Here is a 56,024-nt window from a genome sequence, read left to right as displayed (position 1 = left end):
CTTGGGTTGCTGATAATCTGTTGACTTCAGTCTGACACCACAAGCACCCACACGAATTGCTTGATTCAGTTGTTAAAGAGCGGTGGGTTAAGACTTTTCGTCTCAACCGAGGCGCGCATTCTACAGCGTCCTCTGTATCTGTCAAGCGGTTATTTCAAGAAGTTTTCAAAGTTTCCTTTGCAACTTCAACCACTTGCGCTGCGATCAACTCTTGAGTTGCTCATCAGCGGGAGGCGAATTCTACAGCGTTACAACCGCGTGTCAAACTCTTTTTTCTCACCGCTGTCGATCACTTCAGACCCGACCTCCTTCCTCGCTGACTCTTCACTCCAAAGCCTTGCAAACTATTGATCTACAAGGCTTTTTCGTTTCCGTCTGCGCCGGAAGTGGGGCGAATTATAGACACCTCAGCGAGGGCGTCAACCGTTATTTTGAACTTTTACCGATCTGGCCTTCGCAGCGCCGCCCAGACGCGGGATTCGCCGAGCAAACACGGGAATGCGCAGCAGTAACAGGAATGCACCTATCCCCGCATACAGCGCCCACTCTTTAAGGTCAGCCCGGACAATCCAGAACATATGCAGCAAACCCAGCCCCAGAATTACGTAGATGATCCTATGCAGCTTTTTCCAGCGCACTCCCAGACGCCGCTGACTATAACGGTTGGAAGTCACCGCCAGCGCAAGCAACCCCAGCAACGCCAGCGCACCGACGATGATATAAGGACGCTTGACCAGTTCGACACCCAACTGCCCCCAATCCAGCCCCAGAATGAACAGTGCGTACATGATCAGGTGCAGCAACGCATAGGCAAAGCACCACAGGCCCAGCTGGCGACGCACCACAATCCACCCCGACCAACCGGTCAGGCGCTGCAACGGCGTCATGGAGAGCGTGATCAGCAGCATGACCAGCGTCGCCACTCCGAAGTTTTCCACAAGGACCTTGCCGGGATCAGGTCCGAGCGCAAAAATCCATGCCTGGTACAACCACCACACAGGCGCAATGCAAGCGGCAAGAAATACAGCCAGACGCAAAAACGGATATCGCATCAATAGTCCTTCCGCAAATCCATGCCGGCGTACAAGGAACCCACCTCTTCCTCATAGCCATTGAACATTTTCGTGTCGCGCAGATTCGGGCTGAACAGACCGCTCGGCAAGCGGCGTTCGCGGGCTTGCGTCCAGCGCGGGTGATCGACAGTCGGGTTGACGTTGGCATAGAAGCCATACTCGTTTGCCGCAATGCTTTGCCAGGTGGTCTTCGGCTGCTCACTGACCAGACTGATACGCACGATGGACTTCACACTCTTGAAACCGTACTTCCATGGCACCACCAGGCGTAACGGTGCGCCATTCTGGTTAGGCAGCTCACGCCCATACATGCCCACCGCCAGAATCGCCAAAGGGTTCATCGCCTCGTCCAGACGCAGCCCTTCTACATAAGGCCAGTCGATCAGGGCAAAGTCCGAGCGCTGACCCGGCATGGACTTGGCGTCCTCCAGCGTTTCGAACCGGATGTACTTGGCTTTGGAGGTCGGCTCTACCTGCTTGAGCAACGCAGCGATCGGAAAACCAATCCACGGAATGACCATTGACCAGGCTTCGACGCAACGCAAACGGTAGATCCGCTCTTCCAATTGGTAAGGCTTCATGAAGTCTTCGAGCGCATAGCGGCCAGGCTTGGCGACTTCACCATCTATCACGACACTCCAGGGCTCGGTCTGCAGAGAGCCAGCGTTCTTGGCAGGATCGCCCTTGTCAGTACCGAACTCATAGAAGTTGTTGTAATGGGTTGCGTCCTTGAACGGCGTGATCGCCTCGTCCTGGACGTTGACCGCCTGCCATTTCGTGGCGGGTAGTTTTTCCGCGAACCAGCCTGGCGCTTTGCCTGGCTCTACATCGGCATACCGCGAAGCATCTGCGGCCCCCGCCCAGCGCGGCATTGCCGTGACGGCAAGACCTGCAAGCGAGCTGGCGAGCAATGTGCGTCGCGAGAGATAAATGGATTCAGGCGTGACGTCCGACTCTTTGGAGTCGGACGCAGAAGGAAGTTTGATTAACATGATGACTCCGCAGGCCAGGGAACTGATGCACCAATAGACTACGGAGTATGGTGGAAATTAGATCATTGACTAGGCCTTGCGGCGACGTAGCAGATACTGAATAGGGCCGGACAGAGCGTAAGCGAGAAATATCAGCAGCAAAATGCGCGGCGGGTCGCTGAATACGACAGCAAACACCAAGACCACCGCCAGAATCGCAACGAACGGCACGCGGCCCTTCAAGTCCAGCTCCTTGAAGCTGTTGTACTTGATGTTACTGACCATCAGCATACCGGCGGCCGCGACCAGCAACGCAACGAGAAACGACAGCTTGGAGCCCTGAATCCCGAAATCGCTGAATGCCCAGACCGTGCCGGCCACTACACCTGCCGCTGCCGGACTGGCCAGGCCGATGAAGTAGCGCTTGTCAGCCTTGCCGACCTGAGTATTGAAGCGCGCCAGACGCAATGCAGCGCCGGCTACATAGATGAAGGCAACCATCCAGCCGACCTTGCCCATGTCGCCCAGCGCCCAGCCAAATGCCAGCAACGCCGGGGCCACACCAAAGGCAACCATGTCGGACAGCGAATCGTACTCGGCGCCAAACGCGCTTTGCGTGTTGGTCATGCGCGCCACACGGCCATCCAGGCCGTCGAGCACCATGGCCACGAAGATCGCAATCGCAGCGAATGCGAAATACTTGCTTGCCCCGGCAAAATCACCGGCGCTCATGGCGCTTTGCGCACTCATGGAGCTGATGATGGAGTAGAAACCCGCGAACAGATTCGCCGTGGTAAACAGGTTGGGAAGCAGGTAGATACCCCGATGCCGGACCTGCCGGCCTTCGGCGTCATGGCCCTCTTCCACGTGTTCATCGATAGGTAGCAGACTTTCAGCGTCAGAGGCCTTGACGGGCTCTTCAGGACGTTCGCTCATGGAGATTACCTTGCAGCGGTATGAAAAGGTTCGACACAGGTCTGCGGCGACGGTTCGCCAGCAAACGATGCAGCTTTATACCAGAGCCTGACCCAGAACGAAAAAGCGCGACCGATGGGTCGCGCCTTTTCCTGTAAACCAGCTGTAGTCCGGCGGTGAACCGGAAAAGCTTAGTTCTTGTCCTTGTCGACGATTTTGTTCGCCGCGATCCAAGGCATCATCGAGCGCAGTTTTTCACCGATGATTTCGATACCGTGCGCAGCGTTGTTACGACGCTTGGCAGTCATCGACGGGTAGCCGGTAGCACCTTCGCTGATGAACATCTTCGCGTATTCGCCGTCCTGGATGCGCTTCAGAGCGTTGCGCATGGCCTGACGGGATTCAGCGTTGATGACTTCAGGACCGGTGACGTATTCGCCGTATTCGGCGTTGTTGGAGATCGAGTAGTTCATGTTGGCGATACCGCCTTCATACATGAGGTCAACGATCAGCTTCAGTTCGTGCAGGCACTCGAAGTAAGCCATTTCCGGCGCGTAGCCAGCTTCGACCAGCGTTTCGAAACCAGCCTTGACCAGCTCGACAGTACCGCCGCACAGAACAGCCTGCTCGCCGAACAGGTCGGTTTCAGTCTCGTCCTTGAAGGTGGTTTCGATGATGCCGGTACGGCCGCCGCCAACGCCCGAAGCGTAGGACAGGGCAACGTTCTTGGCATTGCCGGAAGCATCCTGATAAACCGCGATCAGGTCAGGGATACCGCCGCCCTTGACGAACTCGGTACGCACGGTATGGCCCGGAGCCTTCGGCGCGATCATGATCACGTCGAGGTCAGCGCGCGGCACAACCTGGTTGTAGTGAATCGCGAAGCCGTGGGAGAACGCCAGTGTTGCGCCCTTTTTCAGGTTCGGCTCGACTTCATTCTTGTACAGCTGGGACTGGAACTCGTCCGGGGTCAGGATCATGACCAGGTCGGCGGCAGCAACGGCAGAAGCGACGTCAGTCACTTTCAGGCCATGAGCCTCGGCCTTGGCGACAGTGGCCGAACCTTTACGCAGGCCGACAGTGACATCAACGCCGGAGTCTTTCAGGTTGCACGCCTGAGCGTGGCCTTGCGAACCGTAACCGATGATGGCGACTTTCTTGCCCTGGATGATCGAAAGGTCACAGTCTTTGTCGTAGAAAACTTTCATGGAAATCCCCTGTTATCTTGGCCACGCAGGCCATTTGCTTAATTGATTTAAATGCTCAGCACTTTGTCGCCACGGGCAATGCCCGTTACGCCACTGCGTACTGTTTCCAGGATAGCGGCGGTGCCGATGGCCTGAATGAAGCTGTCCAGTTTGTCGCTCGTGCCGCTCAGTTGCACGGTGTAGACGCTGGCGGTCACGTCGACGATCTGCCCGCGGAAGATATCCGTGGTGCGCTTGATCTCCGCACGCTGCGCGCCGGTGGCCTTGACCTTGACCAGCATCAGTTCGCGCTCGATGTGAGCGCTTTCCGACAGGTCGACCAGCTTGACCACTTCGATGAGCTTGTTGAGGTTCTTGGTGATCTGCTCGATCACCTCATCATGACCTACGGTGGTGAGCGTCAGACGCGACAGGGTCGGGTCTTCGGTCGGCGCAACCGTCAGACTTTCGATGTTGTAGTTACGCTGGGAGAACAGACCAACGACGCGCGACAGTGCACCCGGTTCGTTTTCCAGCAGCAGGGAAATGATATGGCGCATGATTATGTCCGCTCCGTCTTGCTCAACCACATATCGCGCATGGAGCCGTCCTTGATTTGCATCGGATAGACGTGCTCGGTCACATCGACCTGAATATCCATGAACACCAGCCGGTCAGTCATGGCAAAGGCTTCTTCCATCTTCGGCTTCAGATCCTTCAGGTCAGTGATACGCATGCCGACGTGACCATAGGCCTCGACCAGCTTGACGAAATCAGGCAGCGACTCCATGTAGGAATGCGAGTGACGCGCGCCGTAGCTCATGTCCTGCCATTGGCGGACCATGCCCAGCACACCGTTGTTGAGCAGAATGATCTTCACCGGCAGGCCGTACTGCAGGCAGGTCGACAGCTCCTGAATGTTCATCTGGATACTGCCTTCGCCGGTCACGCAGGCCACGTGCTCGTCCGGGAAACTCAGTTTCACGCCCATTGCTGCCGGAAAACCAAAGCCCATGGTGCCCAGGCCGCCCGAGTTGATCCAGCGGTTCGGCTTGTTGAAGCGGTAGTACTGCGCAGCGAACATCTGATGCTGACCGACGTCCGAGGTGACATAAGCGTCGCCCTTGGTGACTTCGCACAGCGTTTCGATAACGGCCTGCGGCTTGATGACTGTGCCATCGCCACGGTTGTACGGGAACAGATCCCCCGTACCGCGCCACTCGTCAATCTGCTTCCACCACGCAGCAACGGATGCCTTGTCGGGTGTCTCACCGATCTCTTTCAAGGTGGCAACCATTTCGGTCAGCACGCTTTCGACAGGACCGACGATAGGCACATCGGCCTTGATGGTCTTGGAGATCGAAGCCGGGTCGATATCGATGTGGATAATCTTGGCGTTCGGGCAGAACTTGCTGGCGCCGTTGATGACTCGGTCGTCGAAGCGCGCGCCGACGGCCAGGATCACATCGGTGTGGTGCATCGCGAGGTTAGCTGTGTAGCTGCCGTGCATCCCGAGCATGCCGACGAACTGGCGATCCGTGCCCGGATAGCACCCAAGCCCCATCAGGGTATTGGTTACCGGTGCATCGAGCAGTTGCGCCAGCTCGGTCAGTTGCGCCGAAGCATTGCCCATGATCACCCCGCCACCGGCGTAGACGATAGGACGCTTGGCCGCCAGCAGCATCTCGACGGCCTTGCGGATCTGACCGGAATGGCCACGAACCGCCGGGCTGTAGGAGCGCAGCTTGGCTTTTTTCGGGAAGACGTATTCGAATTTTTCGGCCGGGTTGGTCATGTCCTTCGGAATATCGACGACCACCGGGCCCGGACGACCGGACTGTGCCAGGTAGAAAGCCTTTTTCAGGACGTCCGGGATTTCCGACGGGTGCTTGATCATGAAGCTGTGCTTCACGATCGGCCGGGAGATACCGATCATGTCGGTCTCCTGGAACGCATCGGTGCCCACCAGCGTACTGGCTACCTGACCGGACAGGACCACCATCGGAATGGAGTCCATGTACGCCGTGGCGATACCGGTAATGGCATTGGTTGCACCAGGACCCGAGGTCACCAGCACCACGCCTGCCTTGCCGGTAGCCCGCGCATAGCCATCGGCCATGTGCGTGGCAGCCTGCTCGTGGCGAACAAGGATGTGGCTCACCGCCGGTTCTTTGAACAGGGCATCGTAGACATGCAGGAGGGCACCACCAGGGTACCCATAGATATGCTCAACGCCTTCGTCACGCAAAAAGCGGACGACCATTTCAGCGCCAGATAAAAGCTCCACGTTGTTCACCTCTAAAACGCCAGAATACCGCCCACTCCGGGACGGGTCTTAATAGGTTTACTGCCAGCAGAGCATGAGCGACGGTGGTCGCCGACTACGTCAGCACTGACTGAGCAAGTATTGGGAGGTCCCTGAGTGTTGCGGAACATTCCCACCCAGCGCGAGGTAACGCGTTGCGGGTGTTACAGGTCGGCGCGGGTGTGCGCCTCATGATCTACCGAGAGGGTCTGCTTCTGGCAGTCCTTCTACAGCGAACTTTGGATTGTTGTGATTCCCCCCCTTCAAGTCAAGCGATCCGTGCGCTTTCTTGACACCCGACAAGTGAAATCGCACCGTTTCGGACTGAAATGCACTGTTATGGTAGCTTTCTGCATGCACAGACTTTCAAGGACCCGACATGCATTGGATGATTCTCGCCGCCGCGCTGGCCATCAGCGCGCCCAGCCAGGCCGCTTCGATCTACAAGTGGGTGGATGCCCAGGGCGTGACGCACTTTGATGCCCAGCCCCCCACTGGCCAGCCGGTGCAGGAAATCAATGTGCAGACTCCGCCACCTGCCGCCGCGCCGGGCATGCCTGCGGACGACGGGGCTGCGCAACAACGTGAGATTGACCAGAAAGTCAAAAGCCAGGTGAAGGCTCAGGAAGCCAAGCGGGCGGAAAATTGCGAAACCCTGCGCACCAATCTTGCGCAGTTGCAAAACAATCCGCGAGTGCGCGAGCAGGTTGGAGGAGAATCAAGGCGCCTTACGGATGAGAACCGCAAGACGCGTATCGAAGAAACCAACAAGGCGATCAGCGAATACTGCCGCTAGAAGCGCGCCGATCAGCGCGCTGCTGTGATCAGCTGGTCGAACCGCGCCAGGTGCGCTTGCAGCTGCCGGGTTTCACTCATGCACCCGGCATAGACCATCTCGGCCATTTCCAGAATGCCGGAAGCATTGGGCAACGGCAGGTCGCGCTCGAGGATGACCTTCATCCGCGGCAGGAAAATCCACTGCAGCCACTGGGCGAACTCCAGGGTATCGACGCTGAACGGTTCCTGACTGGCGAGCGCCTGCTCGCTGGGCGGCGTGGTATCCCACCAGCCCAGCACGCGCAACTCGCGCTCTATCAGCAACAGTTGCTCGGCAACCTCAGGTAAACGTCCGTCCATCAGCGAGCCTTTTGACGAGCCAGGGCAGCACCGGCCGCGTCACCCTGCTTTTCGCGTGACTGAGCGATCAATCCCCACAGACTGGCCTGCAGGCTGGTACGCCCGTTGGCGTAAGTCAGACCACGACGTGCCAGCTGCTCGGCCTGGGCCGCATCGCCCTGAGCCAGACGCACCTGAGCCAGACGATAGAGCACTTGCGGCTCGCGCGGTGCAACCCGCTGCGCACGCTCGAGACTGGACGACGCGCCATTGAGATCGCCACTGGTCTGCTGTTGCTGGGCGGTGGTCAGCAATGCCAGTACGGGCCCGTCAAGCTGCTCGTCCTCCGACAGACCGCCACCGCTGGACGGGATCCCGGTCGGGGCAGAAGCGGCCGGCATGCTGTAGCTGTTGTTTGCAGGAGCCTGACTGACCGGGGCCTGGGTGACCGGCGCAGCATCGACAGGCGGAGTGTTGACACTGAACGGCGCCTGACTGGCTGGCGCAGAGTAACTCTGTCCTGCATCGGCGCCACCCGCGCCCGGCACCATCACTACGACGCCCGAGTCCTGCGGCACGGCTTGCGGCTGCTGTTGCACAGGCGCCGTGTTGGTCCGGTAAGTACCGTTACGCGACGCTGCCGCACCTTCGCCATTGGACACCTTGGAGCTCGAATCCACGACCGGAATCGAGCCGCGTTCCACACTGGCGCAGCCGTTCAGCAAGGCCAGTGCCGTTAAAGCTGGAATCCACCATTTATTCACTTGAAAACCTCGATTGCCTAGTTCAACCAACCCTTGACCCAGTCCATCACCTCAGTGGCAGGTGCCGGAGCGCCGCCGCATGTCGCGCCGGGCTGGGGCTCACTGCCGCGAATATACGGCATCTGCACGGCATTCGGGCAGCTTGCATCCGACCCCTGACCGGTCTGCGCATCGACCCACGCCTGAACGACGTTGTCCGGCATCGCCATGTCCAGCGGCAGCGGGCCGGCCTTGCGCATGAAACTGGTCCAGACCTGCAGGGCACCGGTGGCACCGGTAAACGGTGTCTTGCCGTTGTCGTCGCGCCCCATCCACACCACCGCCAGCAGGTCCTGACTGAACCCGGCAAACCAGCTGTCACGCGAGTCGTTACTGGTACCGGTCTTGCCCGCCAGATTCAACGAGCTCGGCAATACGTTGTAAACAGATTTGCCCGTACCTTCGCGCATGACCCGCTGCATCGCATTCTGCACCAGGTATATGGCACCCGGATCGAAGCGCTGTTCAATCTGGAACGGATAACGCTTGAGTGGCTCGCCTTCCGCGGTGAGCACGCTGCGAATACCACGCATCGGCGTATTGAACCCGCCGCTGGCGATGGTCTGATACATGGTGGCCACTTCCATCGGACTCAAGCCACCCGCACCCAGCAGCATCGACGGATAGGTCGGCCATTCGCGCGTCACACCCAGTTTGGCCAGTGTCTTGAACACGTTTGGAATGCCCAGTTCAAGACCCAGCTTGGCGGTCGACAGGTTGTAAGAGTGCGCCAGCCCCTGATACAGGAAGATATTGCCGTGTGACTTGTGATCGTAGTTCTGCGGTTTCCATATCTGGCCATCGGCGCCTTTGACCTGGAACAGTTCGTCGGCAATCCAGCTGGTCAAGGTGTACTGGCTTGGCCGCTCAAGTGCCGTCAGGTAGATAGCCGGCTTGACCAGCGAGCCGATCGGACGCACCGCGTCGATCGCCCGGTTGAAGCCCGAGAACCCGGCCTCACGCCCACCGATCAACGCCTGCACTTCGCCGGTTTCAGGATTGGTGACGACCATGGCCGACTCCACTTCATCAGAGCCCTTGCGCCCGGCGAGCTTCTTGAACGTGTCGTCCATGGCCGCCTGGGACTTCATCTGCAGGATCGGATCGAAGCTGGTAAAGATCCGCAGCCCTTCTTCGGTCAGGTCTTCGTCGCGATAGTCTTCGCGCAGCTGACGCTTGACCAGATCGAGGAACGCCGGGAACGAGCTGTCGGCGAGGGTCCCGGTCTTGGTCACACCCAGTGGCATTTTTTTCGCAGCAGCGACTACTTCGGGAGTGGCGACGCCCTGCTGCTCAAACAGGTCGAGCACCAGATTACGACGCTCCAGAGCACGCTCCGGATTGCGCCGCGGGTTGTAGAAGGAAGGCCCCTTGACCAGTCCGACCAGCATCGCCACCTGATGGATTTTCAGCTCGGACAGCGGCTGGCTGAAGAAATACTGGCTGGCCAGACCGAAACCGTGAACGGCGCGCTGGCCGTCCTGCCCGACGAACACTTCGTTGAGATAGGCCTCGAGGATTTCCTGCTTGCTGTAATGAATCTCCAGCAGAACGGCCATCATGGCTTCGGTCAGCTTACGGGTAAGGCTGCGTTCATTGGTCAGGTAGAAGTTCTTGACCAACTGCTGGGTCAGCGTACTGCCGCCCTGGCGCATCTGCCCCTGCGAGGTATTGACCCAGATCGCCCGGGCAATGGACTTGGGCGACACGCCGAAGTGGTGATAGAAATCCCGGTCCTCGACCGCTACCAGCCCGTCGAGCAGATAGGGCGGCGCCTGATCCAGCTTGATCAGGATCCGGTCTTCCAGATTCTTCGGGTACAGGCCGCCGATCAGCAAGGGCTCGAGTCGTGCCACCGCAAGCTTGGCACCATTGCCCGAAGACAGGTCGGCTACATAGTCACCGGAAAAGCGCACGCGCACCTGCTGCGCTGCATCAGTGCCTTCGTAAAACTGAAAGCCACGCGTATTGAGGTCGACGGTATTGCCGTTCACCGCAGCGGCGCCGGGACCATTCGCCACGCTTTCGCGGCGATAGCCCAGGGCGTCGAGTTCGATGAGAAAGTCATCGCGGCTCAGCTTCTGTCCGACGAACAGCTCCAGCGGCCGTGCATAGACCTTGGCCGGGATGGTCCAGCGCTTGCCGGAGAATTTTTCCTGGACGATTGCATCGAGATAAATGGCCAGGCCGCCGAGCAGAACCAGGCCGACAATACCGAGCTTCAACGCCCAGCCCAGCCACTTGTTAAGGCTGCGGGGAGGTTGTTTTTTTGCAGAACGAGAGGTGCGGGATCGAGTCATGGGCGCGGATTATACGCACTTTACCGAGGATCGACAGACGCCCGAGTCAGCGGTTTGCAGCCTCGCGCCAAGCGGCCATAATGGCGGCATCGTGTACTTACATTTTGAACACATTCCTGAAGGATCGACCGTGAGCCAGTCTTTGATTGCTGCCCTGCAGAACCCTGCCCTCTTCCCCCATCCGGTGGAGAGTTTCCAGGTCATCGAAACGCACATTTCCTGGGTGCTGCTGACGGGTCCGTATGCCTACAAATTCAAAAAGCCGATGAACTTCGGCTTTCTGGATTTCACCACGCTGGCCCTGCGCAAGCACTTCTGCGAAGAAGAGTTGCGCCTGAATCAGCGTCTGACCGACGATCTCTACATCGAAGTCCTGCCAATCACTGGCACAGAGGACACGCCGCAACTGGGCGGCGACGGTGAAGCGATCGAATACGCGCTGAAGATGAAACAGTTCTCGCAGGATGGCCTGCTGAGCACGCTGCAGGCCAACGGTGAATTGACGACTGCGCACATCGACGAACTGGCGCGCCAGATTGCCGGTTTTCACCTGACCTCGCCGCAGGTCGGAGCTGAAAGCGAACTGGGCTCGGCTGACAGCGTGATGGCCCCGGTGGTACAGAATTTCGAGCAGATTCGCCCGCTGATCAGCGAAAAATCCGACCTGGCACAGCTTGATGCCCTGCACGCGTGGGCAGAGTCGAGCTTTGCGCGACTCAAGCCGTTGCTGGCCCACCGCAAGGCCGATGGGTTCATCCGTGAGTGCCATGGCGACATTCATCTGGGCAATGCGACGGTGATTGATGGCAAGGTCGTGCTGTTCGACTGCATCGAGTTCAACGAGCCGTTCCGCAAGACCGATGTCTATGCCGACATCGGCTTTCTGGCAATGGACCTTGAAGACCGTGGCCTGAAGTCGCTGTCACGGCGTTTGATCAGTCAGTACCTGGAAGTCACCGGCGACTACGCGGGCCTGGAGCTGTTGAATTTCTACAAGGCCTACCGCGCAATGGTCCGCGCCAAGGTGGCACTGTTCAGCCAGCCGGCCGATGCCGACGGCTTGCAGCGCGCGGCGACGCTTCGTCAGTACCGCAACTATGCCAATCTGGCCGAGAGCTACAGCGCCATCCCTTCACCGTTTCTGACGATCACCCACGGTGTCTCTGCCGTTGGCAAAAGCCACGTGGCGATGCGTCTGGTGGAATCGCTGGGCGCCATCCGCCTGCGCTCGGACGTAGAGCGCAAGCGCCTGTTTGCCGGCCAGGGTCAGGATCTGTATGACGCGCAAGCCAGCAGCACAACCTATGCACGCCTGCATGAGCTGGCCACCGCAACCCTGCGCGCAGGCTTCTCGGTGGTAATCGATGCCACTTACCTCAAGCGCGAGCAGCGCGATGCGGCGGCAAAGATTGCCGAAAACACCGGCGTCCCGTTCCTGATTCTGGATTGCGAAGCACCGCAGGCGGTGATCGCTGGCTGGCTTGCGCAGCGTCAGGCACAGGACAACGACCCCTCTGACGCGACACTGGAAGTCATCGAGGCTCAGCAGGCCAGTCGCGAGCCGCTCGGCGCCGACGAAATCCTGCGCAGCAAGAAGGTTGCAACCAACGTCAGCAGCGATCTGGACAGCCTTATCGACAACCTGCGTCAGCGCCTGCCGGGTCTGTAAAACGACACATGGCCGTTGAGCGGTTAGCGCTTCACGGCCTTACAATGATGGCGATATACTGGCGCCACAATTCCAACGCAATGACATGTCGGAGGCCATCATGAGCCACCCCAAACAGATCGACTCACCGCTTTATATGCTGCTGCGCAAAGATGACGTCGAAGGTTTCAATCAAGAGAAACCGCGAACCGGCACCATCGACATGGTGGGGGGCGACTTCAGGGGGCTGGACCTGCGCGCGCTGGACACCGCCAATATCGACTTCACCGACGCCTATTTTCGCTCTGCCGACCTTCGTGGCCTGGACCTGCGCAATACGCCGATGGAAGGTGCGAGCATCGCTCATGCACAGATTTCAGGCGTGTTCTTCCCGGCTGAACTCTCGGCTGACGAGATTCTGATGTCGGTGAATTTCGGCACGCGCCTGCGCTACCGTACCCACTGATACCGCAAAAACGTTGCAGCCTGCACGCGCAATGCACAGCAGGCTGGCGATGTAGCGCCCTGCTTTCACCCCTTCTTCCCTCGCATGCGCAACCCGCTCGCCACTGAGGCTACGCTGTACTCCGTCACGTTTAATCCATGAATATCCTGCCTGAATCACCCGCAGGCACAGGCACGCGTGCGACCAAAAGAAATGTTGACTTACAAATGAGAATCGTTATGATTATCACATCCGGTCGCGAGACTGGACGGTAGCCTGAAAGACCTTGGTTCGGACTTTCAGATTATCTCCTCATCAGGCTAATCACGGTTTTTGACCCGGCTCTTTGCCGGGTCTTTTTTTGTCCGGCGCAAAGCCATCGATCATTCAAAAGCCATCGCCACCACCATGCGACTCGAGCAGGCCGAGCCTTGCCAGCAAGTCGTCCAGCACGCTGGAGCCGCCCAGCCGAAAGCGCCCGGCGTTGATCCATTGCAGGCCAAATCGCGCGCGGACCAGTGCCATGTAAACACGCGCCTCTTCGAACGTACGGATCCCGCCTGCAACCTTCAGCCCTACTTGCCCGCCTACGTCGGCAATGGACTCCAGCATGATCCGTGCAGCCTGCGGCGTGACATGCCTGGCGGCCTTGCCGGTGCTGGTCTTGATGAAGTCAGCGCCCGAAACAATCGCATCGCGGCAAGCGTCGAGGATCATTTGCGAGTCACGCAAGTCACCGGTTTCAAGCGTCGCTGTAAGCCTCACCTGCCCGGCACACAAGGCCGAACACGCCGAGATCATCGCCAGGCCGGGCTGCCGGTCTCCGCCGAGCAGCGCGCGAAAGGGATACACGACGTCGATTTCATCCGCGCCGGCCATCAGCGCAGCACGTACCTGGGCGATGACGGACTGAACATTGCTGCTGCCATGTGGGAAATTGACCACGGCGACGACCTTGATATGACGAGCCTGTAAGCGATCCAGCGTGGTGCGTGCCAGACACACGAAACGTTGCTGGACGCTGACCGCTGCAACCGGTCCCACAGGCGTGCATGCGCGCCGACAGATGCCGACAATGCGCTGCTCAGTGTCGTCTGTATTGAGGGCAAACAGCTCAAGCAGCCCGATGACCTGACGCGCCAGCCGCTCATCATCTGCTGTCATCTCTTTCATAGTGTTTCCGCTCTGCAAGACATGAGCGGACGATATACGGCTGCCACGCTTACAGGCACGAGTGACGTGCTTAGAGACGAAGGCTACAAAAAGACAGGAAAGAACCGACGTAGCCTGTAATGACTTCAACGTAACGCAGCGCATCAATCCGAAGAAAATGCCAGACTTGTCCGATCAGGCATCGACCCGAAAACTGGCACCCGAAGAATGGGCCTATGGAGGCTTCTTGATATTCCTTTGCACTTCAAGCCACCTGCCCGAAGCCCACAGCAAAGGCTTCGGGCTGGGCGAACATGTACTGTTTGCCGTGCGCCGTCAGGGCGCGGTGTTTGTCTACAAGAACCGCTGCCCGCATCGCGGCATTCCCCTGGAATGGCAACCCGATCAATTTCTGGACGGCAGTGCAAGCCTGATCCAGTGCGCGACGCATGGGGCGTTGTTTCTGATCGAGAATGGCGAATGCGTTGCCGGGCCTTGCGAAGGTCAATCCTTGACCGTCATCAAAAGCCGTGAAGACGCCGAGGGCATCTGGGTGTCGCTGCATCTGGAGGCCTGACGAAGTCTGAACCGCCTGTAGCCAGATGCCTCAATCCAGGCCGTGCACCTGCAGGCGCCGGTCGATATAAATCTCCTCCGACGTCAGTTGCGCACCGTAGGCGAGAATTTGCACACCGGCATCAATGGCTTCATGCAACGCCGCCGCGTAGGCTGGATCAATCTCCTGCGCCGGCCGCACAGCGTCGATACCGGTGAGATTGACGCAATACAACAGCACGGCGCGCACGCCTTCGCGCGCCAGCGTCGCCAGTTCGCGCAGGTGCCGCGCGCCGCGCTGGGTCACCGCATCGGGGAATGCCGCCACGCTGGAACCATCGAATCCCAGAGTGACACTTTTAACTTCCAGATACAGATAGCCATCCGGGTACTCCAGACGAAAGTCCACACGACTTTTTTCCTGTCCGTAGGCCACCTCGCGCTTGAGCGCCGTGAACCCCGTCAGTTCGCTGATGACCCCGGCGCGCAAGGCCTCTTCAACCAGCGTATTGGCCCGTCCGGTATTGATACAGGCCAGGCGACCCTGCGGGGTTTCGCTGATTTCCCAAGTGCCCGGCAGTTTGCGCTTGGGGTCATTCGAGCGACTGAACCACACGCGCCCGCCGGGCATCATGCAGTTGAGCATCGAACCGGTGTTAGGGCAGTGAATGGTCAGCAATTCACCGCTATCGGTTTCGATATCAGCGAGAAAGCGCTTGTAACGCACCAGCAGACGACCCTGTTCAAGCTGCGGAGAAAAACGCATCAGACACCCCAGCTACGCAGACCACGAGCGATTCGCTCGACCGCCTGCTCAAGGCGCGGCAGGCTCTGCGTGTAGGCAAAGCGCACATGGTGCCCGGCCTGAAAACGGCCGAAATCGAGGCCTGGTGTAAAGGCGACGTGCTCGGTTTCCAGAAAGTGCCGGCAAAAGGCAAAGGCATCGCCGCCAAACGCGGAGATATCGGCATACAAATAAAAGGCCCCTTCCGGCTCGACGGCAATACCGAAACCCAGTTCGCGCAGCGCTGGCAGCAGAAAGTCCCGGCGGCGGCCGAACTCGGCGCGCCGCTGCTCGAGTATGGCCAGTGTCTGCGGCTCAAAGCAGGCAAGCGCGGCATGTTGCGCCATGCTTGGCGCGCTGATGTAGAGGTTCTGGGCCAGCTTTTCCAGATCGGCCACGGCATCCTGTGGCGCGACCAGCCAGCCCAGACGCCACCCGGTCATGCCGAAATACTTTGAAAAACTATTGAGAACGAAAGCGTCGTTATCCACTTCCAGCACACTGCTGGCGTCCACACCGTAGGTCAGGCCGTGATAGATCTCGTCCACCACCAAGTGCCCATTGCGGACTTTCAGTGCCTGAGACAAGGCTGCCAGTTCGTCGCGGCTCAACAGGGTGCCGGTCGGATTGGCCGGTGACGCCACCAGAGCGCCGACACTGTTGTGATTCCAGTGCGTGGCCACCAGCTCAGGGGTCAGTTGATAACGCTGTTGCAGACCGACGGGCACCAGTTGCGCCTCGCCTTCTATCAGGCGCAAAAAGTGACGGTTGCACGGGTAGCCAGGGTCGGCCAGCAACCAGTGCCTGCCCGGATCGACCAGCAGGCTGCTGGTCAGCAACAAGGCGCCTGAACCGCCCGGCGTGACCAGAATCCGCTGAGGATCAATGTCGACGCCGTAACGCTGAGCGTAAAACCCGGAAATGGCCTCACGCAGTTGCGGCAGACCGCGCGCGGCAGTGTAGCGCGTCTTGCCGTCTGCCAATGCCGCCTGGCCAGCCTTTATGATGGGCTCTGCAGTGGTGAAATCGGGCTCGCCGATTTCAAGGTGAACCACATCATGACCCGCCGCCTGCAATTCATTGGCACGCGCCAGCAACGCCATGACATGAAAAGGTTCTATGGCGCGACTGCGCGCACTGTAAGGCTGGCTCATGGATATTCCTTTAAAGGGCGGATGTTAAAACATGATTGTCATCACGGCGCGCCATGATTCTACCCAACCACCCGCCCGACGGTGCATTTGCGGACTGAAAAGCCCGGTCTCCAAACGCTGAATAAAAGAAAGCTACGACGGTGCGCAGCGACTAGAGTTCATTTATATGCAGGGCAGATGCGAAATGGCCATCTCCATAAGAAGACGGCGTCGTCATGCTCGACAACCGGGAGTAGCGCACTCCGATTTGATCTGGTAAGTTCGCCCGCTTGCAGCTGCAGGGCCGACGGGTGTCGGTGATGGAACAATCCTGCGCAATAGATTAGAAGAGTGAGAGGCGGTCCAGACATGCCCACCCCAGAAAAGCAACAGAACCATCTAATCAGCGGCTTTGAGCCCTACGTACCAACGAAGGGTGAAGAGTACATGGGCGAGCCGATGCGCGCGCACTTCACCAAGATCCTGAACAAGTGGAAGCAGGACTTGATGCAAGAGGTCGACCGAACGGTAGACCATATGAAGGACGAAGCTGCCAACTTCCCCGACCCGGCCGACCGTGCCAGTCAGGAAGAAGAGTTCAGCCTTGAACTTCGTGCCCGCGATCGCGAACGCAAGTTGATCAAGAAGATCGACAAGACGCTGCAACTGATCAAGGACGAAGAATATGGCTGGTGCGAATCCTGCGGCGTAGAGATCGGCATCCGCCGTCTTGAGGCTCGCCCGACTGCAGACCAGTGCGTCGACTGCAAGACCCTCGCAGAAATCAAGGAAAAACAGGTCGGTAAATGACCTGGGGCCGCCTTTGACTGAAAAGACGCTTCGGCGTCTTTTTTTGTGCCTGTTGAAGCACTATGACAGCGAATCTTGCTCCCACTCCTTGCTCATCGCTGTCCACAGCCCAACTGACTCCCATGCGCTCTTTGATCGCGNCCGGATCAGTGACAGGGCGAAGGAACCCGACGAAGTCGGGCCGGAAACCGGAGCGGGGACTTTGCTCACTTTGGTCCCTCAAAGTGAGTCGCCGAGGGGCGAAAAGGTGACTTGAGTCGAACCCCCAGCCACCTGAAATCGCAGAACCGCCGTGTGACGCAGAGCGTCACGAACTGCATGCCAACGCGGAGCATTGGCACAAGACTCTGCATAACCACCCACTGCGTTCCACTTGCCCGCCCAAGCCCGTCACCCGTAACATCCCGCCCATGAAAAAACCGGCCTGTATCGGGCGCTTTGCGCCGACTCCCAGTGGTTACCTGCATTTTGGCTCGCTGGTCGCAGCCCTCGCCTCCTATCTCGATGCGCGCGCGGCAGACGGTCAGTGGCTGTTGCGCATGGAGGATCTCGACCCGCCGCGTGAAGTGGCCGGCGCGCAGGCGGGGATTCTCGAGACACTCGAGCGCTACGGTTTTGAATGGGACGGCCAGATGGTCCGGCAAAGCGAGCGCCATGACGCCTACGCCGAGATCCTCCAGCGCTGGTTCAATCATGGCCTGGCCTACGCCTGCACCTGCTCGCGCAAACAGCTCGAAGGCTTTCAGGGTATTTATCCGGGTTTCTGCCGCAATGCCGGGCATTCGCCAGACAACGCGGCGATCCGCATTCGCGTGCCGGAGCTGGAATATCGTTTCGACGACCGGGTTCAGGGCACCTTCAAAATGCACCTGGGCCGCGAAAGCGGTGACTTTGTGATCCGCAGGCGCGACGGGCTGTATGCCTATCAACTGGCCGTGGTCATTGACGACGCCTGGCAAGGCGTCACCGATATCGTCCGCGGCGCCGACCTGCTCGACTCGACCCCCCGCCAGCTGTACCTGCAGGAACTGCTGGGCCTGCCCCAACCGCGCTACCTGCATGTACCGTTGATCACCCAGCCGGATGGCCACAAGCTGGGCAAGTCCTATCGCTCCCCACCGCTGCCGGCCGATCAGGCGACGCCGCTGCTGCTGCGGGCCTTGCGCGCATTGGGGCAACCGCTCGATACGCACATGGCCGACGGCACTGCACAGGAAGTGCTTGCCTGGGGCATCCGTCACTGGAACGCTGACCTGATACCCCGACTGCGCAATATTGAAGAAGCCCGGATAGACTGATCCAGAGCGGTCGCCACAAACTGCGACGCAAGGATACTTGCAGGTTGCCCGGCATCCGTTAACATGCCGCTCCTCATCTACCAGCGCAGGGAGACCAGATGTACATATACCGGTTGGTTTTGCTTCTGGTGGTCGGCATTTATCTGTTCTCTCCAGCCATCATGGACTGGTGGATCGATGCCACCGGTGCCTGGTATCGGCCCTACATGTTGTGGCTGATCCTGATTGTGGTGACGTTCATTCTGCAGAGCCAGCGAGATGCCGATGAGCTTTAGTCTGACGCAGATGCTGCTGGTCAGCGCCGCCTACCTGCTGGTGCTGTTCGGTGTAGCCTGGGTCAGCGAACACGGCCTGATTCCGCGCTGGATCATTCGTCATCCGCTGACTTACACCCTGTCACTGGGCGTCTACGCCAGCGCCTGGGCGTTTTATGGCACGGTCGGTCTGGCCTATCAGTATGGCTACGGCTTTCTGTCCAGTTATCTGGGGGTATCCGGGGCCTTCCTCCTCGCGCCGGTGCTGCTTTACCCGATCCTCAGAATTACCCGCACCTACCAGCTGTCATCACTGGCCGATCTGTTCGCGTTCCGTTTTCGCAGCACTTGGGCCGGTGCACTGACCACCGTATTTATGCTGATCGGCGTGCTGCCGCTGCTGGCCTTGCAGATTCAGGCGGTCGCCGACTCCATCGGCATTCTGACCCGCGAGCCCGTGCAGGACAGGGTCGCCGTGGCGTTCTGCGCACTGATCACCCTGTTCACGATTTTCTTCGGCTCACGGCACATCGCGACACGCGAGAAACACGAGGGCCTGGTGTTCGCCATCGCCTTTGAATCGCTGATCAAGCTGATTGCCCTGGGCGGCGTCGGTCTGTATGCCTTGTATGGCGTGTTCGACGGCCCGCAACAACTGGAACTGTGGCTGCTGCAGAACCAGACCGCCCTCGCCTCGCTGCACACGCCTTTGCAGGAAGGCCCGTGGCGCACGCTGCTGCTGGTGTTCTTCGCCTCGGCCATCGTCATGCCGCACATGTATCACATGACCTTTACCGAAAACCTCAATCCGCGCTCGCTGGTCAGCGCCAGCTGGGGTCTGCCGCTGTTTCTGCTGTTGATCAGCCTCGCGGTGCCGTTGATCCTCTGGGCCGGGCTGAAACTCGGCGCCACCACCAGTCCGGAATACTTCACGCTCGGCATCGGTATCGCCGCCAACAGCAAGTCTCTGGCCCTGCTCGCCTATATCGGCGGGCTGTCGGCGGCCAGCGGGCTGATTATCGTCACCACGCTGGCGTTGTCCGGCATGGCACTCAATCACCTGGTGCTGCCGCTGTATCAGCCACCCGCCGAGGGCAATATCTATCGCTGGCTGAAGTGGACGCGACGCGGACTGATCGTGGCGATCATCGCGCTGGGTTACGGCTTCTACCTGATGCTCGGCGCGCAGCAGGATCTGGCCAACCTGGGCATCGTCGCCTTCGTTGCAACCCTGCAATTTCTGCCGGGCGTGCTGTCGGTGCTGTACTGGCCGACCGCCAACCGACGCGGCTTCATCGCCGGGCTGCTGGCCGGCATTTCAGTCTGGGCGGTCAGCATGCTGTTGCCGCTGATCGGCAACCTGCAGGGCTTCTATATTCCCTGGCTGAACATGATCTACGTGCTGGACGACACCAGTTGGCACATGGCAGCCATCGCCTCGCTCGCCGCCAACGTCTTGCTGTTCACCCTGATCTCGCTGTTCACCAATGCCAGCCCTGAAGAAGCCGGGGCCGCCGAGGCCTGCGCAGTCGACAACGTGCGTCGCCCACAGCGCCGTGAACTGCACGCCGTGTCGCCGCAGGAGTTCGCCACCCAACTGGCCAAGCCGCTGGGCGCGAAAGCCGCGCAGAAGGAGGTCGAGCAAGCACTGCGCGATCTCTACCTGCCCTTCGATGAGCGCCGCCCTTATGCCCTGCGCCGCCTGCGGGACCGCATCGAGGCCAACCTGTCCGGGCTGATGGGGCCGAGCGTTGCCCAGGACATGGTGGAAACCTTTCTGCCGTACAAATCGGGCAGCGAAAAATACGTCACCGAAGACATACATTTCATTGAAAGCCGGCTTGAGGACTACCATTCGCGCCTCACCGGCCTTGCCGCCGAACTCGATGCCCTGCGTCGCTACCACCGCCAGACCCTTCAAGAACTGCCGATGGGCGTCTGCTCGCTGGCCGAAGATCAGGAGATCCTGATGTGGAACAGGGCCATGGAAGAATTGACCGGCATCGTCGCGCAGCGTGTGGTCGGCTCGCGACTGGAAACCATTGCCGAGCCGTGGAAGGGCCTGCTGACCGGTTTTACCAGCCTGCCCGATGAGCATTTGCACAAGCAGAAGCTCGGTCTGGACGGCCAGACACGCTGGCTCAATCTGCACAAGGCAGCCATCAACGAGCCTCTGGCGCCGGGCAACAGCGGCTTGGTGGTGCTGGTCGAGGACCTGACCGACACGCAGATGCTCGAAGACAAACTGGTGCATTCGGAACGCCTGGCAAGTATCGGCCGCCTGGCCGCCGGTGTGGCGCACGAAATCGGCAATCCGATCACCGGCATTGCCTGCCTCGCCCAGAACCTGCGCGAAGAACGTGAAGAAGACGGCGAGCTCAAGGAAATCAGCAGCCAGATCCTCGAACAGACCAAACGCGTATCGCGCATCGTCCAGTCATTGATGAGCTTTGCTCACGCGGGCGCTCATCAGCATAGCGACGAAGCCGTTTGTCTGGCCGTGGTGGCTCAGGATGCTATTGGTCTGCTGGCACTGAACCGGCGCAATTTCGAAGTACACTTCTACAACCTGTGTAACCCCGAGCACTGGGCGGTTGGCGATCCGCAACGGCTGGCGCAGGTGTTGATCAACCTGCTCTCCAACGCCCGCGACGCCTCCCCGGCAGGCAGCGCAGTCAGGGTCAGAAGCGAAGTATCCGAGCACACTGTGGACTTGATCGTCGAAGACGAAGGCAGTGGGATTTCAAAGGCAATCATGGACCGATTGTTCGAGCCGTTCTTCACCACCAAGGATCCTGGCGAGGGAACCGGACTTGGCCTGGCGCTGGTCTATTCCATCGTTGAAGAGCATTATGGACAAATCACCATCGACAGCCCGGCCGATCCCGAGCAGCAGCGTGGAACCCGAATCAGGGTGACCTTGCCACGCCATGTCGACGCGACGTCCACCGCGAACTGAGACCGTCGAGAGAACTGAATCAATGCCGCATATTTTGATCGTCGAAGACGAAACGATTATCCGCTCAGCCCTGCGTCGCCTGCTTGAACGCAACCAGTATGAAGTCAGTGAAGCCGGCTCCGTTCAAGAGGCTCAGGAACGCTTCAGCATCCCGTCGTTCGATCTGATCGTCAGCGACCTGCGCTTGCCCGGCGCACCCGGCACCGAGCTGATCAAGCTCGGCGAGGGCAAACCGGTGCTGATCATGACCAGTTACGCGAGCCTGCGCTCGGCAGTCGATTCGATGAAGATGGGCGCGGTGGACTACATCGCCAAACCCTTCGATCACGATGAAATGCTCCAGGCCGTCTCGCGGATCCTGCGTGATCGGCAGACGGTCAAGCACCTTCAGGACGAACGCGGCGCCACCGCCCGGACCAGCAGCGCTGAAAAAGGCCCGGCACAGAACCACAATGGCGAGATCGGTATCATCGGCTCATGCCCGCCCATGCTGGATCTTTACAGCAAGATCCGCAAAGTTGCCCCGACTGATTCCAACGTCCTGATTCAAGGGGAATCGGGCACCGGTAAGGAACTGGTCGCCCGCGCCCTGCACAACCTCTCACGCCGCGCCAAGGCGCCGATGATCTCCGTCAACTGTGCGGCCATTCCCGAATCGCTGATCGAGTCCGAACTGTTCGGTCATGAAAAAGGCGCGTTCACCGGGGCCAGCGCAGGCCGCGCAGGTCTGGTCGAGGCTGCTGACGGTGGCACGCTGTTTCTCGATGAAATCGGCGAGCTGCCGCTGGAAGCCCAGGCTCGCCTGCTGCGCGTATTGCAGGAAGGCGAGATTCGCCGGGTCGGTTCGGTGCAATCGCAAAAGGTCGACGTACGCCTGATTGCCGCGACCCACCGGGACCTGAAAACGCTGGCCAAAAATGGCGAGTTTCGTGAAGACCTGTTCTATCGTCTGCACGTCATCGCCCTGAAGCTCCCGGCGCTGCGCGAACGTGGCAACGACATCCTGGAAATCGCCCATGCGTTCCTGGTTCGCCAGAGCGGCAAGGTCGGGCGCGACGACCTCAAATTTGCACACGACGCCGAACAAGCGATCCGCCATTACAGCTGGCCGGGTAACGTACGCGAGCTGGAAAACGCTGTGGAACGCTCGGTGATTCTGTGCGAGAACCCGGAAATCACCGCTGACCTGCTGGGCATCGACATCGAGCTCGACGGTCTGGATGACGACGAGTACATGGGCATGGCGCCGTTACCGGGCTCTTCCGGCTCGTCGGGCAACGAGCCCGCCGAAGACCTGTCACTCGAAGACTATTTTCAGCACTTCGTTCTGGAGCATCAGGATCACATGACTGAAACCGAGCTGGCGCGCAAGCTGGGCGTCAGTCGCAAATGTCTGTGGGAACGCCGTCAGCGTCTGGGCATCCCGCGGCGCAAGGGCGTCGCCAGCGAGACATAAAACCGGCCCAGGGCTCTGGCACGCGGTGCGCAGGGCGGGGACAAACTGTTACCTCAAGCGTTTCACGTAACAAAAGCCGGGTCTTACGGTAACGCAGGCCCGGCTTTTTTGTGTGCGCAAAAACGCCCTGCTTCCCGCAAAGCCCCGGTTTACGGGACCTGGAAAAAGTTGGCACAGCTTCTGCTATATGTTTAGTACAAGAAGAACAACAAGCAGTACGACACCCACAATAAAAACAATACGAATCGACTCACGCATAACAAGAACAACACGGCGGAGGCGCAGCTAACTGATTCTTTTGGAGAGGAGTTGTATTTGGGGCTTGCCCCGCAACCAGGCCGAGAACAACAAAAACTACCCTTAGGTAGCGCCTGAACTGGTTGGATCGAATGATCATTGCAACGCAGCGACCAAAGCAATCCGTTTGCTCTTGACTCCCGACTGGGAGGTTTCACAGACGCAGGTCTCGTGAATGGGCACTCAACAAAAACAAGAAGCCCAGGCAGAAAACAATAATAAAGAGCACACACTTTGGGGGAGCTTCGGCTCCCCCAGTAGCTTCCCCGCATTGATCCGCGCCATCGTTTACCCTTCCGCGACAGCTTCCTACACCATCCCTCGACTAAATGCTAGAATCCCCGCCCATCATGCGGTCATTCCACGTTTTTGGCCGAATATTCCTTCAAACAGTGCATCCCATGCTGAAGAAGTTGTTCCAGTCATTTCGTTCCCCACTGCGCAAACCGCAGCAACATACGCGCACCACGCCTGAAGTGCTCAACAGCAGCCAACATTCGCTGCAACGCAGTCAGTTCAGCCGCTATGCCGTGAATATCGTCGAGCGCCTGCAGAACGCCGGCTACCAGGCCTATCTGGTCGGTGGCTGCGTACGCGACATGATGCTCAACATCACGCCCAAGGATTTCGACGTCGCCACCAGCGCCACGCCCGAACAGGTGCGTGCCGAATTCCGCAACGCGCGGATCATCGGCCGCCGGTTCAAGCTGGTGCACATCCACTTCGGTCGCGAGATCATCGAAGTGGCGACGTTCCGCGCCAATCATCCCCAGGATGACGAAGAAGAGGACAGCAACCAGTCCTCGCGCAACGAAAGCGGACGCATCCTGCGTGACAACGTATACGGCACGCTTGAAGAAGACGCCCAGCGTCGCGACTTCACGATCAACGCGCTTTACTACGACCCGGTCAGCGAACGCGTCCTGGATTACGCCAATGGCGTGCACGACATCCGCAATCGCCTGATCCGCCTGATCGGCGATCCGGAGCAGCGTTATAAGGAAGACCCGGTGCGCATGCTGCGTGCCGTGCGTTTCGCTGCCAAGCTGGACTTCGGTATCGAGAAGCACAGCGCTCAGCCGATCCGTGCACTGGCGCCGATGCTGCGTGACATTCCGTCGGCACGCCTGTTCGAGGAAGTGCTCAAACTGTTCCTCTCCGGGCATGCCGCCCCCACCTTTGAAATGCTGGTGGACCTGGAACTGTTCGAACCGTTGTTCCCGGCCAGCTCCAAGGCCCTGGAATACAATCCGACCTACACCCATACGCTGATCAGCAATGCGCTGATCAATACCGACCTGCGCATCAAGCAGAACAAACCGGTCACGCCGGCGTTCCTGTTCGCTGCCCTGCTCTGGCCTGCGCTACCGGCCAAGGTACTGCGTGCCCAGGAACGTGGCATGCCGCCGATCGCAGCCATGCAGGAAGCCGCTCACGAACTGATCATCGAACAGTGCCAGCGCATCGCTATCCCCAAGCGCTTCACGCTGCCGATCCGCGAGATCTGGGACATGCAGGAGCGCCTGCCGCGCCGTTCGGGCAAACGTGCCGACCTACTGCTTGATAACTCGCGGTTCCGCGCCGGCTACGACTTCCTGCTGTTGCGTGAAACGGCGGGCGAGCAAACCGATGGCCTGGGCCAGTGGTGGACCGATTATCAGGACTGCAACGACAGCGAACGCCGCGACATGATTCGCGACCTGAGCAACAAGCCCGAGGCGGCCGGCACAGCCCCGCGCAAGCGGCGTCGTAACAGCGGCGCCAAACGCAAGCGCACCACGGGCGAGGCGCAAAGCGGTGAATGAACCGCTGTTGGCCACTGAACGCGTGTACATCGGTCTGGGCAGCAATCTGGCTGACCCTGCCGAGCAATTGCGCAGCGCCCTCAAGACCATTGCGCAGTTACCCGATTGTCAGTTGAGCGGCGTGTCGTCCTTCTATATCAGCGACTCGCTGCTGCCCGGCCAACCGCGCTTCACCAACGCCGTCGCGGCTGTCGACACCGCTCTGGCGCCCCTGACGCTGCTTGATGCGCTACAGGCCATCGAACTGGACCAGGGCCGTGAACGCCACGAACGCTGGGGGCCACGCACGCTGGACCTCGATATTCTGCTGTTCGGCGACCATCTTATCGATGAGCCACGCCTCAAGGTGCCGCATTACCACATGCAGGCCAGGGCATTCGTGCTGTACCCGCTGGCAGAGCTGGCTCCGGGGCTGACACTGGCCGACGGGCGCCCACTGAATCGTCTGCTCGATGAATGCCCGTTCACAGGTCTTGAGCGTCTGCCCGCCGAGGCATGAAGCCTGTCTGTCACCGCGCCGGTGTAACCGCTCCGACGCACAGGTAACACCTTCAATTGACTTCACGCCCCCTCCTCACGAAGATAGGCCTCCCGCCGCCACACCACAGGCGAACGGGCGCGAAACAGGCCTTTGCAAAACACCGCGACACGACGGTGTGCCTGCTTTTCCAGGATGACTCTCACGCGCTGAGCACCCGTCTTCACAGCGCCTGATGGAGGACTTTACATGCCGAACATAACCGTTACGTCGCTGCTGGCCATGAAGCAGAAGGGTGAGAAAATCACCATGCTGACCTGCTACGACGCAACTTTCGCCCACACGGCCTCCCAGGCGGGTGTCGAAGTGCTGCTGATAGGCGACTCGCTGGGCATGGTCCTGCAGGGTCACGACAGCACCCTGCCTGTTACCACCGCTGAAACGGCGTACCACGTTGCCTGTGTGAAACGCGGCAACCAGGGCGCGATGATTCTTGCCGACCTGCCGTTCATGGCCAACGCAACGCTGGAGCAGACCCTGATCAACAGCGCGACGCTGATGCAGGCGGGCGCACACATGATCAAGGTCGAAGGCGCTGCCTGGCTGGCCGAGTCGATCCGTTTGCTGGCCGAGCGCGGCATTCCGGTGTGCGCGCACATGGGCCTGACCCCACAGGCAGTCAACGTGCTGGGCGGCTACAAGGTTCAGGGCCGGCTGGAGGCGCAGGCGCGGCAGATGCGCGCCGATGCCATCGCACTGGAACAGGCAGGCGCAGCGATGATCCTGCTGGAGTGCGTGCCCAGCGAACTGGCCGAGGAAATCACCCAGGCGGTGAAGATCCCGGTCATCGGCATTGGTGCCGGCAGCGCCACCGACGGCCAGGTCCTGGTGCTGCACGACATGCTCGGCCTGTCCATCACCGGGCGCGTGCCCAAGTTCGTGAAAAATTTCATGACCGGTCAGGCCGATATCCAGTCGGCTATCCGGGCCTACGTGGCCGCCGTCAAAGACCTCAGCTTTCCGGCCACTGAACACGGATTCTCGGCATGAACACAGTAAAAACCGTACAGGACCTGCGCGCCGCCGTTGCGCGGGCACGCAGCGAAGGCAAGCGGATCGCGCTGACCCCGACGATGGGCAACCTGCACAGCGGCCACGCCGCGCTGGTCACCAAGGCGGCGCAGCGTGCCGATTTCGTGGTCGCCACTATTTTCGTCAATCCGCTGCAGTTCGGCCCCAACGAAGACCTCGCCACCTACCCTCGCACGCTGGCTGCCGATCAGGAAAAACTCCTGCAGGCCGGCTGCAATCTGCTATTCACGCCCAGCGTGGAAGAAATGTACCCGCATGGCATGGCCGACCAGACACTGGTCAGCGTGCCGCACCTGTCGCAAGGCCTGTGTGGCGCCAGCCGTCCCGGCCATTTCGAAGGTGTCGCGACCGTGGTCAGCAAGCTGTTCAACATGGTGCAGCCTGACCTGGCGATCTTTGGTGAAAAAGACTTCCAGCAACTGGCCGTGATTCGGGCCATGGTGCGTGATCTGAACATGCCGATCCAGATCATCGGCGAACCGACAGTACGTGCCGACGATGGCCTGGCGCTGTCCTCGCGCAACGGGTATCTGAGCGACGCTCAGCGCGCCGCGGCACCCGCGCTGTATCAGGCGATCCGCCAGACCGCCGACGTGATCAGTGCCGGCGAACAGGATTTCGACGCATTGCTGGCGAGCAAGAAGCAGCAACTGGAGGCTGCCGGTTTTCGCATCGACTATCTGGAGATACGCGATGCCACCAGCCTGCGTCCGGCGACTGCCGACAATCGCGACGTGGTCATCCTCGCAGCGGCATTCCTGGGCAAAACCCGCTTGATCGACAACCTGCACCTGACCAGAAGCTGACGGGATGTGCGCCGGCAATGAACTAAGACACACCGGTAATGCCATACCGGTACAGGTTGCCTGAACCACAACCGACCGTATTCGTGACAAAGCCCCGGTTGCCTGTGTGCGAAAAAGTACCGGGGTCATGTAAGGCGAGGCGCAGACAAACAGGTACGCGAAGGGTAGTCTGCGATGTGTAGCCCGTGAGAAAGCTTGCGACCTCGCTCCAAGAATATCCAAAGACAGAACCAGTTAAAGGAAACCCGCAGCGATGGCGTACTACCGCACTCCTTCCGATGTGACCGCTCTGCCCGCCTGGCAAGCGTTGAACAAACACCGCCAGGCCATGCAGAACTTTAGCATGCGCGAAGCGTTCAACACCGACCCGCAGCGCTTCAGCCAATTCACCCTCAGCAGCGCCGGTCTGTTTCTCGATTATTCCAAAAACCTGATCACCACCGAGACCCGCGACCTGTTGGTCAGCCTGGCGGGTGAAGTGGGCCTCAAGGAGGCGATCAAGGCTCAGTATGATGGCGAGCTGGTCAACTCATCCGAAGGCCGCCCTGCCCTGCACACCGCTCTGCGCCGCCCGGTCGGCGACAAGTTGAAAGTCAACGGCGTCGATGTGATGCCGGACGTACACCGCGTCCTCAATCAGATGACCGAACTGGTCGGCCGCATCCATGACGGCCTGTGGCGCGGTTATACCGAAAAACCGATCACCGACGTGGTGAACATCGGCATCGGCGGCTCGTTCCTCGGCCCGGAGCTGGTCTCCGAAGCGCTGGTGGCCTACGCGCACAAAGGTGTCCGCTGCCATTACCTGGCAAACATCGACGGCAGCGAGTTCCATGAGCTGTCGATGAAGATTCGTGCCGAGACCACGCTGTTCATCGTCTCGTCGAAATCCTTCAATACGCTGGAAACCCTGAAAAATGCGCAGGCTGCACGCGCCTGGTACCTGGCGCAGGGCGGCTCGGAAGTCGAACTGCATCGCCACTTCATCGCGGTGTCCAGCAACAACGCGGCGGCCGTGGCCTTCGGCATCCGTGAAGAAAACATTTTCCCGATGTGGGACTGGGTCGGCGGTCGCTATTCGCTGTGGTCGGCCATCGGTCTGCCTATCGCGCTGGCCATCGGCATGTCCAACTTCAAGGAACTGCTGTCCGGTGCCTACACCATGGACCAGCATTTCCAGAGCGCGCCTTTCGAGCAGAACATGCCGGTGTTGCTGGGCTTGCTGGGCGTCTGGTACGGCAATTTCTGGGGCGCACAAAGCCACGCGATCCTGCCGTACGATCACTACCTGCGCAACATCACCAAGCACTTGCAACAACTGGACATGGAATCCAACGGCAAGAGCGTCCGTCAGGACGGTACGCCGACCTCGACCGACACCGGGCCGGTGATCTGGGGCGGCGTGGGTGCCAACGGTCAGCACGCTTACCACCAGTTGCTGCACCAGGGCACGCAGATGATTCCGGCCGACTTCATTGTGCCGATCGTCAGCTTCAACCCGGTTGCCGACCATCACCAGTGGCTGTACGCCAACTGTCTGTCGCAGAGCCAGGCACTGATGATGGGCAAGACCCGCGCAGAAGCCGAAGCCGAGCTGCGCGAGAAGGGTATGGACGAGCAAGAGGTGCAGAAGCTGGCACCGCACAAGGTCATCCCCGGCAACCGTCCGAGCAACACGCTGGTGGTCGAGCGCATCAGCCCGCGTCGTCTTGGCGCGCTGGTGGCCATGTATGAACACAAGGTGTTCGTGCAGAGCGTGATCTGGGGCACCAACGCCTTTGACCAATGGGGTGTGGAGCTGGGCAAGGAAATGGGCAAGGCGGTGTACCAGCGTCTGACCGGCGGCACCGAAGAGCCGGCTGACGATGCATCGACCCAAGGCCTGATCAATTACTTCCGCGGCCGTCACCGCGGCTGATTGTTTCCCTCTCGTTCCCACGCTCTGCGCTCAGCGTTACGCAGAAGTCTTGATGAGTAGGGGAAACGGGGCTTTTGTAGGAGCGACCGGGGCGGCGATCCGCCTTGTTCGCGAAGGCGTTATGTCAGACGCAGAAACTTCTGCGGCTGCACAGGGCCCTTTCGCGAACAAGTTCGCTCCCACGCCCTGCGGGCAGAAGCCCTGTACATCATCAGCGGATGTACGCTCTCCTTGTAGGAGCGAACTTGTTCGCGAAAGCTTTATTTCGAGTGATACATCTTTAGCGGATGTACCGGCCCTTTCGCAAGCAAGCGAAGGGTCGCACGGTCCGTTACCACAAAAGTCTCTTTGCCGTACTTCCCTCCCTGATGCCCGAGCCCGACATGGAATTCATCCGCACCCGCATCGAAACCCAGGTCATCAGCCTTACCGGCCTGGCCCTGGGTCAGCTGGATCTGGAGACCCCCAAGGGCGACCCGGGTCTGTTTGGCCCTCAGGCGGTGTGCTGGAAGGTGCATGGCGATTTCACCAGCATGCTGGTCGGCGGCATCAGCGCATTGATGCTGCAGGCGTTGCACCCGCTGGCACTGGCGGGCATCTGGGACCACTCCAACTTTCGTCAGGACATGCTCGGCCGCCTGCGGCGCACCGGGCAGTTTCTGTCCGGCACCACCTACGGCTCCACGCGAGATGCCAACTGGCTGATCGACAAGGTCCGCAACATTCACCTGAACATCGTCGGCACCGCGCCCGATGGCCGGCCGTATGCCGCCAGCGACCCGGAGTTGCTGACCTGGGTGCATGTAGCCGAAGTCAGCAGCTTTCTCGCAGCGCATGTGCGCTATCTCACTCAACCCGGACATGTCGCTCGCCGATCAGGACGCGTACTACGCGGAAACGGCGCTGGTCGCCGAGCGACTCGGCGCGCGCAACGTTCCGCGCTCCCGTCAGGCCATTGCTGACTATCTGGCCGACATACGCGGCCAACTGGTCTGTGACGCGCGCAGCCGCGAAGTGCTGCGCCTGCTGCTCGATGCGCCCGCACCCAACTGGCTGGCCAAGCCTTTTGGCGTGTTGATGATGCGCGCCGGTATCGAGCTGCTGCCGGACTGGGCCAGCGACATGCTCGACGTCACGCAAAGCCCCTTCAAGCGCCGGATGATCCGCCTGGGCGTCAACAATACTGCGCCCATTCTGCGCTGGGCCGTGCGCGACGGATCGGCGCAACGTGCCAGACGCCGCATGGGCGTTTGAACGTGACATGAAGGTTTTCGGCAAACCGTGACCGGGCGGTTCACGGTTGGAACCTGCCTGCCTATCTGTGCCACCATGAGCACTCAATAACAATGAGGATCAGCACCATGCACGACGTCGTTATCGTCGCCGCCACGCGTACCGCCGTGGGCAGTTTTCAGGGCTCACTGGCCTCTGTCGCCGCAGTCGACCTCGGCGCAGCGGTCATTCGTCAACTGCTTGCCCGCACCGGCGTGGACGGCGCGCAGGTCGATGAGGTCATCATGGGTCAGGTGCTGACCGCAGGCGCTGGCCAGAACCCTGCGCGGCAGGCAGCCATCAAGGCCGGCCTGCCCTTCTCGGTGCCGGCCATGACCCTGAACAAAGTCTGCGGCTCTGGCCTCAAGGCCCTGCACCTGGCGACCCAGGCGATTCGTTGCGGCGACGCCGAGATCATCATCGCCGGTGGCCAGGAAAACATGAGCCTGTCCAACTACGTGCTGCCGGGCGCGCGCACCGGATTGCGCATGGGCCACGCCAGCATGGTCGATACGATGATCACTGACGGCCTGTGGGATGCATTCAATGATTACCACATGGGCATCACTGCCGAGAACCTCGCGCAGCAGTACGACATCAGCCGTGAAGCCCAGGATGAGTTTGCCGCCCTGTCTCAGCAGAAGGCGCTGGCTGCGATTGAAGCCGGACGCTTCGTCGATGAGATCACCCCGATCCTGATCCCGCAACGCAAGGGTGATCCGCTGTCCTTCGCAACAGACGAGCAGCCCCGCGCCGGCACCACTGCCGAGACGCTGGCCAAGCTCAAGCCCGCGTTCAAAAAGGACGGTACGGTCACCGCCGGCAATGCCTCTTCGCTGAACGACGGAGCGGCCGCCGTGATGCTGATGAGTGCCGCTAAAGCCGAGCAACTGGGCCTGCCGGTGCTGGCGCGCATTGCCGGGTATGCCAACGCCGGTGTCGACCCGGCCATCATGGGCATCGGGCCGGTCAGTGCCACGCGTCGCTGCCTGGACAAGGCTGGCTGGTCGCTGGCCGATCTGGACCTGATCGAAGCCAACGAAGCCTTTGCCGCACAGTCCCTGTCGGTCGGCAAGGAGCTGGGGCTGGATCCGCAAAAGCTCAACGTGAATGGTGGCGCTATCGCCCTTGGTCACCCGATTGGCGCATCGGGCTGCCGCGTGCTGGTGACACTGCTGCACGAAATGATCAGGCGCGATGTGAAGAAGGGCCTGGCCACGCTGTGCATCGGTGGTGGTCAGGGGGTTGCTCTGGCACTCGAACGCTAGAGCAGGAAGAAGGCGCGGGGCAGCCCGCGCCTTGCATATCAAGCGGCTGCGGGCGCCACTTCCATGTCAGCAGGCTCCGGACGCTTGATCAACGCGTAGATCACGCCGGTCAGCACACTACCGGCGATGATCGCCAGCAGATAAAGCAGCGCATGGTTGATGGCGTTGGGGATCAGCATCACGAACAGGCCGCCATGCGGTGCCATCAGCTTGCAGCCGAAGTACATCGACAGCGCACCGGTCAGCGCGCCACCCACGACACTGGCCGGAATCACTCGCAACGGGTCCTTGGCGGCAAAGGGAATGGCACCTTCCGAAATAAAGCACAGCCCCAGCACGAACGCCGCCTTACCGGCCTCACGCTCGCTCTGGGCGAACTTGCGGCGAGCCAGGATCGTAGCGATGCCCATACCGATGGGTGGCACCATACCCGCAGCCATGGCGGTGGCCATCGGCGCGTAGCTCTGGGACGCCAGCAAACCGACCGAGAAGGCGTAGGACGCCTTGTTGATCGGCCCACCGAGGTCGACGCACATCATTGCGCCCAGCACCACACCCAACAGGATCGCATTGGTGGTGCCCATGCTGTCGAGGAAGTGCGTCAACGCTTCGAGCATGCCAGCAACCGGCTTGCCGACCACGTAGATCATCACCAGACCGGTGAACAGGCTCGACAGCAACGGGATGATCAGAATCGGCTTGAGCGCCTCGACGCTGGCCGGCAGACGTGCGTAGCGGTTGATCGCCGCAGCACTGTAGCCGGCCAGGAAGCCTGCGACGATACCGCCGATGAACCCGGCACCCAGCGTACTCGCCAACAGACCACCGATCATGCCGGGTGCCAGCCCCGGACGGTCAGCAATCGAATAGGCGATGTAACCGGCCAGCAACGGCACCATCAGTTTGAACGCCGCTTCCCCACCGATCTGCATCAGTGCCGCAGCCAGCGTGCCCGGCTCCTTGAACGCAGTGATACCGAACACGAAGGAAAGAGCGATCAACAGCCCGCCCGCCACGACCATCGGCAGCATGAACGACACGCCGGTCAGCAGGTGTTTGTAGACGCCCGCCTTCTCTTGTCTGGCAGGTGACTTGGCGGCGGCCTCATCGGACTCCACCTGCCCTTCCGCCAGGGCTTTTTTCAGAGTCGCTTCGGACTGCTTGAGCGCGATCCCGGTGCCGCAACGGTAGATCTTCTTGCCGGCAAAGCGGTCGGTGTTGACTTCGATATCCGCCGCCAGCAGCACCACATCGGCATCGGCGATGGCCTTGGCGCTGAGCGGGTTACGCGCGCCTACCGAGCCCTGGGTTTCGACTTGCAGGTCGTAATTCAGACGCTTGGCAGCCTGCTGGATCGCTTCGGCCGCCATGAACGTGTGGGCTACACCGGTCGGACAGGCCGTGATTGCAACAATGCGCGGTTGCCCGCCGCTGCCACCGCTTGCCTGAGGCGCCGCTGCTTCGGACGCTGCATGCACCTGCGCTTCTCGCTCGGCGCGCTGCAGAAAGCTGTCGACATCCTGCAACGCATGCGCAGGTGAATCCTGAAACAGGCGCTTGCCGACAAAGCGGCTCAAGTCCACAGGACCGGTATTGACCACCAGGACAAGATCGGCAGCTTCGATGTCCTCGGCGGACAACTGCTGATCGGCCTTGTTGGGATCGATGATTTCGACGCTGGTTTCCCAGCCCTGGCGCAGAGCCGCCGCTTCGAGCAATCGTGCGCTGAGTACGCTGCTGACCTTGCCGTTCGGGCAGGCCGTAACTATGGCTAACTTCATGACGATCCTCTCTTATTGTTCTGAAAGGCTGCGTACAGTGACGCCGCCTTCAAGCCGTTTGAGTTGCGCGGCATCGGTGATACCGAAACCGATCTGGGTCACCGCCATGGCGGCGATCGCTGTGGCAGTGCGCAAGGTCTTGTGCGGCTCTTGGCCACTGATCAAGCCGTGCACCATGCCTGCCAGCAGCGAGTCACCCGCACCGACCGTACTGGCCACGGTGACCTTGGGTGGCAGCGAATGCAGCGCCACGCTCGGGCTGAACCAGTGCACGCCTTCGGAGCCTTGAGAGATCACCACATGCTCGATGCCCTGCGCCTGCAGACGCGCGGCCGCCTCGGCTTGCGCCGCGATGGAGATGATCGGAGCGTCGAGCGCATCAGCCAGCTCTTCGGTATTGGGTTTGATCAGCCAGGGCCCGGCCTTCAGACCCGCGCGCAAGGCCAGACCACTGCTGTCCAGCGCCACTTTCAGACCGAGGTCCTTGAGCATCAGCAGCAGTTTTTGCAGCCACTCCGGGGTGACGCCGCGCGGCAGACTGCCCGCCACGACCACCACGTCGAAACCCTGTGCGATCTGTTCGACGCGGGTAAACAGCGCCTGCTGCGCCTCTTCACTGACCTGCGGCCCCGGGCCGTTCAGGTCGGTGATACGGCCACTGCCTTCGGCCAGCTTGATATTGCTGCGCGTTTCGCCCGGCACCCGGACAAACTCGTCGACGAACTGACGACGCTCGAACAACGCTTCGAACGCTTGCTGATTGTCGACGCCGAGAAAGCCGGCAACGGTCAGGTCATGGCCCAGGTCAGCCAGCACCTGCGCCACATTCAGGCCTTTGCCCGCGGCGTGAGTGAGCATCGCCGTGCTGCGGTTGACCTGGCCCAGTTCCAACTGCCCCAGCTGCACAGTCAGGTCCAGCGCCGGGTTCATGGTCAGGGTAAGAATCTTCGCCATTACACAGCCTCCACAAGCGCGCGGACTTCGGCGGCGCTGCCCGCCGTCAGCGCATTTTGCGCCAGTTCCCGAGCGCTGCTCAGGGTCAGTTCACGTACGCAAGCCTTGACCTCGCCAATGCTGCGCGCCGAGACACTCAATTCATCCACGCCCAGGCCGACCAGAATCGGCACCGCCAGCGGGTCTGCAGCCAGTTCGCCGCACACGCCCACCCATTTGCCGTTGGCATGCGCTGCGCGTACGGTCATGTCGATCAGTTGCAGCACCGACGGGTGCAGGCCGTCAGCCTGGGCCGACAGTGTCGGGTGGCCGCGGTCGATGGCCATGGTGTATTGCGTCAGGTCATTGGTGCCGATGCTGAAGAAGTCCACTTCCTTCGCCAGCACCGGGGCGATCAGCGCAGCCGATGGCACTTCGATCATGATCCCCAGTTGCAGGTCGCTGACCGGAATTTCCTCGCGCAGACGCTGGGTCATGTCCCGCGCCTGACGCCACTCTTCGAGCGTGCCGATCATCGGGAACATGATGCGCAGCGGGCCGCTGTCTGCCGAACGCAACAGGGCGCGCAGCTGGCTTTCCATGACATCAGGACGCTGCAGGGTAAGACGGATACCGCGGACGCCGAGGAACGGGTTTTCCTCTTTGGCGATCGGCCAGTAAGGCAGCGGCTTGTCGCCACCGACGTCCAGGGTACGCACCACCAGCGGACGCCCGCCCAGATCAGTCAGCACGCGGCGGTATTCAGCTTCCTGCGTGGCTTCATCCGGCGCCTGGGAATGCGCCATGAACAGCAGCTCGGTGCGCAGCAGACCGACGCCTTCCGCGCCCTGCTCCACGGCAGCCGGTGTGCCGGTGCTGTCGCCGATATTGGCGAAGACTTCGACGGCATGACCATCGCGCGTCACAGCGGGCTCCATGCGCGCTGCGGCGGCCGCCTTGAGACGTTGCTCACGCGCGTCACGGTCCTGTACTGCGCGCTGCAGGGTCGCCTCGTCAGGCGCGACGGTCAGCCGTCCGCGCTGGCTGTCGAGCAGCAGTACGGTGCCCGGCTTGAGCAGCAGCACTTCATCACCGGCCCCGACCAGCGCGGGAATGCCCAGCGCACGCGCCACGATGGCACTGTGCGCGGTGGCACCGCCGCGTGCGGTAAGAATGCCGGCGACCTGCGCCGGGTCGAGACGGGCAACGTCGGACGGGCCGACTTCATCCATTACCAGAATGTAGGGTTCGTCCGGAGCTGCAACGGTTTCGACGCCACAGATCTGCGCCAGCACGCGGCGACCGACGTCACGCAGGTCTGCGGCGCGCTCGGCCAGCAGTGCGTCCTGCAGTTGTTCCTGCTGAACCGCAGCGGTCTCGATAACCGTGGCCCAGGCCGCGGCCGCGCTTTCGTCGTTGTTGAGGCGCGCTTCGACTTCGCTGGTCAGTTCCGGGTCTTCAAGCATCTCCTGGTGGGTGATGAAGATTTCCCGGATGGCCTTGGACTTGCTGCGCTGAATAAGATTTTCGATATCGCTGCGCACCTCGCCGATCGCCTTGTGCAGGCGCTCGCGCTCGGCAGCCACCGACTCGCCCCGTTGGGGATAATCGAAGCTTTGCAGCACTTGAACGTGGGCCGGCCCCATGGCAATCCCCGGTGAAGCAGACACAGCCTGCAACACGCTGCCTGCTGGCGGAGCGCTGAGCGGTTTGGCAGCAGCCGGGGCCGGCGCTGGCGCTGCCTCGGTCTGCGAGACGGCGGGCAAGGGTTCGACTTCCTCGCCCAGACCTTGCTCGACGGCGGCGATCAGGGCTGGCAGTGCGTCGTCGGCGATGGTCGGCTCGGCAATGAATTCCAGCGTCTGACCACGGCGGGCGCCGAGGCTGAGCAGCTTGCTCAGGCTCTTGGCCGACACGGCGGCCTCGCCGGTTTCCAGCACGCGCATGCGGATCTCGCCGTCAAACTCCTTGGCCAGCTGCGCCAGTATCTTCGCCGGGCGAGCGTGCAAGCCATGGGCGTTGGCCAGTTGAATCTGCCGGGTCGGCCACTCGGCTGGCAGTTCGCCGCCCAGCGCTTCGAGCACGGCGCGGCTGTTGGTGGCATGACCCAACTCGTGGCCGCGGCCTTCGATCAGCAACAGGCACAGACGCTCGAGCAGCGCCTGATGCGCCTCACCGAGGCTGGCCAGGCAGAACAGTCCGGTCAGCGGCTGGCCCAGATAACGCATGGGTTTGTCGGGGGTGACGAACGCCAGACCGGGACGCTTGACGGTTTGCTCGCTGTGCAGCCACCAAAGGCCATCACCCAGCGACAAGGCTTCCACTTGCTGGAGCACGGCGGCAAAACCGTTACTCACGCAGTCGGCCTTGCGCAACAGGCGTGCGCCGCGCCAGACCAGTTCTTCAAAATCGTCGGCCGATACGCCGAGGCTGATCATCTGTGCGTCGAGCGCCAGTTCCTGCGGAGCGCCCTGCAATAGCTTGAGCAGGTCTTCCGGGGTCTTCGCTTCGCGCAGTGCCTGGCCAAGATCCTCTTCACCCAATGCGCGCGTCAGCAGTTGCAGCAGGCGCAAGTGCTCGTCGGATTTGGCAGCGATACCAATCGCCAGGTAAACCATTTGTCCGTCGCCCCAGTCCACCCCTTCGGGGAACTGCATCAGACGCACACCGGTGGTAAACACCAGGTCGCGGGTTTCGGGTGTACCGTGTGGGATGGCGATGCCCTGACCGAGGAAGGTCGAGCCTTGCTGCTCACGGTTCATCAGCCCGGTGAGGTAGCCCTCGGCAACCAGACCATCAGCGACCAGGTGGTCGGCAATCAGCTTAAGTGCGGCAGTTTTATCCACAGCCGACTGGGCCATGGATATTTGCTCCAGAGTGAGTTCGAGCATTGCCTTGACTCCTGTGCAGCGCCAGGGCGCCACCTGATTCTTGTTTTAATGGCGATCGTGTGATCGACAGCTTAGGGGGATGAAGGTGATATCTGTCCGAGCATCGTATCGGACATCACTTTCATCTCGATTGCAGCAGACAACAGGCGTGCTGAATCGTTTAATCTAGAATTGCCCGGCACGTTACTCGATTCTGGGGATTCATTGAAGCCCGGACGGTGCGATCACTGTGGGACAATTCCTAAAATACGTGAAGTACTTGGGAATTTCCTACGGTCTGGTGTAAAGATCAGCGCCATGAAAAAAATAACTCGATTGTCCTGAGCCGCGTACCTAATAAAAGGAAATTCCGGGGTGAAACTGAGCGATATCGCACGTCTGGCAGGTGTTTCTGTCACTACGGCCAGTTACGTCATCAATGGCAAGGCCGAAAAACAGCGTATCAGCCCGGCAACGGTCGAGCGTGTCAAAGCCGTGGTCGAGCAGCACGACTTCCGGCCCAACCCGCAAGCTGCGGGCCTGCGCAGCCGTCATAGCAAGACACTGGGCTTTATCCTGCCCGACCTGGAAAACCCCAGCTATGCGCGTATCGCCAAATTGCTCGAGCAAGGCGCGCGTAGACTCGGTTATCAACTCCTTATCGCCAGTTCCGATGACGACCCCGCCAGCGAGCTGCAGCTTCTGCAGCTGTTCCGTGCACGCCGTTGTGATGCACTGCTGGTCGCCAGTTGCCTGCCGACCGGTGACGACAGCTACCGCGAATTGCAGCTCAAGGGCACGCCGATCATCGCCATCGACCGGGAAATGAATCCCGAGTTTTTCTGCTCGGTGGTCAGCGACGACCACGACGCCTGTCAGCAACTGACCCACAGCCTCCTGCAAACCCGACCGCGACACATCGCCCTGATCAGCGCACGTCCTGAACTGAGCATCAGTCGCGCGCGTGCCGCCGGCTTCGAACACGCACTCGACGGGTTTACCGGAGCCACCATCATTGAGCATGGCGAAGCGTTCAGCCGCCAGTGTGGTCAGCGTTTGATGACCGAAATGCTACAGCGCCAGGGACATCTTCCGGACGCGTTGATCACCACGTCCTACGTGCTGCTGCAAGGCGTGTTCGATGTACTGCAAAGTCAGGCACTGCAATCAACCCAATTGCATCTGGGCACTTTCGGCGATACTCAATTGCTGGATTTCCTGCCGCTGCCCGTCAACGCCATGGCCCAGCAACACCAATTGATCGCCGACAAAGCCCTGCAACTGGCGCTGGCGGCTATCGAGAAGGATGACTACCAGCCAGGCGTGCATGCGATTGCCAGGGCCTTCAAGCAACGTATTCACGAGGCGTGAATGTGACGCTGATCGATACCCACACCCACCTGGATTTTCCGGACTTCGATGCCGACCGCACTCAGGTGCTGGAAAACTGCCTGGCGCTCGGCGTGCAGCGCCTGGTGGTGCTCGGGGTGTATCAGCGTAACTGGCAGCGGCTCTGGGAGCTGACCGAGGCCAACCCTGCCCTGCACGCAGCGTTCGGCATGCATCCGGTGTACATCGATGAGCACCGCACTGCACACCTGACCGAGCTGGGCGACTGGCTGACGCGCCTGCAAGGCCATCCGCAGCTGTGTGCGGTAGGTGAGATCGGTCTGGATTATTACGTCGAGCAGCCGGACAAGGTGCGTCAGCAGGCGCTCTTTGACGCGCAATTGCAGCTGGCGAACGACTTCAACCTGCCCGCCTTGCTGCACGTGCGACGCAGCCATGCCGATGTGATCGCGACGCTCAAGCGCCACAAGCCACAGCGCAGCGGCATCATTCATGCGTTTGCCGGAAGCCGCGAAGAAGCGCGCGAATACATCAGGCTGGGGTTCAAACTGGGTCTGGGCGGAGCCGCGACCTGGCCGCAGGCTTTGCGCATGCATCGGGTCATCGCCGAACTGCCGCTGGACAGCGTGGTGCTGGAAACCGACTCACCGGACATGGCGCCCGCCATGCACCCCTATCAGCGCAACAGCCCGCAGCATTTGCCCGACATTTGCGAGGCCCTCGCGGGGCTGATGAAGATCAGCCCCGAGCGCCTGGCCCAGGCGAGCACGGACAATGCCTGCGAACTGTTCGACTGGCCTCGCCTGTCACACACCTGATGTCACATGCCTGAGCCTGCGCGGCCAGGATCGAATCAGAGCAGAAGGGTCCACAGGGCGAACCCCGCATACCAGACCACCGCAGCACGTACCAGCAGCTCCCAGAGCATGTCGAGGCCGGTAACGCCCTGCGCGCCCATCATCGGCGGCGGAACCTCGCTGGCGGCGCAGCCGACGCGCGTGATCAGTTGTGCAGCACTGATGTTCCAGTTCAGCAGCTCATGCAGCATCACCCGGGTGACCGCCACAAAATTGCCGACCAATGCGAAGCTGGCGGCGAGCAACCTGACCGGTACCCAGTCGAACGCATGACGCAACTGCCCTGCGCGTTCCACCAGTGCGGGTGTCTTGCCGTGCTCGGCAGCAAGTGCCAACAGCCTGTAGGCCAGCGCAGCCACCGGGCCGAGTACGAAGTACCAGAAAATCACGGCGAAGAAACTCTGAAACGCCTGCCAGAGCAGGTAGCCCTGCACACCCTGCAGCAATTGCTCGCTGTTGTCCGCCTGCACGCCCATGTCGCGCTCCGCCACATGCACCGCCGCCTGCGCATCGCCACGTCGGCAGGCATCGCGAAACGGCCCGAGCACCGCAATCAGGTCAACCCGGCCAAGGCTGTAGATCAACACCAGCAGGTGAATGGGCAGAACCAGCCAGCCATAGGCCACCGAGCCGATGATGGTCAGCGCCAGTTGCAGGATCAGCACGGGCACAAGCACCAGCAGCGCCAGCATTACCCACGGACGTGTCGAGGTCCGCGGGCTGGCCTCGAGTTTTGCCAGTTCTTTCAGCCACGGTCCGTCACGCTGAACGCGCTGACGCAGCGCAGAAAACTTTTCGATAAGAACGGCCAGCAGTAGCACCAGAAAACTCATTGTTCGTCCCTCACATCAATCCAGCAAAGCCGCTCGAAACCTGGCCCAGTCAAAACAGGGCCCAGGATCAGTCTTGCGTCCCGGCGCCACGTCACTGTGACCACAGATACGCTCGGGGGTGATCGCCTCGAACGCCTGACGCAACTGTCGCGTCAGGTCGATCAGCGCGTCGTATTGCGCATCAGTGAAAGGCTGGTCATCCGTCCCCTCCAGCTCAATGCCCACAGAGAAGTCATTGCACCCCTCCCGGCCCTGAAAACTGGAAACACCGGCGTGCCACGCACGATCAAGACAAGAGACGAACTGAATGACCTCGCCATCACGTTCGATCAGAAAATGCGCTGAAACGCGCAGATCGGCAATCCCCACAAAGTAGGGATGCTCGTCGATGTCGAGCTGGTTCTGAAAGAAAGCCTGCACCTTGCCGGTCTTGAACTGCGCTGGCGGCAGGCTGATGTTGTGGATAACCAGCAGCGAGATCTCGCCTTCGGGTCGCGCATTGAAGTTGGGCGAGGGGCAATGCTGCACGCCGTCGCACCAGCCGCTTGCGGAGTCCAGTTGCATGAATGCTCCTTGAACGGGGGAAAATAAGTAGCGCTGATTATGCCCGTGGCAGGAGCCGATGTGGGGGCTTGGGTACGGATCCGCAATGTAGGAAACACACTGTAGACAGCAAGGAACCTTGGCTCAGCGGCGTGGACTGCAGGCCGACGCGGGGCGTCGGCACCTTAGTCAAACAGGTGCCTGGCGACAGGCACAGCCGCCGATCAGGCGCCCTTGAGCTTGCGCAGATTGCTGATGACAGACTCCAGGGCCCGGTCGAAGAGCAGCGCGTCGTCGAGAATACGTACCGCGCCGCGACGAAATTCGACGGCAAGGCCGGTACGGGTCTTTTCCAGAACCTTCATGCCGGTACGATTGACGAACACATAACGCCCGGTCGGCTCGACAATCGCGGTCAATTTACAACGCAGCTTGTGCTCTTCATCTTCCTGAATCTCGACCCAGCAACCGACCCGCAGCTTGTCGACCATCTGCAGGCCTGCGTCATCGTCAGGTAACTGGACCACCGGCTCATTGAGCATCTGCTCTTCAGGGGTGATGAGGACGATTTCTTCAACCACCGCCATCATCGGCGGGCCTTCGACGGCCTGGCTGTCTGCCTGCGCCGTTCCGCCTTGCGCAGTGTCGCCCTCGCCTTCCTGCAAGCGCGAGAAGTGCTGGAACGCCTGGACGTGCAGCGATTCCAGCTGACTGAAAAAATCGCTGGTGGCAAACGGGTCGAACGCGGCACTGGTCAAACCGTCACGCAGCGACTTGAGCAGTCCCGGCACCAGATCCAGCAGGCGCTGCAGGGCGTGCGGGTCATCATGCAGCTCGACGCTCCAGATCAACTCGTCCATGGTCTCCAGCCCGGCCTGCCACTCGCTGGACTCCTCGCCATGCTTGAGGCAGGTCAGCAGCAGGACCTTGCTCCAGGCCTCCTGCAACAGCCGCACAACAACCTCAGGCAAGGTTTTGCCCAGCAGGCGCTGATTCAGTTCATGTTGTACCTGCTGTCGGGCCAGTTCGGCACGCGCGCGGCCTTCTTCGGCATCACGGGTGCGCTGCTCGAGCAACTCGCTGCGGCGACGTTCGTCACTGGTGAAGGCCAGAAAATCCGCCAGCAATTCAGAGAAGATTGCCGGGTCATCGACAAAGTCATTGAGCAGGCGCTGCACGATCTGCTCGACGCGCTGATACAGCGAGTCGCGCTGATAGTCGTCACGACCACCCCAGCCCAGCGCGGCAGTGGCAATTTCGTTGAGCAGGCGGCGGGCAGGATGACTGCCGCGGCTGAAGAAGCTTTTGTCGATGACCGCCACTTTGAGCATCGGAATCTGCAGGCGCCCGATCAGAGCGCGCAATGACGGCGTCAGGTTGCGGTCATCGAGAATGAACTCGAACAGCATGGCGATCAGGTTGATGACATCCTCATCACCGACCCCGACGATTCTGGATTTGCCGGTTTTGACGTTGACGCGCGTCAGCAGCTGTTCCAGCTGGTTGCGCAGGTCGAAATCGTCTGCAGTGTCCTGCGACGGTACATATTGCTGCAGGTGAGACAGCAGGCGCAGCAAGTCCCGGCTGGAAATCGGACGCACTTCAGCGTTGGGTTCATGGCGCGGCGCAAGATTGCCGCGAACGTGCAGCAGCAGTTCCTGCAAGGCCGAGAAAACCTCCTGCACACCCTTGTCGAGCTTGTCGGCGGCTTCGTTCAGGGCAGGGTCGGACATCTCGGCGGCGCGACTTCTCGGCGCTGCCCGGTCGGATGAGCGCCGGGCCGGCAACGCTTTCATGTCCGGCAATACACCGGTGGCAATCAGCAACTGATTGGCTTCGCTGTACAGATCGTCCGTATTGGCCAGGACGTACTTCTCGAACAGCTTGAGAATGATCAGCTTGACCTTGATCTCGACGCCAAGGCTGCGCCCGGCCTCCAGAAAGAATCTGCAGAGCATCGCCGGCCCCAGCGGGTTGGAGTCTTCGGCAATGGCTTGAGGAATGAGGACGTTCAGGCGGGCAGTGAGCTGGCCCAGGGCGAGGGCGTCACGGCTCATGACCTTGCTGACCATGGCATCCACGGCCACGGTCTTCTCGAGATCATCGTTGTGCACCAGCGACAGCTTATCGAAAGACACAGCGGCCGGAAGCACGGGTTCCTGAATCTGATACTGACCCAGGACCAGGAAGGACTCGTAGAACTTGTCGAGAAAGCCACGTTCTATGCTTTTGCGCTTGAGGCGCAGGTCACGCATGGCTTCAAAAAAGATGTTCTGCTCGGTGTTGCTGCGGGCGCGGTCAGCCATTTCGAACAGCGTGTCGTCGGCGTTATCGAACAACGCCTGCAATGCGTCCTTGAGCTGCTGGGCAGCCTTGTCGCGAACCTGCAACAACACAACAGGTAATCGGGCCAAAGGAGTACCCGCCCCCTGTAAAGGGAACGATTTGCTCAACGGCACTACTTTTTCGTCGTTCGGCATTACACCCCCTGACAGGAAACAACCTGAACCCCATCACAAACGTGGCTTGCTACCCTCGCACTGTGAAGCGACCCCCTTGGCCTTGCGCAACGTCAAACCCATGGCGTCAATTACAAGTCGGATTATCTTTCAAAACTTGTCATCAGCGCCAGTCAGACTTTTCTTTCACTTTCGCAAAGGAAGCGGCAAGACATTCATGTGCAGCGATAGACCGCGATATTCGCGTTCCATCGCAAACGAATTTGCCAAACCGACCAACTGCACGTTCCCGGAAGTAACACCCCGGCATTGGCGCAGGTGGGTAAGCGGGATGCGGTGCCTTATACTCGAACGACTTTGCTACTGGAGCCCGCTATGCCGAATTTACGAATTGCCGACCTGACCGCCGAGATCGAGGCCAATGTGCGTCGCGCATTGCTGGAGGATGTCGGCAGCGGCGATATCACTGCTCAATTGATTCCGGCAGAGCGACTGGCCAAGGCCACCATCATTTCCCGCGATGCAGCGGTGATCGCCGGTACTGCCTGGGTCGATGCGGTCTTTCGGCAACTGGACCCGCGCGTCGCCGTGCACTGGCAAGTGACCGATGGCGATCGAGTCAGCCCGAATCAGGCCCTGTTTCATCTTGAAGGCCCGGCCCGCTCGCTGTTGACCGGCGAACGCAGCGCGCTCAATTTCCTGCAGATGCTCTCGGGAGTGGCCACGCGGGCGCAGTACTTCGCGGACATGGTCGCAGGCACTCAGGTCAAATTACTGGATACCCGCAAGACCCTGCCCGGCCTGCGCATGGCGCAGAAATACGCAGTCACCTGCGGCAGCTGTCATAACCACCGCATCGGGCTGTACGACGCGTTTCTGATCAAGGAAAACCACATCGCAGCCTGTGGCGGCATCGCCCAGGCAGTGGAAGCGGCACACCGGATTGCACCCGGCAAGCCTGTGGAAGTCGAGGTGGAGAGCCTGGGTGAACTCAAGCAGGCGCTGGACGCAGGCGCCGACATCATCATGCTCGATGAATTGAGCCTTGATGACATGCGCGAGGCCGTGCGCCTCACCGCGGGCCGTGCCAGTCTGGAAGCCAGCGGCGGCATCAACGACGATACCCTGCGGGTGATTGCCGAAACGGGTGTCGATTACATTTCCATCGGTGCGATGACCAAGGACGTGAAAGCCGTGGACCTGTCCATGCGCCTGAGCCTCTGACCCATCGCGCACAGCCAACTGTCACTATTCGCTCGGGAGTAGACGCTTTGGAACAATGGTTTGTGATGAACGCGGGCAAGCAACTCGGCCCGATGGACGCGGATGCTGCACGGCTGATTGCCCGTGAGTCGCCCGGTGCGTGGTGCTGGAAGCAAGGCATGCCGGACTGGCAGCCGATCTATCAGGTGCCGCAGGTGCGCGCCATGAAGAAGGACGGTGTGACGCCTTTCCCTGAGCCGACGCCGGACATGATCCAGCCCAAGCCGTCGGGGCTGCCCGCGCAGGCAGCCCCGACACCCGCGCCGGCCTCTGTACCCGCCAGACGCCCTTCGTTTACGCCTGATCCGAACGCCTCGGGCGGCTATGGCCTGGCGCAGACCACCGATGGCGTGGACTTCAAACTGTACGGCACGGAAACCCAGTTCATCGAACTGGAACTTGACCCAGGCGAAAGCGCCGTCGCCGAAGCCGGGGCGATGATGTACAAGACCTGCGACGTGCAGATGGAAACCATCTTCGGCGACGGCAGCAATCAATCGTCCGGGCTGCTGGGTTCGCTGTTCGGTGCTGGCAAACGCATGCTGACCGGCGAGAGCCTGTTTACCACAGTGTTTTCGCAACAGGGTTCGGGCAAGGGCCGCGTGGCATTTGCAGCGCCCTACCCCGGCACGATACTGCCGCTCAACCTGCGCGATTTCGGCGGCAAGCTGATCTGTCAGAAAGACAGTTTCCTGGCCGGCGCCAAAGGCGTATCCATCGGTATCCAGTTTCAGAAGAAAATCCTCACCGGCCTGTTCGGGGGCGAAGGTTTCATCCTGCAAAAGCTGGAAGGCGACGGCTGGGTGTTCGTGCACATGGGCGGCACGGTGCGCAAGATCGAACTGGCGGCAGGCGAAGCGCTGGATGTCGACACCGGCTGCCTGGCAGCCATGACCCAGACGGTCGATTACGATATCCGCATGGTCGGTGGCGGCATCAAGTCGATGCTGTTCGGCGGTGAAGGGGTATTCTTCGCCAGACTGACCGGCCCCGGCACGGTATGGCTGCAAAGCCTGCCCTTCTCTCGACTGGCCGGGCGCATGCTGGCCGCAGGGCCGGCAGGCGTAGGCAGAAGCGAACGCTGACCTCAGCACTACGTCATTAGATTGGAGAAATCCCGACTATCGTGCGGCGCTCTGCGTCGAATGCCGTTCTGGACGCTCCGCGTCCTCTTGACGACGCAGAGCGTCGTGAACTGCATTCCCACGCTGGAGCGTGAGGAACGATCATCTCACTATCGTGCGGCGCTCTGCGTCGCATGCATTTCCGGACGCTCCGCGTCCTCTTGCGACGCAGAGCGTCGTGAACTGCATTCCCACGCTGGAGCGTGCGGAACGATCATCTCACTATCGTGCGGCGCTCCGCGTCGCATGCCGTTCTGGACGCTCCGCGTCCTCTTGACGACGCAGAGCGTCGTGAACTGCAGTCCACTGGAGCGTGAGGAACGATCATCGCAACTATCGTGCGGCGCTCTGCGGCGCATGCCGTTCCGGACGCTTCGCGTCCTCTTGGCGACGCAGAGCGTCGTGAACTGCATTCCCACGCTGGAGCGTGCGGAACGATCATCTCACTATCGTGCGGCGCTCTGCGGCGCATGCCGTTCCGGACGCTACGCGTCCTCTTGGCGACGCAGAGCGTCGGGAACTGTACTCCCACGCTGGAGCGTGCGGAACGATCATCTCACTATCGTGCGGCGCTCTGCGTCGCATGCCGTTCTGGACGCTCCGCGTCCTCTTGACGACGCAGAGCGTCGTGAACTGCATTCCCACGCTGGAGCGTGAGGAACGATCATCTCACTATCGTGCGGCGCTCTGCGTCGCATGCCGTTCCGGACGCTCCGCGTCCTCTGGCGACGCAGAGCGTCGGGAACTGAACTCCCACGCTGGAGCTTGAGGAACGAGACGCTCTAACACCCAATAAAAAACCCCCGCCATCGCTGGCGGGGGTTTTTGTTGGGCGCTGCTCGGGTTTAGCCGATTGCCACGCCGTGAGCTTCTGCCAACGGCTTCAGACCGCCGGCAAAGCCCTGGCCAATGGCTTTGAACTTGAACTCTTCGCCATTGCGATACAGCTCGCCGAAGATCATCGCGGTTTCGGTCGATGCATCTTCCGACAGGTCGTAGCGAGCGATTTCCTTGCCGTCAGCCTTGTTCACAACGCGGATGTAAGCGTTGGAAACCTGGCCAAAGCTTTGCTTGCGCTCTTCGGCGGAGTGGATGGTGACCGCGAAAACCAGCTTCTTCACTGCGGCTGCCAGGCCAGTGAGTTTGACCGTTACCGACTCGTCATCGCCTTCGCCAGCGCCTGAACGGTTATCGCCCAGGTGCTCGACCGAACCATCAGCCGACTTCTTGTTGTTGTAGAAAATGAAGCTGTTGTCGTCCAGCACTTTGCCATTTTCGCCAACGATGAAGATCGACGCATCCAGGTCGAACTCGGTGCCATCGGTAACACGCGGATCCCAGCCCAGGCCTACGGTGATTTCTGTCAGGCCCGGAGCCTCTTTGGACAGGGAAACGTTGCCGCCTTTACTCAGACTTACTGCCATGTTCTTGATCCTTTCCAGAAAAGTGGTTGGGCGTGAATCAGAAATTCATGCCGAAAGAGTTGGCTACGGCTTTCAGTCCACCGGCAAAACCGCTACCCACCGCGCGGAACTTCCACTCGCCGTTGTTGCGGTACAGTTCGGCGAAAATCATCGCGGTTTCAGTGGAAGCGTCTTCTGCCAGGTCGTAGCGAACGACTTCAGAACCTGACTGCTCATTCAATACGCGAATGAACGAGCCACCCACTTGACCGAAGTTCTGCTTGCGGCTGTCTGCATCGTGAATGGTCACGACGAAAACAACTTTCTCCACATCGGCAGGGACACGGGCCAGGTCGACCTTGAGGACTTCGTCATCGCCATCGCCAGCGCCGGTACGGTTGTCACCGGTGTGCTCGACAGAACCGTCGGCGCTCTTGAGCTGGTTGTAGAAAATGAAGTCAGCTTCACTGCGGACCTTGCCATTGGCGTCCAACAGGAATGCGCTGGCGTCCAGGTCGAAATCCTGTCCGTCAGTGGCTCGCGGATCCCAGCCCAGACCGATCAATACGTTGGTCAGGGTAGGGTCGGTTTTCGACAGCGAAAGGTTGCCACCTTTTTGCAGAGTCAAAGCCATGATTCGTTTATCTCCTTTATCCAGTGTTTACGCTTTTTCTTCCGCGGATTCGTCTTTGCCCGGGAAGAGCAGGCTTGCAACGATACCGATGATCAACACGACGACCACAACCAGCAGGCTGGTGTTGGCGCTGATCTCGTAACCGTGATGGAACAGGTGGTTGGTTGCGTTCAGGCCCAATTTGACGGCGATGAAGAACAGCAAGGCGATAACCGCTTTCTCCAGATGCACCAGGTAACGTTTGAGGGCTTCAAGTACGAAATACAAGGTACGCAGACCAAGAATCGCGAAGAGCATGGCCGAGAATACGATCAGCGGCTCGCGGCTTACGGCGATGATTGCAGGCACGGAGTCGAACGCGAACAGCACGTCGGAGATTTCCGCCACAACCAGACACAGGAACAGCGGGGTCGCGAACAAAGCGCCTTTGGCGGCCAGCGTGATACCGGCGTTTTCAGGCTTTTTGACTTCCTGCTCCAGAACCGAGCGGCTGACGAAGAAGTTGCTACCGTGCAGTTTTGGCCACACCGGGAACAGCTTCTTGGCGAAGCGATAAGCCATGTGTTGCGAGTAGTCGACTTCTTCGTCGTCGTCATCGCCTGCTCTGAGCATCATGATGGCTGTCCAGGCAACGATGACCGCAAACACCACTTCTACCCATGGACCCAGCGCCAGAAGGCCGGTACCGATGGCGACGAAGATGCCGCGGAAGACGATGGCGCCGATGATGCCCCAGTACAGAACGCGGTGGCGCAGGCCATCCGGAATCTTGAACCAGGAGAACAAGGCCATGAACACGAACAGGTTGTCGACGCTCAACACTTTTTCCAGCGCATAACCGGTGACGAACAGCGTGGCGACTTCAGAGCCGTGCTGGACATACAGGAAACCGGCAAACGCCAGCGAAATGGCGACCCAGAAAATCGACCACGCCGAGGCTTGCGCGAGGGTGATTGGCTTGTTTCCCCGGTGGGAAAACATGTCGATAGCCATGGCCGTAACGGCCAGACCGACGAAAACCGCCATCGTGAGTGGAGGGAAGCCTAGAGAGGTGCTTTCCATTTAACTGCGTTCCTTAGGGTAAAAAATTACAGGTCGAAATCGGACGGGTTGAGGCCAAGCTCTCGACAGATCGTGCGGCAGACTTCCCGCTCTTTCTCGTCGAAGCTGCCATCGGCGCCACCGATAGCACAGCAGACGCGCACCAGCAAACGGGCAGCATCTTCTTTCTTTTTGATCTTGCCGATGGTTTTCAAGGCCTCGGCGCGACCAATTTCAAAATCGAACTCGAACTTGGAGCAGGCTTCCTGGAAGCCCTGGATGACGTCCTTCATGTCGAAAACTTTCAGTTCCTGAGAGTTCTGAATGAAGCCGGCCATTTTCTGCTTTTCACTGGAGCTGATATCACCGTCTGCGGCCGATACCAGAGCACAGCCGGAAACCACAGCCTCCATGAATTCGCGATTCTTGAACTTCGAGACTTCCGAAGCCAGCTTGTCGCGAGCAGCTGTTGCGTTTGTTTTCAACCAGTCCAGCATGTCTATCTCCCATGAGGCGGCACAGCCAGCCCAGAAATACCACGGTATTGTTTACTTGGAACCGGCAGCCCAGCGCATGCCCCAGCCGTAGGCTTTATCCATGTTGCTGTGGCCGTTGTGGAAATCCACGCGACGCGTCACCTTGACCGCACCGTTGTCATTTTCCAGCAGGGCAATGGCACACATGCCCTGACGACCGCCCTCTTCATTGAGGCGAACCTCGATGGGCGGCTGGCCCGGCGCGTGAATGGTGACCACCCCGTCGGTTTCCTTCCAGTTCGGCGCACCTTCATAGATGAACGCGTAGACCAGAATGCGACGGATCTTGCTCCAGTGCGCGCCATTGATATGCAGCCACTCACCGTCGCTGATCGAGCCGGTACGGTCATCGCCCATCAACTTGATGAAAGGCTCGGTGTTGAGCGAACCGAACGAGTTGCCCAGCGCCTGAACAGCGCCTTTGAGACCGTCCTGCATTTCGAAGAGGCAGCCTACATCAAGGTCGATGGCATTACTCTTCTTCATAGAGAAGAAGCCGCCGCCCATGCTGTCGTTACGACGGTTCCAGTTCAGGTTGACCCGAATCTCACCGAAACCGGCACTGGATTTTTCCAGGCTGATCGACGCACGGGTCTTGTCGAGCGTGATCTTGCTCAGACTGACGGTCGACTTCGGTGCAGGCGCGGGAACAGGTGCAGGTGCAGGTGCAGGTGCAGGTGCAGGTGCAGGTGCAGGTGCAGGCTGATCCTGCGGCGCAGCGACTTCAACACCGAAGTTTTTCGCCAACGGCTCAAGGCCGCCGGCAAAACCCTGGGCCACGCAACGGAATTTCCATGTCCCCTGACGCAGGTAGAACTCGCCCAGAATCAGCGCGGTTTCTTTCATGCCGCTGGTCGGGATATCGGCTTCGATACCGCCGGTGATGCTCAATGCCAGGCGTGACACGCTGCCGAAACTGGCCTTGTTCTCATAGATGGTCGCCGTCAGGGCAACCTTCTCGATGACCGAATCCAGACGGCTCGGGTCAAGACTGAATACCGCGCGTCCGACTGAGGCTTCCGTCTGCTGCAGCGCACCGCCGTTCACGCTTTTCTGGCCGTAGAAACACATGTCCTGATCGCCACGGACCTTGCCGGAACTGGTCAGCAGGAACGCAGACACGTCGATATCCGCGTCCGCGAGCGGAGCGTAAATAATTTCCACCGTCAGCGGACCGGCAGCGACCGGCGCGTTGGCGCCCGGGACAAGTTGGGTCATACGCGTATAGCCCCGATCGCCAGCTCGACCAGATCATCAGCAGTGCGACCGTTGGTGACCTGGCCGACTGCGGTGAAATCCCAGCCCGATGGCGTGCGCGTCAGGTAGGACATCACAACGCCGGTGTGCTGGCCTTTTTCGGACAGATCAAAGCGGCCCAGTTCATTACGGCTGCCCAGATCGACAATACGGCAGTAGGCATTGGCGACTTTTTCGAAATTCTGACCGGTGAACGAATTGACGGTGAACACCAGGTATTTGACGTTGGCAGGCAGTTTTTCCAGATCGACGCTGATGGTTTCATCGTCGCCCGCGCCTTCGCCGGTCCGGTTGTCACCCGAATGCTGAATGGCACCGTCAAGCGATTGCAGCTGGCGAAACCAGACCAGATCGAGGCGCCCTTTGGCGGCGTCAAGCATGATGCACGAGGCATCAAGGTCGATGTCGCCACCGCCACCACCGAGCAATTTTCCGAAGAAACCGCTGGCTTTTTCAGGGTCCCATCCAAGTCCCATGCTGACTTTCTTGAGGCCTGTACCAGCAGTTTTCTCGAGTGAGATCGTCTGGTTCTTTGCCAAAGTGAGTGCCATTTTTCGCTCCATGTGACGTTGGATTTCGGATAAAAGTGTTACAGCCTTACCGTGTTGGCCCGTCTTTGCCATCAGGATTGTGTAACTTGGCGTTAACGGGGCCTTTATAGCGGCCTCGACGCCACGTCGGATGGAACAAACGCCAGTGCGCATCCTGAGCAGCGGCGAGCAATTCGTGGTCACCCCGGGTGTCGCCCCAGGCGCGAACCCGGAACTGGGTCAGTGGCCCGTAGACACTCTCCAGGCGTGCAACTTTCGAGTCGCAACGGCAGTTGCTGCCTTCGATCAAACCGGTCAACCTGCCGTCGATCACTTCCAGGTTGGTACCGATCAGCTCTACTTTCAGACGATCAGCGAAGGGTTTCAGGACCATAGCAGGCGATGCTGAACAAAGCGTGACAATGGCGCCCTTCTCGATTTCAGCGGCGATGGACTCCAGCGCTGCGGGGCGCATCAGGCGCTTCCAGTGCGATTGGCAGAAAGCTTCGGCCTTTTGTTGCAGCCATTGCACTTCAACACCGCTCAGAAAAGCCTTGATCAGACGGCCCTTGAGTTCATCACGGGTCAGGCGCTTGGCCAGGTAGCCGATGCTGGGCAGCACCAGCCGCGCCATGCGCACCGAAAAGGCACGTTGCCCGAAAGCGAATTTGAGAAACGGGACAAAGCTGTCGTGGCGGGTAATGGTCCCGTCGAAATCGAAGACCGCCAGCAGGCGCTGTTCCACTTCGATTTCAAGGTCGGGCCCTACAGGCTCAAGATCGGGTCCTGCGTTTTGAAGGTCAGGTTCTATCATCTAGCTAACTGCCTCAGCGAGTCGAATGCTGGCATCCATGATCGAAGCGGGTGCGGATAACACTCCATGCCATTTGGCGCGCTCCATGATGTGGGTTGCCCATTTATAGTGGGTAGCCGGTTCACACATCGCATCGTTGTACTTGAACACTGCGGGCGCCACAGAGTTCAAAATCATCCGGGCGGAGTTCATGTCCTCCAGACTGACGCGTAGCGCATTCTGAATGATATTGACCTGCGAGGGGTGAATTGCCGTTTTGCCGACCAATCCATTGGTAATATCCAGCGCCAGCTCATGCTGCAGAATGTCCGGAGTGGCCAGTTGCTCGAAGACCGGTGCGGTGAGCGCAAAGCCCTGCGCCCCCATGACGCCTGCCAGCATGGGGATGACATACCCCATTGGCGTCGAATACAGGGTCATGGCCGGATTGCGGCGCAGCCCCAGACAGCCCATCAGGTCATTGCCTCCGATGCGCAGCGCAATGATCCGCTCGTACAGGCTGGCCTTCAAGGCTTCCCCCAGCTCGACCATTGCTGCCGGATTGAACACCTCCGGAGTTTCCAGTGTAGGCATCAACGCCAGCGCCGGGTTGGTGACGGCCTGCTCCCAGCTCGTCAGACTTTTCAGCGAGAGCTTGGGAACAACGAAACCGTCGACGTGCGCCATCAGCGGCCAGTCGTTGAGAATTCGCGCCATCGCCGCGTCTCTGGGACGCACGAACAGCAGCGGACCGTTGGCCGGACGACCGCCACGATCGCGGATACGGGTGAGTACCTGACGAAGATTGATCAGTGCCGTGTCGACATCGGTCAGTGCCACGGCGTCTTCCAGACAGACGACCAGCGAACGCAGCTCGGGAATCTTTTCACCGAACACCACATCGACGATATCGTCCCGGGTCGCGGGCATGTACAGCGTTGCCCCCAGCGCATAAGGCGAGAATAAGGCCATTAGCTCAGACTCCGAATGATGGTCACGGCCCGATAGGGCCCCAGGAGATCGCCCACTTCTTCGACGGGAATCCCCGCTTTTTCGGTCAGGTGCAACAGCAATTGCACGTCGCTGTCAGCCAGGTTGCGCACCAGTACATGATCCGGCACGCGGCGCATGACCGCTCTGGTGGCTTCGGCAATGCCCGGCTTGATGCGATTGAAGTTATTGATCCTGAAGCGCTCGGCCAGACGGTCGACCACCTGTGATGCGGCGGCCTTGAGTTCGGTTCGCTGAGGCAGCGTCCAGGGTGTCAGTGTGAGCGTAGAACTGTTTTGACGACGCTGGCTGTCGATCTGTTCAATAAAAGACTGCGTGACGTCGTGGTCCAGCAACTGCTCGTACACCACGCAACCGTGCAGCCCGCCGTCCGTCGGCCAGATAGAGCGCGACACCAGACCCGACACCGTGGCACCGAGAATGCCGGACGGAATCACCCAGTCTTCTGCCGACGCTGCCAGCCAGGCGCTGCCGCACGGATCGGCCAGCACCACCAGCCGAGGTTGATCCGGAAAGCGCGTATCGCCCGCCAGACTGCGACGGATCTCACCCGATATCGCGCCCTTGCCGGTCCAGCCGTCGACGAACACGATGTTCTGCGCACCGTGGGCCTGAATGATGGCTTCAAGCGCCACCGTATCAATGCCGCGATCACGGACGATACTGATGCCGTAGTGGTGCGCTTCGCGACCCAGATCGATCAGCGCCCGCCGCAACAGCACACCCAGCGGCAGACCGGCGCGCACGAACGACACCAGAATGATTTTAGCACCTGCGCACTCGCGGGCGAGCGCCTGGGCCAGGGCCTGTACATCGTCGGCCATGCGCGCGCCGTTCTGCTCGAGCGCCCGCTCATAGAGCGCCTTATGGGCAGCGCTGGGGGCCGACTCTTCGCTGATCATTTCCGAATAGTGCTTCTGTCGCGTCTGAATCAGGCGCTCCTTCTCCTCGACGCTGGTGGTCTGCAGCGCCACGCCGCGCAACAGGAAATGCACATCATCGTGCAGGTAACTGCCGCTGCCGACCGTATCAAACCCGTGAACGGGATCACTCATGCGCTGCTCCGACAAACATTTTCGCCAGCTGACTGCGGGCAGGTGTCGCCCACCAGTGGCACTCGTCCATGAAACCCAGATCGGTGATGCTGTCGCCAAAACCAAGCACCGGGCGTTCGCCATTGATCGCCTTGTCGCGCCGCAGCCACTCCTGGACTGCGTAACGCTTGGCCAGCCCCTCGGGCAGGAAGGCCAGATTGTTGCCGTTGCCGTGGATATGCATGCCGTCGAGCAAGCCCCGCGCCTGCACTTCGGCCAGCACTTTGCCGAGGATGCGGTCATCGCTCTCGTTGTGCTTGGTCACCACGTAATGGAACAGCTGCGCCTCTTCGACCACCCAGCCGCGCAGTGAAACCCCCAGCTCCTGACCGATCGCCAGTGTCGTCGCCGACAGCTCATGCAGGCGTGACTGGTAGCTGGCCAGGGTCCGTTTCATCTGCTCGTTCCAGTCATGATCCAGCCGCCCCATGACATCAAGCATCACGCCACCATGGGAGCAGATCGCGCCTGAGGTGAACGGCAGTTTGACCCGGCTGTAAGCCTCGACACTGCGCGCCGTCACCGGCACCACTTCGGAATGCGCCAGCAGCCAGTGCGCGAACGACTTCTGCACGTTGGTCATGTAGCCGTTGGCATTGCCAGTGATGTCCAGCGTCGCAACGTGTTTTTCAATGTCAGTCGGCGTTTTGCGGGCAGTCTGGAAAAGCGTGTCGTCCAGATCGACGAAGATCAGCGGGCGGTCGTTACTCATCGCAGATGACCTCGGCGTTCAGTGCTTCGATCAGCTCGGCAGGCACGGCCTGCCTTGGGGTTTCGGTACAGATCAGCACCCGGTCGAACTGACCCGGCCGCACGTTGTAGAGGAAGTTGGGGATGCCCAGGCCATAATTGTCTGAGAACGACAGCGCATGGTCGATGGCGTGACCGAGTGCAATCGGTGAACGGCTGGTGGAACTGAAATGCACGTCGGCGCCAGCTTTCTCCAGACGCTCGGCGAGCAGGAACGGACGCCAGACGAATTCACTGGTGCCGACCACCAGAATGCGTTCGCCCTTTTTGACGGTAATACCGGGTGCCAGCGTATCGGCAACCGAGAGCACGCCCATGCGCCCCCAGTCGTTGGCCGTGACCAGCGGCCAGTCACCCATGGCAACGGTGCCGACTTCCGGCATCTCCGGCAGCGGCGCGCTTGCGTCTTCATCAAAGGAGTACGAGCCTTGCAGCAGCGAGACCTGCTCTGCCACTGCGCCCATCGAGGTACTGACCGCGCCCGCCGACCAGTCGGTGAGCACGCAGGTCACCACCCGCTCGAGCTTGCTCAACCCGGCATCGACCAGCGCCTGATGCAGATTGATGAAGGTCTTGCCCGTCGACGCCTCATCATCGACCAGCACCAGCGAACGCGCGCCGAGCATCATCTCGCGTAACGCCGGATCAACGGGCAGGTGGATCAGGTGCGCGCTGGCATGGCTGTGCTCTTCTTCAAAGCGGGCGAACAGTGCGCTACCGGTCGGATGGCGCGTACTGACCATGTACAGGGCATCCGCCCGCGTTGCGCTGTAGGCACGGTGTACGCCGGCGCCGAGGCCCACGGCCGTTTCGGCCATGCCGATGACCAGCACCGGGCCGGGCAGGTCTGCGGGGACCTTGT

The 56,024-nt window shown here is 60.3% G+C and carries 49 protein-coding genes and 1 pseudogene (1 of these 50 only partly in view); 21 read left to right on the top strand and 29 right to left on the bottom strand.

The genetic code is table 11. The annotated features are described in order from the left end of the window. Positions 1 to 419: 419 nt before the first annotated feature. From msrQ to KBY02_RS21640, 6 genes are all read right to left on the bottom strand, one after another. Positions 420 to 1,052 carry a protein-methionine-sulfoxide reductase heme-binding subunit MsrQ gene (gene msrQ, locus KBY02_RS21665; protein ID WP_103754412.1) on the bottom strand — a complete coding sequence of 211 codons (633 nt, stop codon included), beginning with the start codon at positions 1,050 to 1,052 and terminating at the stop codon, positions 420 to 422. Beyond that, positions 1,052 to 2,065, bottom strand: coding sequence for a protein-methionine-sulfoxide reductase catalytic subunit MsrP (msrP, locus tag KBY02_RS21660; protein ID WP_003406704.1), 1,014 nt, complete (start codon positions 2,063 to 2,065; stop codon positions 1,052 to 1,054). The genes msrQ and msrP overlap by 1 nt, the downstream gene beginning before the upstream one ends. Positions 2,066 to 2,134: 69 nt before the next feature. Beyond that, entirely contained in the window at positions 2,135 to 2,980 is an 846-nt protein-coding gene (gene pssA, locus KBY02_RS21655) for a CDP-diacylglycerol--serine O-phosphatidyltransferase (protein WP_003406703.1), read from the bottom strand. A gap of 170 nt (positions 2,981 to 3,150) precedes the next feature. Beyond that, a complete protein-coding gene (gene ilvC / locus KBY02_RS21650; protein WP_002552076.1) occupies positions 3,151 to 4,167 on the bottom strand; it encodes a ketol-acid reductoisomerase in 1,017 nt (338 codons plus the stop codon). Between the two features lie 47 nt (positions 4,168 to 4,214). Beyond that, the gene (gene ilvN / locus KBY02_RS21645) at positions 4,215 to 4,706 is read right to left on the bottom strand and encodes an acetolactate synthase small subunit (protein ID WP_002552075.1); all 492 of its coding nucleotides are present in this window, start codon (positions 4,704 to 4,706) and stop codon (positions 4,215 to 4,217) included. 2 nt (positions 4,707 to 4,708) lie between these two features. After that, a complete protein-coding gene (locus KBY02_RS21640) occupies positions 4,709 to 6,433 on the bottom strand; it encodes an acetolactate synthase 3 large subunit (protein ID WP_003406695.1) in 1,725 nt (574 codons plus the stop codon). A 397-nt stretch (positions 6,434 to 6,830) separates the two neighbouring features. On the opposite strand from KBY02_RS21640, the gene KBY02_RS21635 reads away from it, so the two are divergent. After that, positions 6,831 to 7,247 carry a DUF4124 domain-containing protein gene (locus tag KBY02_RS21635; RefSeq protein ID WP_011266668.1) on the top strand — a complete coding sequence of 139 codons (417 nt, stop codon included), beginning with the start codon at positions 6,831 to 6,833 and terminating at the stop codon, positions 7,245 to 7,247. Positions 7,248 to 7,258: 11 nt separating this feature from the next. On the opposite strand, the gene KBY02_RS21630 is transcribed toward KBY02_RS21635, so the two are convergent. From KBY02_RS21630 to mrcB, 3 genes are read right to left on the bottom strand one after another with little or no spacing between them, the layout of a single operon-like run. Further along, the gene (locus KBY02_RS21630) at positions 7,259 to 7,588 is read right to left on the bottom strand and encodes a YqcC family protein (RefSeq protein ID WP_003406693.1); all 330 of its coding nucleotides are present in this window, start codon (positions 7,586 to 7,588) and stop codon (positions 7,259 to 7,261) included. Further along, entirely contained in the window at positions 7,588 to 8,331 is a 744-nt protein-coding gene (locus KBY02_RS21625; RefSeq protein WP_050427267.1) for a tetratricopeptide repeat protein, read from the bottom strand. Before KBY02_RS21625 ends, KBY02_RS21630 begins: the two co-directional genes overlap by 1 nt. A 17-nt stretch (positions 8,332 to 8,348) precedes the next feature. Next, entirely contained in the window at positions 8,349 to 10,670 is a 2,322-nt protein-coding gene (gene mrcB / locus KBY02_RS21620; protein ID WP_003427455.1) for a penicillin-binding protein 1B, read from the bottom strand. A 130-nt stretch (positions 10,671 to 10,800) separates the two neighbouring features. On the opposite strand from mrcB, the gene KBY02_RS21615 reads away from it, so the two are divergent. Both KBY02_RS21615 and KBY02_RS21610 read left to right on the top strand, forming a co-directional pair. Then, complete coding sequence (locus KBY02_RS21615) at positions 10,801 to 12,339, top strand: bifunctional aminoglycoside phosphotransferase/ATP-binding protein (protein ID WP_003406690.1); 1,539 nt, start codon at positions 10,801 to 10,803, stop codon at positions 12,337 to 12,339. 100 nt (positions 12,340 to 12,439) lie between these two features. Further along, positions 12,440 to 12,784, top strand: coding sequence for a pentapeptide repeat-containing protein (locus KBY02_RS21610; RefSeq protein ID WP_003371360.1), 345 nt, complete (start codon positions 12,440 to 12,442; stop codon positions 12,782 to 12,784). 366 nt (positions 12,785 to 13,150) lie between these two features. Here the strand turns inward: KBY02_RS21610 and deoC are convergent, their stop codons facing one another. Beyond that, a complete protein-coding gene (gene deoC, locus KBY02_RS21605; RefSeq protein ID WP_024660967.1) occupies positions 13,151 to 13,936 on the bottom strand; it encodes a deoxyribose-phosphate aldolase in 786 nt (261 codons plus the stop codon). 226 nt (positions 13,937 to 14,162) lie between these two features. On the opposite strand from deoC, the gene KBY02_RS21600 reads away from it, so the two are divergent. Next, the gene (locus KBY02_RS21600) at positions 14,163 to 14,492 is read left to right on the top strand and encodes a Rieske (2Fe-2S) protein (protein ID WP_225650736.1); all 330 of its coding nucleotides are present in this window, start codon (positions 14,163 to 14,165) and stop codon (positions 14,490 to 14,492) included. Between the two features lie 30 nt (positions 14,493 to 14,522). Here KBY02_RS21600 and sfsA read toward each other — a convergent pair whose 3' ends face one another. Both sfsA and KBY02_RS21590 read right to left on the bottom strand, forming a co-directional pair. Further along, positions 14,523 to 15,236: a DNA/RNA nuclease SfsA gene (gene sfsA, locus KBY02_RS21595; RefSeq protein WP_116866194.1), complete on the bottom strand. Its 714-nt coding sequence runs from the start codon at positions 15,234 to 15,236 to the stop codon at positions 14,523 to 14,525. Beyond that, complete coding sequence (locus KBY02_RS21590; RefSeq protein ID WP_129450369.1) at positions 15,236 to 16,408, bottom strand: pyridoxal phosphate-dependent aminotransferase; 1,173 nt, start codon at positions 16,406 to 16,408, stop codon at positions 15,236 to 15,238. The genes sfsA and KBY02_RS21590 overlap by 1 nt, the downstream gene beginning before the upstream one ends. A gap of 348 nt (positions 16,409 to 16,756) precedes the next feature. On the opposite strand from KBY02_RS21590, the gene dksA reads away from it, so the two are divergent. From dksA to KBY02_RS21525, 13 genes and pseudogenes are all read left to right on the top strand, one after another. Continuing rightward, positions 16,757 to 17,197 carry an RNA polymerase-binding protein DksA gene (gene dksA, locus KBY02_RS21585; RefSeq protein ID WP_003406657.1) on the top strand — a complete coding sequence of 147 codons (441 nt, stop codon included), beginning with the start codon at positions 16,757 to 16,759 and terminating at the stop codon, positions 17,195 to 17,197. 410 nt (positions 17,198 to 17,607) lie between these two features. Continuing rightward, positions 17,608 to 18,495: a tRNA glutamyl-Q(34) synthetase GluQRS gene (gene gluQRS, locus KBY02_RS21580; RefSeq protein WP_003406656.1), complete on the top strand. Its 888-nt coding sequence runs from the start codon at positions 17,608 to 17,610 to the stop codon at positions 18,493 to 18,495. A gap of 98 nt (positions 18,496 to 18,593) precedes the next feature. After that, a complete protein-coding gene (locus tag KBY02_RS21575; protein ID WP_002552060.1) occupies positions 18,594 to 18,770 on the top strand; it encodes a hypothetical protein in 177 nt (58 codons plus the stop codon). Next, complete coding sequence (locus KBY02_RS21570) at positions 18,754 to 21,708, top strand: sensor histidine kinase (RefSeq protein ID WP_024641215.1); 2,955 nt, start codon at positions 18,754 to 18,756, stop codon at positions 21,706 to 21,708. Before KBY02_RS21575 ends, KBY02_RS21570 begins: the two co-directional genes overlap by 17 nt. A gap of 22 nt (positions 21,709 to 21,730) precedes the next feature. Then, positions 21,731 to 23,164, top strand: coding sequence for a sigma-54-dependent transcriptional regulator (locus KBY02_RS21565; RefSeq protein WP_024639810.1), 1,434 nt, complete (start codon positions 21,731 to 21,733; stop codon positions 23,162 to 23,164). Between the two features lie 472 nt (positions 23,165 to 23,636). Next, positions 23,637 to 23,936 carry a hypothetical protein gene (locus KBY02_RS21560; RefSeq protein WP_141250145.1) on the top strand — a complete coding sequence of 100 codons (300 nt, stop codon included), beginning with the start codon at positions 23,637 to 23,639 and terminating at the stop codon, positions 23,934 to 23,936. Beyond that, the gene (locus KBY02_RS21555; RefSeq protein ID WP_003345072.1) at positions 23,863 to 25,266 is read left to right on the top strand and encodes a polynucleotide adenylyltransferase PcnB; all 1,404 of its coding nucleotides are present in this window, start codon (positions 23,863 to 23,865) and stop codon (positions 25,264 to 25,266) included. Before KBY02_RS21560 ends, KBY02_RS21555 begins: the two co-directional genes overlap by 74 nt. Further along, complete coding sequence (gene folK / locus KBY02_RS21550; protein WP_225650735.1) at positions 25,259 to 25,765, top strand: 2-amino-4-hydroxy-6-hydroxymethyldihydropteridine diphosphokinase; 507 nt, start codon at positions 25,259 to 25,261, stop codon at positions 25,763 to 25,765. Before KBY02_RS21555 ends, folK begins: the two co-directional genes overlap by 8 nt. Before the next feature lie 228 nt (positions 25,766 to 25,993). After that, positions 25,994 to 26,794 (top strand): 3-methyl-2-oxobutanoate hydroxymethyltransferase, encoded by an 801-nt coding sequence (gene panB / locus KBY02_RS21545; protein ID WP_024660963.1) that lies wholly within the window; start codon positions 25,994 to 25,996, stop codon positions 26,792 to 26,794. Then, the gene (panC, locus tag KBY02_RS21540; RefSeq protein WP_024639806.1) at positions 26,791 to 27,642 is read left to right on the top strand and encodes a pantoate--beta-alanine ligase; all 852 of its coding nucleotides are present in this window, start codon (positions 26,791 to 26,793) and stop codon (positions 27,640 to 27,642) included. The genes panB and panC overlap by 4 nt, the downstream gene beginning before the upstream one ends. A gap of 253 nt (positions 27,643 to 27,895) precedes the next feature. Further along, positions 27,896 to 29,560 (top strand): glucose-6-phosphate isomerase, encoded by a 1,665-nt coding sequence (pgi, locus tag KBY02_RS21535; protein ID WP_103378524.1) that lies wholly within the window; start codon positions 27,896 to 27,898, stop codon positions 29,558 to 29,560. Between the two features lie 383 nt (positions 29,561 to 29,943). Beyond that, positions 29,944 to 30,814, top strand: a pseudogene (locus tag KBY02_RS21530) (oxygenase MpaB family protein). A 107-nt stretch (positions 30,815 to 30,921) separates the two neighbouring features. Continuing rightward, the gene (locus KBY02_RS21525) at positions 30,922 to 32,100 is read left to right on the top strand and encodes an acetyl-CoA C-acetyltransferase (protein ID WP_116894025.1); all 1,179 of its coding nucleotides are present in this window, start codon (positions 30,922 to 30,924) and stop codon (positions 32,098 to 32,100) included. Positions 32,101 to 32,138: 38 nt separating this feature from the next. On the opposite strand, the gene KBY02_RS21520 is transcribed toward KBY02_RS21525, so the two are convergent. Genes KBY02_RS21520 through ptsP form a run of 3 tightly spaced genes read right to left on the bottom strand, consistent with a single transcriptional unit; the run spans position 32,139 to position 37,705 of the window. After that, positions 32,139 to 33,881: a PTS fructose-like transporter subunit IIB gene (locus tag KBY02_RS21520; RefSeq protein WP_116894024.1), complete on the bottom strand. Its 1,743-nt coding sequence runs from the start codon at positions 33,879 to 33,881 to the stop codon at positions 32,139 to 32,141. A 12-nt stretch (positions 33,882 to 33,893) separates the two neighbouring features. After that, on the bottom strand, positions 33,894 to 34,835 hold the full coding sequence (pfkB, locus tag KBY02_RS21515) for a 1-phosphofructokinase (protein ID WP_003406610.1): 942 nt from the start codon (positions 34,833 to 34,835) through the stop codon (positions 33,894 to 33,896). Then, complete coding sequence (ptsP, locus tag KBY02_RS21510) at positions 34,835 to 37,705, bottom strand: phosphoenolpyruvate--protein phosphotransferase (RefSeq protein ID WP_011266652.1); 2,871 nt, start codon at positions 37,703 to 37,705, stop codon at positions 34,835 to 34,837. The genes pfkB and ptsP overlap by 1 nt, the downstream gene beginning before the upstream one ends. A gap of 354 nt (positions 37,706 to 38,059) precedes the next feature. On the opposite strand from ptsP, the gene cra reads away from it, so the two are divergent. Both cra and KBY02_RS21500 read left to right on the top strand, forming a co-directional pair. Then, on the top strand, positions 38,060 to 39,055 hold the full coding sequence (gene cra, locus KBY02_RS21505) for a catabolite repressor/activator (RefSeq protein ID WP_003406606.1): 996 nt from the start codon (positions 38,060 to 38,062) through the stop codon (positions 39,053 to 39,055). Continuing rightward, the gene (locus KBY02_RS21500; protein ID WP_032654556.1) at positions 39,052 to 39,852 is read left to right on the top strand and encodes a TatD family hydrolase; all 801 of its coding nucleotides are present in this window, start codon (positions 39,052 to 39,054) and stop codon (positions 39,850 to 39,852) included. Before cra ends, KBY02_RS21500 begins: the two co-directional genes overlap by 4 nt. A gap of 35 nt (positions 39,853 to 39,887) precedes the next feature. On the opposite strand, the gene ampE is transcribed toward KBY02_RS21500, so the two are convergent. From ampE to KBY02_RS21485, 3 genes are all read right to left on the bottom strand, one after another. Next, a complete protein-coding gene (gene ampE / locus KBY02_RS21495; RefSeq protein WP_003345100.1) occupies positions 39,888 to 40,724 on the bottom strand; it encodes a regulatory signaling modulator protein AmpE in 837 nt (278 codons plus the stop codon). A 15-nt stretch (positions 40,725 to 40,739) separates the two neighbouring features. Beyond that, the gene (ampD, locus tag KBY02_RS21490) at positions 40,740 to 41,288 is read right to left on the bottom strand and encodes a 1,6-anhydro-N-acetylmuramyl-L-alanine amidase AmpD (RefSeq protein WP_011266650.1); all 549 of its coding nucleotides are present in this window, start codon (positions 41,286 to 41,288) and stop codon (positions 40,740 to 40,742) included. 203 nt (positions 41,289 to 41,491) lie between these two features. Continuing rightward, entirely contained in the window at positions 41,492 to 43,747 is a 2,256-nt protein-coding gene (locus KBY02_RS21485) for a DUF1631 domain-containing protein (RefSeq protein ID WP_060408949.1), read from the bottom strand. Positions 43,748 to 44,101: 354 nt separating this feature from the next. Between KBY02_RS21485 and nadC the strand changes: the two genes are divergently transcribed. Continuing rightward, entirely contained in the window at positions 44,102 to 44,950 is an 849-nt protein-coding gene (nadC, locus tag KBY02_RS21480; RefSeq protein WP_104683684.1) for a carboxylating nicotinate-nucleotide diphosphorylase, read from the top strand. A gap of 47 nt (positions 44,951 to 44,997) precedes the next feature. Further along, positions 44,998 to 46,074 (top strand): TIGR00266 family protein, encoded by a 1,077-nt coding sequence (locus KBY02_RS21475; RefSeq protein WP_024639794.1) that lies wholly within the window; start codon positions 44,998 to 45,000, stop codon positions 46,072 to 46,074. An 884-nt stretch (positions 46,075 to 46,958) separates the two neighbouring features. Here KBY02_RS21475 and KBY02_RS21470 read toward each other — a convergent pair. The 11 genes in view from KBY02_RS21470 to KBY02_RS21420 are tightly spaced (at most 51 nt apart) and all read right to left on the bottom strand, a layout consistent with a single transcriptional unit that may run on beyond the window. Continuing rightward, a complete protein-coding gene (locus KBY02_RS21470; RefSeq protein ID WP_003317757.1) occupies positions 46,959 to 47,537 on the bottom strand; it encodes a TerD family protein in 579 nt (192 codons plus the stop codon). Between the two features lie 37 nt (positions 47,538 to 47,574). Beyond that, positions 47,575 to 48,150 carry a TerD family protein gene (locus KBY02_RS21465; RefSeq protein ID WP_032654565.1) on the bottom strand — a complete coding sequence of 192 codons (576 nt, stop codon included), beginning with the start codon at positions 48,148 to 48,150 and terminating at the stop codon, positions 47,575 to 47,577. 27 nt (positions 48,151 to 48,177) lie between these two features. After that, entirely contained in the window at positions 48,178 to 49,212 is a 1,035-nt protein-coding gene (locus KBY02_RS21460) for a TerC/Alx family metal homeostasis membrane protein (RefSeq protein WP_024643081.1), read from the bottom strand. 26 nt (positions 49,213 to 49,238) lie between these two features. Continuing rightward, positions 49,239 to 49,688: a tellurite resistance TerB family protein gene (locus KBY02_RS21455; protein WP_003371299.1), complete on the bottom strand. Its 450-nt coding sequence runs from the start codon at positions 49,686 to 49,688 to the stop codon at positions 49,239 to 49,241. 51 nt (positions 49,689 to 49,739) lie between these two features. Then, entirely contained in the window at positions 49,740 to 50,945 is a 1,206-nt protein-coding gene (locus KBY02_RS21450; protein WP_225650734.1) for a TerD family protein, read from the bottom strand. Then, positions 50,942 to 51,535, bottom strand: coding sequence for a TerD family protein (locus tag KBY02_RS21445; protein ID WP_003406588.1), 594 nt, complete (start codon positions 51,533 to 51,535; stop codon positions 50,942 to 50,944). Before KBY02_RS21445 ends, KBY02_RS21450 begins: the two co-directional genes overlap by 4 nt. A gap of 46 nt (positions 51,536 to 51,581) precedes the next feature. Then, positions 51,582 to 52,328 carry an HAD family hydrolase gene (locus KBY02_RS21440; protein ID WP_225650733.1) on the bottom strand — a complete coding sequence of 249 codons (747 nt, stop codon included), beginning with the start codon at positions 52,326 to 52,328 and terminating at the stop codon, positions 51,582 to 51,584. Further along, positions 52,329 to 53,279, bottom strand: a complete 951-nt coding sequence (locus KBY02_RS21435) for an HpcH/HpaI aldolase/citrate lyase family protein (protein WP_003406586.1) — start codon at positions 53,277 to 53,279, stop codon at positions 52,329 to 52,331. It abuts the gene before it with no gap. After that, complete coding sequence (locus KBY02_RS21430; RefSeq protein WP_116893607.1) at positions 53,279 to 54,373, bottom strand: cysteine protease StiP family protein; 1,095 nt, start codon at positions 54,371 to 54,373, stop codon at positions 53,279 to 53,281. The genes KBY02_RS21435 and KBY02_RS21430 overlap by 1 nt, the downstream gene beginning before the upstream one ends. Then, positions 54,366 to 55,124 carry a hypothetical protein gene (locus KBY02_RS21425; RefSeq protein ID WP_003406582.1) on the bottom strand — a complete coding sequence of 253 codons (759 nt, stop codon included), beginning with the start codon at positions 55,122 to 55,124 and terminating at the stop codon, positions 54,366 to 54,368. The genes KBY02_RS21430 and KBY02_RS21425 overlap by 8 nt, the downstream gene beginning before the upstream one ends. After that, positions 55,117 to 56,024, bottom strand: the 3' portion of a protein-coding gene (locus KBY02_RS21420; protein WP_054092014.1) for a phosphoribosyltransferase domain-containing protein. It continues 226 nt past the right edge of the window; only the last 908 of its 1,134 coding nucleotides appear in the window; its start codon lies off the right edge, out of view; it ends in the stop codon at positions 55,117 to 55,119. Before KBY02_RS21420 ends, KBY02_RS21425 begins: the two co-directional genes overlap by 8 nt.

It is taken from the genome of Pseudomonas sp. P129 (assembly GCF_020312195.1).
GTDB classification, from domain to species: domain Bacteria; phylum Pseudomonadota; class Gammaproteobacteria; order Pseudomonadales; family Pseudomonadaceae; genus Aquipseudomonas; species Aquipseudomonas fragariae.
The sequence above is the reverse complement of the archived record's forward strand: the minus strand, read 5'-3'. Positions and strand labels throughout refer to the sequence as shown.

What these genes read in the sequence shown, in the direction of transcription:
- msrQ (WP_103754412.1), bottom strand. Translation starts at nt 1,052, where the DNA reads ATGCGATATCCGTTTTTGCGTCTGGCTGTATTTCTTGCCGCTTGCATT.
- msrP (WP_003406704.1), bottom strand. Translation starts at nt 2,065, where the DNA reads ATGTTAATCAAACTTCCTTCTGCGTCCGACTCCAAAGAGTCGGACGTC.
- pssA (WP_003406703.1), bottom strand. Translation starts at nt 2,980, where the DNA reads ATGAGCGAACGTCCTGAAGAGCCCGTCAAGGCCTCTGACGCTGAAAGT.
- ilvC (WP_002552076.1), bottom strand. Translation starts at nt 4,167, where the DNA reads ATGAAAGTTTTCTACGACAAAGACTGTGACCTTTCGATCATCCAGGGC.
- ilvN (WP_002552075.1), bottom strand. Translation starts at nt 4,706, where the DNA reads ATGCGCCATATCATTTCCCTGCTGCTGGAAAACGAACCGGGTGCACTG.
- KBY02_RS21635 (WP_011266668.1), top strand. Translation starts at nt 6,831, where the DNA reads ATGCATTGGATGATTCTCGCCGCCGCGCTGGCCATCAGCGCGCCCAGC.
- KBY02_RS21630 (WP_003406693.1), bottom strand. Translation starts at nt 7,588, where the DNA reads ATGGACGGACGTTTACCTGAGGTTGCCGAGCAACTGTTGCTGATAGAG.
- mrcB (WP_003427455.1), bottom strand. Translation starts at nt 10,670, where the DNA reads ATGACTCGATCCCGCACCTCTCGTTCTGCAAAAAAACAACCTCCCCGC.
- KBY02_RS21610 (WP_003371360.1), top strand. Translation starts at nt 12,440, where the DNA reads ATGAGCCACCCCAAACAGATCGACTCACCGCTTTATATGCTGCTGCGC.
- deoC (WP_024660967.1), bottom strand. Translation starts at nt 13,936, where the DNA reads ATGAAAGAGATGACAGCAGATGATGAGCGGCTGGCGCGTCAGGTCATC.
- sfsA (WP_116866194.1), bottom strand. Translation starts at nt 15,236, where the DNA reads ATGCGTTTTTCTCCGCAGCTTGAACAGGGTCGTCTGCTGGTGCGTTAC.
- KBY02_RS21590 (WP_129450369.1), bottom strand. Translation starts at nt 16,408, where the DNA reads ATGAGCCAGCCTTACAGTGCGCGCAGTCGCGCCATAGAACCTTTTCAT.
- dksA (WP_003406657.1), top strand. Translation starts at nt 16,757, where the DNA reads ATGCCCACCCCAGAAAAGCAACAGAACCATCTAATCAGCGGCTTTGAG.
- gluQRS (WP_003406656.1), top strand. Translation starts at nt 17,608, where the DNA reads ATGAAAAAACCGGCCTGTATCGGGCGCTTTGCGCCGACTCCCAGTGGT.
- KBY02_RS21575 (WP_002552060.1), top strand. Translation starts at nt 18,594, where the DNA reads ATGTACATATACCGGTTGGTTTTGCTTCTGGTGGTCGGCATTTATCTG.
- KBY02_RS21570 (WP_024641215.1), top strand. Translation starts at nt 18,754, where the DNA reads ATGCCGATGAGCTTTAGTCTGACGCAGATGCTGCTGGTCAGCGCCGCC.
- KBY02_RS21565 (WP_024639810.1), top strand. Translation starts at nt 21,731, where the DNA reads ATGCCGCATATTTTGATCGTCGAAGACGAAACGATTATCCGCTCAGCC.
- KBY02_RS21560 (WP_141250145.1), top strand. Translation starts at nt 23,637, where the DNA reads ATGGGCACTCAACAAAAACAAGAAGCCCAGGCAGAAAACAATAATAAA.
- KBY02_RS21555 (WP_003345072.1), top strand. Translation starts at nt 23,863, where the DNA reads ATGCTGAAGAAGTTGTTCCAGTCATTTCGTTCCCCACTGCGCAAACCG.
- panB (WP_024660963.1), top strand. Translation starts at nt 25,994, where the DNA reads ATGCCGAACATAACCGTTACGTCGCTGCTGGCCATGAAGCAGAAGGGT.
- panC (WP_024639806.1), top strand. Translation starts at nt 26,791, where the DNA reads ATGAACACAGTAAAAACCGTACAGGACCTGCGCGCCGCCGTTGCGCGG.
- pgi (WP_103378524.1), top strand. Translation starts at nt 27,896, where the DNA reads ATGGCGTACTACCGCACTCCTTCCGATGTGACCGCTCTGCCCGCCTGG.
- KBY02_RS21525 (WP_116894025.1), top strand. Translation starts at nt 30,922, where the DNA reads ATGCACGACGTCGTTATCGTCGCCGCCACGCGTACCGCCGTGGGCAGT.
- KBY02_RS21520 (WP_116894024.1), bottom strand. Translation starts at nt 33,881, where the DNA reads ATGAAGTTAGCCATAGTTACGGCCTGCCCGAACGGCAAGGTCAGCAGC.
- pfkB (WP_003406610.1), bottom strand. Translation starts at nt 34,835, where the DNA reads ATGGCGAAGATTCTTACCCTGACCATGAACCCGGCGCTGGACCTGACT.
- ptsP (WP_011266652.1), bottom strand. Translation starts at nt 37,705, where the DNA reads ATGCTCGAACTCACTCTGGAGCAAATATCCATGGCCCAGTCGGCTGTG.
- ampE (WP_003345100.1), bottom strand. Translation starts at nt 40,724, where the DNA reads ATGAGTTTTCTGGTGCTACTGCTGGCCGTTCTTATCGAAAAGTTTTCT.
- ampD (WP_011266650.1), bottom strand. Translation starts at nt 41,288, where the DNA reads ATGCAACTGGACTCCGCAAGCGGCTGGTGCGACGGCGTGCAGCATTGC.
- KBY02_RS21485 (WP_060408949.1), bottom strand. Translation starts at nt 43,747, where the DNA reads ATGCCGAACGACGAAAAAGTAGTGCCGTTGAGCAAATCGTTCCCTTTA.
- nadC (WP_104683684.1), top strand. Translation starts at nt 44,102, where the DNA reads ATGCCGAATTTACGAATTGCCGACCTGACCGCCGAGATCGAGGCCAAT.
- KBY02_RS21470 (WP_003317757.1), bottom strand. Translation starts at nt 47,537, where the DNA reads ATGGCAGTAAGTCTGAGTAAAGGCGGCAACGTTTCCCTGTCCAAAGAG.
- KBY02_RS21465 (WP_032654565.1), bottom strand. Translation starts at nt 48,150, where the DNA reads ATGGCTTTGACTCTGCAAAAAGGTGGCAACCTTTCGCTGTCGAAAACC.
- KBY02_RS21460 (WP_024643081.1), bottom strand. Translation starts at nt 49,212, where the DNA reads ATGGAAAGCACCTCTCTAGGCTTCCCTCCACTCACGATGGCGGTTTTC.
- KBY02_RS21455 (WP_003371299.1), bottom strand. Translation starts at nt 49,688, where the DNA reads ATGCTGGACTGGTTGAAAACAAACGCAACAGCTGCTCGCGACAAGCTG.
- KBY02_RS21450 (WP_225650734.1), bottom strand. Translation starts at nt 50,945, where the DNA reads ATGACCCAACTTGTCCCGGGCGCCAACGCGCCGGTCGCTGCCGGTCCG.
- KBY02_RS21445 (WP_003406588.1), bottom strand. Translation starts at nt 51,535, where the DNA reads ATGGCACTCACTTTGGCAAAGAACCAGACGATCTCACTCGAGAAAACT.
- KBY02_RS21440 (WP_225650733.1), bottom strand. Translation starts at nt 52,328, where the DNA reads ATGATAGAACCTGACCTTCAAAACGCAGGACCCGATCTTGAGCCTGTA.
- KBY02_RS21435 (WP_003406586.1), bottom strand. Translation starts at nt 53,279, where the DNA reads ATGGCCTTATTCTCGCCTTATGCGCTGGGGGCAACGCTGTACATGCCC.
- KBY02_RS21430 (WP_116893607.1), bottom strand. Translation starts at nt 54,373, where the DNA reads ATGAGTGATCCCGTTCACGGGTTTGATACGGTCGGCAGCGGCAGTTAC.
- KBY02_RS21425 (WP_003406582.1), bottom strand. Translation starts at nt 55,124, where the DNA reads ATGAGTAACGACCGCCCGCTGATCTTCGTCGATCTGGACGACACGCTT.